At 64.2% G+C, this 49,281-nt stretch carries 44 protein-coding genes and 2 pseudogenes; 26 read left to right on the top strand and 20 right to left on the bottom strand.

The window, feature by feature from the left end; translation table 11 throughout:
- Positions 1 to 318: 318 nt before the first annotated feature.
- The 4 genes from EWH12_RS15890 to secB all read right to left on the bottom strand — a co-directional run bounded on the left by EWH12_RS15890 (position 319) and on the right by secB (position 4,455).
- On the bottom strand, positions 319 to 972 hold the full coding sequence (locus EWH12_RS15890) for a DUF4136 domain-containing protein (protein ID WP_129927185.1): 654 nt from the start codon (positions 970 to 972) through the stop codon (positions 319 to 321).
- A 232-nt stretch (positions 973 to 1,204) separates the two neighbouring features.
- Entirely contained in the window at positions 1,205 to 2,209 is a 1,005-nt protein-coding gene (gene trpS / locus EWH12_RS15885) for a tryptophan--tRNA ligase (RefSeq protein ID WP_129927184.1), read from the bottom strand.
- An 18-nt stretch (positions 2,210 to 2,227) separates the two neighbouring features.
- Positions 2,228 to 3,802 (bottom strand): murein biosynthesis integral membrane protein MurJ, encoded by a 1,575-nt coding sequence (murJ, locus tag EWH12_RS15880; RefSeq protein ID WP_129927183.1) that lies wholly within the window; start codon positions 3,800 to 3,802, stop codon positions 2,228 to 2,230.
- A 152-nt stretch (positions 3,803 to 3,954) separates the two neighbouring features.
- Complete coding sequence (gene secB, locus EWH12_RS15875) at positions 3,955 to 4,455, bottom strand: protein-export chaperone SecB (protein WP_066604907.1); 501 nt, start codon at positions 4,453 to 4,455, stop codon at positions 3,955 to 3,957.
- Between the two features lie 195 nt (positions 4,456 to 4,650).
- On the opposite strand from secB, the gene EWH12_RS15870 reads away from it, so the two are divergent.
- The 4 genes from EWH12_RS15870 to EWH12_RS15855 all read left to right on the top strand — a co-directional run bounded on the left by EWH12_RS15870 (position 4,651) and on the right by EWH12_RS15855 (position 8,908).
- The gene (locus EWH12_RS15870; RefSeq protein ID WP_129927182.1) at positions 4,651 to 5,307 is read left to right on the top strand and encodes a Tim44/TimA family putative adaptor protein; all 657 of its coding nucleotides are present in this window, start codon (positions 4,651 to 4,653) and stop codon (positions 5,305 to 5,307) included.
- Complete coding sequence (mltA, locus tag EWH12_RS15865; RefSeq protein WP_129927181.1) at positions 5,304 to 6,557, top strand: murein transglycosylase A; 1,254 nt, start codon at positions 5,304 to 5,306, stop codon at positions 6,555 to 6,557. The genes EWH12_RS15870 and mltA overlap by 4 nt, the downstream gene beginning before the upstream one ends.
- Before the next feature lie 8 nt (positions 6,558 to 6,565).
- Positions 6,566 to 7,123 carry a Smr/MutS family protein gene (locus EWH12_RS15860; protein WP_129927180.1) on the top strand — a complete coding sequence of 186 codons (558 nt, stop codon included), beginning with the start codon at positions 6,566 to 6,568 and terminating at the stop codon, positions 7,121 to 7,123.
- 99 nt (positions 7,124 to 7,222) lie between these two features.
- Positions 7,223 to 8,908, top strand: coding sequence for a putative bifunctional diguanylate cyclase/phosphodiesterase (locus EWH12_RS15855; protein ID WP_129927179.1), 1,686 nt, complete (start codon positions 7,223 to 7,225; stop codon positions 8,906 to 8,908).
- Between the two features lie 141 nt (positions 8,909 to 9,049).
- Here EWH12_RS15855 and dapE read toward each other — a convergent pair whose 3' ends face one another.
- Positions 9,050 to 10,189, bottom strand: coding sequence for a succinyl-diaminopimelate desuccinylase (gene dapE, locus EWH12_RS15850; RefSeq protein ID WP_066600271.1), 1,140 nt, complete (start codon positions 10,187 to 10,189; stop codon positions 9,050 to 9,052).
- A gap of 82 nt (positions 10,190 to 10,271) precedes the next feature.
- Here dapE and EWH12_RS15845 point away from each other — a divergent pair, with 82 nt between their 5' ends.
- Both EWH12_RS15845 and EWH12_RS15840 read left to right on the top strand, forming a co-directional pair.
- Entirely contained in the window at positions 10,272 to 10,715 is a 444-nt protein-coding gene (locus EWH12_RS15845; protein WP_066600272.1) for a cupin domain-containing protein, read from the top strand.
- A gap of 2 nt (positions 10,716 to 10,717) precedes the next feature.
- The gene (locus tag EWH12_RS15840) at positions 10,718 to 11,752 is read left to right on the top strand and encodes a S66 peptidase family protein (protein ID WP_207212419.1); all 1,035 of its coding nucleotides are present in this window, start codon (positions 10,718 to 10,720) and stop codon (positions 11,750 to 11,752) included.
- A 64-nt stretch (positions 11,753 to 11,816) separates the two neighbouring features.
- On the opposite strand, the gene EWH12_RS15835 is transcribed toward EWH12_RS15840, so the two are convergent.
- Complete coding sequence (locus tag EWH12_RS15835) at positions 11,817 to 13,097, bottom strand: dipeptidase (RefSeq protein ID WP_129927178.1); 1,281 nt, start codon at positions 13,095 to 13,097, stop codon at positions 11,817 to 11,819.
- A 97-nt stretch (positions 13,098 to 13,194) separates the two neighbouring features.
- On the opposite strand from EWH12_RS15835, the gene aat reads away from it, so the two are divergent.
- Positions 13,195 to 13,947, top strand: a complete 753-nt coding sequence (aat, locus tag EWH12_RS22700; RefSeq protein WP_129927177.1) for a leucyl/phenylalanyl-tRNA--protein transferase — start codon at positions 13,195 to 13,197, stop codon at positions 13,945 to 13,947.
- A 35-nt stretch (positions 13,948 to 13,982) separates the two neighbouring features.
- Here aat and EWH12_RS22960 read toward each other — a convergent pair.
- From EWH12_RS22960 to EWH12_RS15800, 6 genes and pseudogenes are all read right to left on the bottom strand, one after another.
- Positions 13,983 to 14,153 (bottom strand): annotated as a pseudogene (locus tag EWH12_RS22960) (DUF2155 domain-containing protein); the annotation flags it as partial.
- 248 nt (positions 14,154 to 14,401) lie between these two features.
- Positions 14,402 to 14,800 carry an NADH:ubiquinone oxidoreductase subunit NDUFA12 gene (locus tag EWH12_RS15820; RefSeq protein WP_129927176.1) on the bottom strand — a complete coding sequence of 133 codons (399 nt, stop codon included), beginning with the start codon at positions 14,798 to 14,800 and terminating at the stop codon, positions 14,402 to 14,404.
- A gap of 49 nt (positions 14,801 to 14,849) precedes the next feature.
- Complete coding sequence (locus EWH12_RS15815; RefSeq protein WP_066600281.1) at positions 14,850 to 15,377, bottom strand: DUF192 domain-containing protein; 528 nt, start codon at positions 15,375 to 15,377, stop codon at positions 14,850 to 14,852.
- A 160-nt stretch (positions 15,378 to 15,537) separates the two neighbouring features.
- Positions 15,538 to 15,975 (bottom strand): HIT family protein, encoded by a 438-nt coding sequence (locus EWH12_RS15810; RefSeq protein WP_066600283.1) that lies wholly within the window; start codon positions 15,973 to 15,975, stop codon positions 15,538 to 15,540.
- A complete protein-coding gene (locus tag EWH12_RS15805; RefSeq protein ID WP_129927175.1) occupies positions 15,972 to 17,075 on the bottom strand; it encodes a CDP-alcohol phosphatidyltransferase family protein in 1,104 nt (367 codons plus the stop codon). The genes EWH12_RS15810 and EWH12_RS15805 overlap by 4 nt, the downstream gene beginning before the upstream one ends.
- Before the next feature lie 3 nt (positions 17,076 to 17,078).
- Positions 17,079 to 18,164, bottom strand: a complete 1,086-nt coding sequence (locus EWH12_RS15800) for a glycosyl transferase (RefSeq protein WP_129927174.1) — start codon at positions 18,162 to 18,164, stop codon at positions 17,079 to 17,081.
- Between the two features lie 190 nt (positions 18,165 to 18,354).
- On the opposite strand from EWH12_RS15800, the gene EWH12_RS15795 reads away from it, so the two are divergent.
- From EWH12_RS15795 to lpdA, 8 genes are all read left to right on the top strand, one after another.
- Complete coding sequence (locus EWH12_RS15795; protein ID WP_066600291.1) at positions 18,355 to 19,143, top strand: succinate dehydrogenase iron-sulfur subunit; 789 nt, start codon at positions 18,355 to 18,357, stop codon at positions 19,141 to 19,143.
- A 5-nt stretch (positions 19,144 to 19,148) separates the two neighbouring features.
- Positions 19,149 to 19,607 carry a PaaI family thioesterase gene (locus EWH12_RS15790; protein ID WP_066600294.1) on the top strand — a complete coding sequence of 153 codons (459 nt, stop codon included), beginning with the start codon at positions 19,149 to 19,151 and terminating at the stop codon, positions 19,605 to 19,607.
- Positions 19,604 to 20,719, top strand: coding sequence for a cell division protein ZapE (gene zapE / locus EWH12_RS15785; RefSeq protein ID WP_129927173.1), 1,116 nt, complete (start codon positions 19,604 to 19,606; stop codon positions 20,717 to 20,719). The genes EWH12_RS15790 and zapE overlap by 4 nt, the downstream gene beginning before the upstream one ends.
- 323 nt (positions 20,720 to 21,042) lie before the next feature.
- Positions 21,043 to 22,005, top strand: coding sequence for a malate dehydrogenase (gene mdh, locus EWH12_RS15780; protein ID WP_066600301.1), 963 nt, complete (start codon positions 21,043 to 21,045; stop codon positions 22,003 to 22,005).
- Between the two features lie 97 nt (positions 22,006 to 22,102).
- Entirely contained in the window at positions 22,103 to 22,987 is an 885-nt protein-coding gene (sucD, locus tag EWH12_RS15775) for a succinate--CoA ligase subunit alpha (protein WP_066600303.1), read from the top strand.
- Positions 22,988 to 23,076: 89 nt separating this feature from the next.
- On the top strand, positions 23,077 to 25,872 hold the full coding sequence (locus tag EWH12_RS15770; protein WP_129927172.1) for a 2-oxoglutarate dehydrogenase E1 component: 2,796 nt from the start codon (positions 23,077 to 23,079) through the stop codon (positions 25,870 to 25,872).
- An 8-nt stretch (positions 25,873 to 25,880) separates the two neighbouring features.
- A complete protein-coding gene (gene odhB, locus EWH12_RS15765) occupies positions 25,881 to 27,140 on the top strand; it encodes a 2-oxoglutarate dehydrogenase complex dihydrolipoyllysine-residue succinyltransferase (protein ID WP_129927171.1) in 1,260 nt (419 codons plus the stop codon).
- A gap of 116 nt (positions 27,141 to 27,256) precedes the next feature.
- Entirely contained in the window at positions 27,257 to 28,657 is a 1,401-nt protein-coding gene (gene lpdA, locus EWH12_RS15760) for a dihydrolipoyl dehydrogenase (RefSeq protein ID WP_066600309.1), read from the top strand.
- Positions 28,658 to 29,161: 504 nt separating this feature from the next.
- Here lpdA and EWH12_RS15755 read toward each other — a convergent pair.
- Positions 29,162 to 29,689: a regulatory protein RecX gene (locus EWH12_RS15755; protein WP_129927188.1), complete on the bottom strand. Its 528-nt coding sequence runs from the start codon at positions 29,687 to 29,689 to the stop codon at positions 29,162 to 29,164.
- Positions 29,690 to 29,875: 186 nt separating this feature from the next.
- Between EWH12_RS15755 and EWH12_RS15750 the strand changes: the two genes are divergently transcribed.
- Together EWH12_RS15750 and EWH12_RS15745 are read left to right on the top strand one after the other, a co-directional pair.
- Positions 29,876 to 31,597: a fatty acyl-AMP ligase gene (locus tag EWH12_RS15750; protein ID WP_129927187.1), complete on the top strand. Its 1,722-nt coding sequence runs from the start codon at positions 29,876 to 29,878 to the stop codon at positions 31,595 to 31,597.
- Positions 31,598 to 31,735: 138 nt separating this feature from the next.
- Positions 31,736 to 34,030: a putative bifunctional diguanylate cyclase/phosphodiesterase gene (locus EWH12_RS15745; RefSeq protein ID WP_129927186.1), complete on the top strand. Its 2,295-nt coding sequence runs from the start codon at positions 31,736 to 31,738 to the stop codon at positions 34,028 to 34,030.
- A 6-nt stretch (positions 34,031 to 34,036) separates the two neighbouring features.
- Here the strand turns inward: EWH12_RS15745 and EWH12_RS15740 are convergent, their stop codons facing one another.
- On the bottom strand, positions 34,037 to 34,786 hold the full coding sequence (locus tag EWH12_RS15740) for a ParA family protein (RefSeq protein WP_129927170.1): 750 nt from the start codon (positions 34,784 to 34,786) through the stop codon (positions 34,037 to 34,039).
- 176 nt (positions 34,787 to 34,962) lie between these two features.
- Between EWH12_RS15740 and EWH12_RS15735 the strand changes: the two genes are divergently transcribed.
- Positions 34,963 to 37,107, top strand: a complete 2,145-nt coding sequence (locus tag EWH12_RS15735) for a TonB-dependent siderophore receptor (RefSeq protein WP_129927169.1) — start codon at positions 34,963 to 34,965, stop codon at positions 37,105 to 37,107.
- 64 nt (positions 37,108 to 37,171) lie between these two features.
- Here EWH12_RS15735 and arsC read toward each other — a convergent pair whose 3' ends face one another.
- From arsC to aroQ, 4 genes are all read right to left on the bottom strand, one after another.
- The gene (arsC, locus tag EWH12_RS15730; RefSeq protein WP_129927168.1) at positions 37,172 to 37,516 is read right to left on the bottom strand and encodes an arsenate reductase (glutaredoxin); all 345 of its coding nucleotides are present in this window, start codon (positions 37,514 to 37,516) and stop codon (positions 37,172 to 37,174) included.
- Positions 37,513 to 38,865, bottom strand: coding sequence for an acetyl-CoA carboxylase biotin carboxylase subunit (gene accC, locus EWH12_RS15725; protein WP_066600319.1), 1,353 nt, complete (start codon positions 38,863 to 38,865; stop codon positions 37,513 to 37,515). The genes arsC and accC overlap by 4 nt, the downstream gene beginning before the upstream one ends.
- Positions 38,866 to 38,878: 13 nt before the next feature.
- Positions 38,879 to 39,370, bottom strand: coding sequence for an acetyl-CoA carboxylase biotin carboxyl carrier protein (accB, locus tag EWH12_RS15720; RefSeq protein WP_066600322.1), 492 nt, complete (start codon positions 39,368 to 39,370; stop codon positions 38,879 to 38,881).
- A gap of 93 nt (positions 39,371 to 39,463) precedes the next feature.
- Positions 39,464 to 39,904 (bottom strand): type II 3-dehydroquinate dehydratase, encoded by a 441-nt coding sequence (gene aroQ / locus EWH12_RS15715; protein WP_129927167.1) that lies wholly within the window; start codon positions 39,902 to 39,904, stop codon positions 39,464 to 39,466.
- A gap of 114 nt (positions 39,905 to 40,018) precedes the next feature.
- Here aroQ and thiS point away from each other — a divergent pair, with 114 nt between their 5' ends.
- Positions 40,019 to 41,020, top strand: coding sequence for a sulfur carrier protein ThiS (gene thiS, locus EWH12_RS15710; protein ID WP_082678958.1), 1,002 nt, complete (start codon positions 40,019 to 40,021; stop codon positions 41,018 to 41,020).
- Here the strand turns inward: thiS and EWH12_RS15705 are convergent.
- The gene (locus tag EWH12_RS15705; protein ID WP_066600330.1) at positions 41,017 to 41,907 is read right to left on the bottom strand and encodes a LysR family transcriptional regulator; all 891 of its coding nucleotides are present in this window, start codon (positions 41,905 to 41,907) and stop codon (positions 41,017 to 41,019) included. The genes thiS and EWH12_RS15705 overlap by 4 nt on opposite strands.
- Positions 41,908 to 41,999: 92 nt before the next feature.
- On the opposite strand from EWH12_RS15705, the gene EWH12_RS15700 reads away from it, so the two are divergent.
- The 7 genes from EWH12_RS15700 to EWH12_RS15670 all read left to right on the top strand — a co-directional run bounded on the left by EWH12_RS15700 (position 42,000) and on the right by EWH12_RS15670 (position 49,077).
- Complete coding sequence (locus EWH12_RS15700; protein WP_066604919.1) at positions 42,000 to 42,710, top strand: CoA transferase subunit A; 711 nt, start codon at positions 42,000 to 42,002, stop codon at positions 42,708 to 42,710.
- Entirely contained in the window at positions 42,710 to 43,597 is an 888-nt protein-coding gene (locus tag EWH12_RS15695) for a 5'-nucleotidase, lipoprotein e(P4) family (RefSeq protein ID WP_129927166.1), read from the top strand. The genes EWH12_RS15700 and EWH12_RS15695 overlap by 1 nt, the downstream gene beginning before the upstream one ends.
- Positions 43,598 to 43,599: 2 nt before the next feature.
- Positions 43,600 to 44,235 (top strand): CoA transferase subunit B, encoded by a 636-nt coding sequence (locus EWH12_RS15690; RefSeq protein ID WP_066600338.1) that lies wholly within the window; start codon positions 43,600 to 43,602, stop codon positions 44,233 to 44,235.
- A gap of 11 nt (positions 44,236 to 44,246) precedes the next feature.
- Positions 44,247 to 44,687 carry an HIT family protein gene (locus EWH12_RS15685; RefSeq protein WP_129927165.1) on the top strand — a complete coding sequence of 147 codons (441 nt, stop codon included), beginning with the start codon at positions 44,247 to 44,249 and terminating at the stop codon, positions 44,685 to 44,687.
- A 49-nt stretch (positions 44,688 to 44,736) separates the two neighbouring features.
- Positions 44,737 to 46,032 carry a glycosyltransferase family 4 protein gene (locus EWH12_RS15680; RefSeq protein WP_129927164.1) on the top strand — a complete coding sequence of 432 codons (1,296 nt, stop codon included), beginning with the start codon at positions 44,737 to 44,739 and terminating at the stop codon, positions 46,030 to 46,032.
- Positions 46,033 to 46,169: 137 nt separating this feature from the next.
- A complete protein-coding gene (locus EWH12_RS15675; protein ID WP_129927163.1) occupies positions 46,170 to 47,810 on the top strand; it encodes a capsular polysaccharide export protein, LipB/KpsS family in 1,641 nt (546 codons plus the stop codon).
- Entirely contained in the window at positions 47,803 to 49,077 is a 1,275-nt protein-coding gene (locus EWH12_RS15670; protein ID WP_129927162.1) for a capsule biosynthesis protein, read from the top strand. Before EWH12_RS15675 ends, EWH12_RS15670 begins: the two co-directional genes overlap by 8 nt.
- 100 nt (positions 49,078 to 49,177) lie before the next feature.
- Here the strand turns inward: EWH12_RS15670 and EWH12_RS15665 are convergent.
- A pseudogene (locus EWH12_RS15665) lies at positions 49,178 to 49,281 on the bottom strand (IS5/IS1182 family transposase); the annotation flags it as partial.

Raw genomic sequence — 49,281 nt, 5'->3', positions numbered from 1 at the left:
GTTCCCGGCCCAATATCTCCACCGCCGTCCCTCGCTTTGGCTCAGGACGTCCATAACGACGTCCTTATGGACGTCTCTTACGCGCTCACATCACAGCAAGGCAGGCGGCCTCAACCGGTCGGTTACGGACATAGGCGTGGTTTCCCCGCTGGCGATGCCGATGGCAACGGACCGGGGCACGCTATCCGCTATGCCGGGGCAGGGGACAGCGGAAAATGGCGCAACGCGGGTTTGTGCGCGTGGTCAGGGGTGGATCAACGCGAAAAGCCCGGCGCTTCGTCGAAAGCGCCGGGCTTTTCAAAACCGTTATGCCTGATGTCAGCCCTTCTTTTCGGGCGGCAGGGTGATCTTCACATCTTCCCCATTCTGACCGGGGAAGTTGGTGAACATCGCGTCGATCAGGTTGGGCACCAGATAGGTCAGCTTGTTCGACAGCGACTGGGCGCTCGCCTTGCCTTCGAACAGGCGGCGATTGTCGGCCGCGCGGTCAATCTTCATGCTCAGGTCGCTGGTGTAGACGGTATAGCTCGACACGTCGTTGAAACCGCCGCCGCCAAACAGCCACGGATCATAGAAGCCATAGCCCCATCGGCGACCCCAGCGGCCACCGAAACCACCGCCCCAGGGGCCAAAGCCGCCATAGCCGCCGCCAAAGCCGGTCGAGCGCACCTTTTCGCGGCCATTGTCGACATCATAGGCGACGCGCACGATCAGGTCGGCGCGGGCGGGGTCGTTGGCTTGGACATAGCCGGTCTGCGCCAGCCGCTGCCCGACCATGTCGGCATAATGGGCGAATTCCAGTCCGCCGGCGAGCTGAGGATTGTCGGCGACGACGACATAGCTTTGCCCGGCGGGGGCGGGGAGCTGCTGGAAACGCGCGACATCGGCCTTGAAGCCAGTGGTGCAGCCCGACAGCGCCACCAGCGCCAGAGCGGGCGCCGCAATCAGGCCGAACTTCTTGAAACGGTTCATTTTTCTGCGTCCTGTATCAGGCGTGAGCCTTTGAGCATCATTGCGCGTTGCTCTAGCAAAACGCAACTGAACATCGTTTGAACGCGCGAACCGACCGAACGGGCGCAAACCATGTCCCTGTCAAAGCAGGGACGACGCCCGCCCCGACGTCCCGTAACAGCTATGCCCAGCGGCAGGCCATTTAAGCCGACCCTGTGACATTATCGCATCAGCGCATTAAACCCCCAGCGCGTCAGCGCATCAATCCCATCGCGTCATAGGCAGCGCGCAACGTCGGCTCCGCCGCCGCCGCCGCCTTCGCCGCGCCCTTGTCGAGGATCACGTCGAGCGCGTCGTCGTCGGTGCGCAATTGCAGGAAGCGCTCGCGAATCGGGCGCAGCGCCTCGACCAGCACCTCGCCCAGCGCCGGCTTGAACGCGCCGAATCCCTTGCCGGCAAAGTCCGCGCAGACCGCATCGGTCGTCGTGCCCGACAGGGTGGCGTAGATGCCGATCAGATTGTTGGCTTCGGGGCGTCCCACCAGCCCGGCGGCCGTTTCGGGCAGCGGTTCGGGATCGGTTTTGGCCTTCTTCACTTTGTTCATGATGGCGTCGTCATTGTCGGTCAGGTTGATGCGGCTCATGTCCGAAGGATCGGACTTGGACATTTTCGCACTGCCATCGCGCAGAGACATGATCCGCGCCGATTCCTTGGGGATGATCGGATCGGGCAGAGTGAATAGCTCCAGGCCGAAATCGCTGTTGAATTTCGCCGCAATGTCGCGCGCCAGCTCCAGATGCTGTTTCTGGTCCTCGCCCACCGGCACATGGGTGGCGTTGTAGAGCAATATGTCGGCGGCCTGGAGCACCGGATAGACGAAAAGGCCGATTGATGCGCCCTCTCGGTCCTTGCCGACCTTGTCCTTGAACTGGGTCATGCGGTTGAGCCAGCCGATGCGCGCGGTGCCGTTCAGCAACCAGGCGAGTTCGGCATGGGCGGGCACCCGCGCCTGATTGAACAACACGCTGCGGTCCGGGTCGATCCCGGCGGCGACCAGTGCGGCCGCCATGTCGCGCACGTTGCGGATACGCTGCTCGCGCCCTTCATGCACGGTGATCGAATGCATATCGGCCAGGAAGAAGAAACACTGACCCTGGCTGTCCATCTCATCCTGCATCCGCACCCAGTTGCGGATCGCGCCAAGGTAATTGCCAAGGTGCAGATTGCCGGTCGGCTGGATGCCGGAAAGGACGCGCATGTCTGAATCCGTTCTTACTTAGGTTGCACTTTTGCGGCGCATCAGCGCCTTGATGTCGGAGAGCCGATAGGCTCCCGTGACGAAGGAGGCCAGCCCGTACAGCGCCACGCCCGCGCCCACAAGCAGGGCCAGCGCGACATAGCGCTGCACCATCGCGCCAGTCAGCCAGGGATCGAGCAGATCCTCGCCCGCCCAGAGCGCGACGCCCATGATGAGCGCGGCGAGCGCCAGGCGGGGCAGGCGACGGCGCAGCCCCGCATCGGCGGCGAAATGGCCGCGCCTGACCAATGTCCGATAGAGCATCGCGACATTGACGGTGGAGGACAGGGCAGTCGCCAGCGGCGGCCCGATATGGCCCAAGGTCGGGATCATCGCCAGATTGCCGATGATGTTGATCAGGATCGACAGCATCGCATAGCGCACCGGCGTCTTCGTGTCGCCGCGCGCATAATAGCCCGGCGTCAGCACCTTCACGAGAACATAGGAGGGCAGGCCGATCGAGAAGGCCGACAACGCCCAGCCGCACCGCATCGCATCGTCCGCGGTGAAGCGGCCATATTGGAACAGCCCGCGCACGATCGGTTCCGCCACGATCAGGAAGGCTACGGTGGCGGGCAGGGTCAGGAACAGGGCAAGCTCTATGCCCCTGTTCTGCGTCTCCATCGCAGCAACGTCCTGCCCTTTGGACAACATGCGCGAAATGGTGGGCAGCAGGATGGTGCCCAGGCCAATGCCGATCAGGCCCAGCGGCAACTGGTTCAGCCGGTCGGCATAATAGATATAGGTGATAGACCCCGACGCCAGCAGCCAGCCCGACAAAGCGGTGGAGATCAGCAGATTGATCTGCGACGCGCCAGCCCCTGCGGCGGCCGGCAAAATCTTGCGCAGCAATTCGCGCACGTCGCCATCAAGACGCGGTCGCTTGAGCGTCATCGACACGCCGGCGCGCCTGCACGCCCAGATCAGCCAGAGCAGTTGCAGCGCGCCGCCGATCGTGACCGACATGGCCTGCACCCGCGCCGTCTGATATTCGTCGGCGCCATGGAAGAACCACAGGCCCGCGATCATCGCGACGTTCAGCAGGATCGGCGCGGCCGCGTTGACCCAGAATTTGTCGAGCGAATTGAGGATGCCGCCCAGCAGCGAGGCAAGGCTGATCAGCGCTAGATAGGGAATGGTGATGCGCGAGAGCGTGACGGCGAAGGCGAATTGCTCCGCGCTCGGATTCTGCCGGGCAAAGCCGCCCGACAGCGCCCAGGTGACGGGCCAGGCGGCGGCGATCAGGATGAGTGTGAAGAGAATGAGGACCGGGAGCAGCACCGCCAGCGCGCGCTCGGCAAAATCATAACCGGCCGGTAATCCGCCCTCGCCCGCTGCCTTTTTATTGAACAGCGGAATGAAGGCCGCGGAAAAGGCGCCCTCGGCAAAGAGCGCGCGAAACATGTTGGGCAGGCGGAAGGCGACGCCGTTGAACGCGTCCGACGCGAAACCCGCGCCGACATAACGCGCGGCGAGCGAATCGCGCACCAGCGCCAGCACCCGGCTGACCAGCGTAAGCCCGCCCACCGAGCCAAGGGCTTTGACCAGCTTCATGGTCCAATCCCTCCAACGAGCAAAAGCCGTTCGTCCTGAGTAGCCACTGAGCGAAGTCGAAGTGGCATATCGAAGGATGGTTGCGCGGATGCTTCGATACGGGCCTTCGACAAGCTCAGTCCCTACTCAGCACGAACGGTTGTCTAAATGAATCAAGCGTGACCGGCCGGTTCGCCGCTCGTCACTTCCATCTGCTGCGCCTGTTGCAGGTACAGCGCGCCGAAATCGATCGGGTCGAGCAGCAGCGGCGGGAAACCGCCGTCGCGGATCGCGTCGGCCAGCACGCGCCGGGCGAAGGGGAAGATCAGGCGCGGCGCTTCGGCCAGCATGAAGGGCTGAATCTGGTCTTCGGGCACGTTGCGCATTCCGAAAATGGCGGCGTAGAGCAGTTCGACGGCAAAGGCGGTGCCCTGCGGCGCGACCGCCTTCACTTCGATTTTCAGCGCGATTTCGAGCACTTCATCGCCGACCTTTTCGGCGCCGATGTTGAACTGGACGTCGATCTGCGGCTGGTCCTGCCACTGATAGACCGCAGGCGCGTTCGGATTTTCGAACGACAGATCCTTCACATATTGGCTGATCAGCGCAATCTGCGGCGCGGTGTCGGCGCCATTGCCCAGATTTGTGGTGATGTGATCCGTTTCGTCGGCCATGCTCTTCCCTAGACTTTCGCTGTTGGCGGCGGCCTCAGGCCCCCGGACAATGATGACCCGCGCGCTTAGCAGGGGCTTGGGATCAGGGCAATGGCGCACCCTGGCGAAACGCCGTGCGATGCGCCATTTGAAGTTGGGTGCAAACATGCCTATGTTGGCTGGAACATTGTCCCACGCAAAAGGGTATAGCCTTCCGTGTATGTGATCGTCATCCTCGCCATGATCGCCGGTTTTCTGGCGCTGCGGCTCTATTCGGTGCTCGGCAAGCGTACGGGCCAAGAACAGGAGCCCGCGCTGCGTCCTGCCGATGAACGCGCCAAGGTGACTGTGCTGCAACCCGGTCCGGTCGCGCAGAATAGCGGCGACTCAATCCGCCTGGCCGAAGGTCTGATCGCCCCTGGCGCGGAAAATGGCGTTCGCGCCCTGATCGCCGCCGACCGCAGCTTCGATGTTCCCCAGTTCGTGGATGGCGCCAAGAGCGCCTACAGGATGGTGCTGGAAGCCTTTTGGCGCGGTGACCGCGATGAACTGGCCTGGCTGTGCGACGATGACGTCCGCGCCTCTTTCGAGGAAGCGATCGCCGCGCGCGAGGCTGACGGCCATGTCCTCGACAACCGTCTGGTCCGCATTGAAAAGGCGCAGATCGTCGAAGCGTCGCTCAACGGCCGCATCGCCGAAGTCGCGCTGCGGTTCGAGGGCGACATCGCCGCCGTCACCCGTGACAAGGACGGCCATGTCGTCGCTGGGTCGATGACCGACGCGGTCGGCACCAAGGATGTGTGGACCTTCACCCGCGATATTCGTAGCGCGGACCCCAATTGGAAGCTCAGCGAAACCGACGACGTCGCATGATCGCGCGCCATTCGGGGGGGGCGCTGCTTGCGGCGCTGATGCTGTCCGCCTGCGCGGGCGGTATGATTCCGCCCTCCGCCGATGGTCCCGCACCTGTGCGCCCGATCCCGTCGGGCGAAGCCGCGACCCGTCCCGTTCCCGCCACGCCGCGTCCGACGCTGCCGGTTGAACTGCCGACTGACCCTGCGCTGGACAAGGGAACGGCAGCAGGGCTGGGCGTCACCCGCGGTCCCGACATCGCCAGCCTGATACCGTCGGGCGAACGCGCCCGTCTCGCGCTTCAGGCGTTCCGCATTTCCTGTCCGACGCTGATGAAGCGCACCGACGCCAGCGGCCTGACCAAGGGGTCCGACTGGAACAATGCCTGCGCGGCCGCATCCAGTTGGCCCGAAGCCTCGGCCAGCGAATTTTTCTCCCGCTATTTCGAAGCGGTGCAGGTCGGCGACGGCGCGGCCTTCGTCACCGGCTATTATGAGCCCGAAATCGCCGGATCACGCACCCGCCAGCCTGGCTATGAGGTGCCGATCTACCGTCGCCCGACCGACCTGATCGACGTCGATCTCGGCCAGTTCAGCGACAGCCTGAAAGGGCGGACGATCCGGGGCAAGGTGAACGGGACGAAATTCGTTCCCTATGACGATCGCGGCCAGATCGTGTCTGGTGTCCTTGCCGGGCGCGGGCTGGAATTGGCCTATGCCGCCGATCCGGTGGAATTCTTTTTCCTCCAGGTGCAGGGCAGCGGCCGACTGAACCTGCCCGACGGCGGCGTCATGCGCATCGGCTATGACGGGCAGAACGGCCGCGACTATACGGGCATCGGCAAGCTGATGAAGGATCGCGGCCTGATCCAGGCCGGGTCGATGCAGGACATCATGCAATATTTGCGCGCCCATCCGGCCGAGGGCGCGGCTATCATGAACGAGAATAAGAGCTTCGTCTTTTTCCGCGAACTGACCGGGGCAGGGCCGATCGGCGCGCTCGGCGTGCCGGTGACGGCCGAAGCCACGGTGGCGGCCGATCCCAAATTCATCCCGCTGGGCGCGCCGGTGCTGCTCTCGCTCGACCGGGCCGAACCGGCTGGCGTGTGGATCTCGCAGGATACCGGCGGCGCGATCAAGGGCGCCAACCGATTCGACAGTTTCTGGGGCGCAGGCGCGCGGGCGCGGGGCATAGCGGGCGGCATGTCGGCGCGCGGCAGCGCTCTGGTGCTGCTGCCGATCGGGTCGGCGGCGCGCCTCGTCCGACCCTGATCCGCGCCATGGCCCGGCGTCGCCTGTCCAGCGAGGAGGAAGCGCTCTGGTCGGCGCTCGCGCGCACCGTCCGCCCGATCCGACCCAGCCCCCGCGCGCTCCCCGTCACCCCGACGACGGCGCCGCTGCCGATCGAACCGCCGGTCAAGACAAGGTTAACGTCGCCACCGGCCCGGACCCTAAAAACGCCCCCTGTCGCGCCGCCCGCACGGACCCCCGCAGCGGTGCTCGATACTGGCTGGGAGCGCCGAATCCGTAGCGGCAATGTCACCCCCGACACCAGCATCGACTTGCACGGACACACGCTGTCTTCTGCACATGCGCGCCTTAACCAGGCGATCGCCGCCGCCCTGTCGCGCGACGCTCGCGTGCTGCTGGTCGTCACCGGCAAACCCCCGAAAAGCGCGGAGAGCGAGGGAAAGGGGCGCAGGGGCGCGATCCGTGGCGAAATCGGCCATTGGCTCGAAACCAGCCCCTATGCCGATCGTATCGCCAGCGTGCGTGTCGCCCATCCGCGCCACGGCGGCGACGGCGCGCTCTACCTGATATTGCGCCGCAAAAAGTGACGTTTTCAGGACGTTTTGCTGACCCTTTCTTAACCACTGTCCTTCATATCCGACTGATCGGGGGCCTCGCGTCGGGGCCGGTATCGGGCTGGGAGGCACATGCAGGGCGTGACGTTGAAAAGCCGCGCTGCCGCCTTCGCTTGTGCCGCGGGGGCGCTGGTGTTCATCCTCTCGCTGGTGCTGGGCTATACGCCGGGCCAGGCAGATGACCTGATCCAGATCGGCCGTTCGCTCATCATCGCCATATTGTGCGGCACGATGAGCTGGGCGTCGGCCCGGCGCACCATCGCCACCGCCGCCACCGCCATCGATGCCGCCACCGAACGCCTGCTGTCCGCCGCCCATGGCGACCTGCAATCGCGGGTGCCGGCCGAAATCGGGCAGGAATTGCCCGATCTGTCGGTCGCGATGGAAAGCCTGTTCAGCCAGGTCCGCACCAATCTCGACCATGTCCAGACACTGGCGCTGTTCGACCAGATCACCGGCCTCGCCAACCGCACCAGCTTCTGCCGCCAGGTGGAGCGGCTGTTGGCCGAGCGCGACGATAACGGCCTCGCCACCCTCTTCTTCATCGATCTTGACGGGTTCAAGGCGGTCAACGACACGCTGGGCCATGCGGCCGGCGACCAGTTGCTCGCGCGCGTCGCGGGCCGCCTGCGCGAAGTTGTGATGGCGCAGGTCAGCGCAGGCGGGGGCGATGCCGTCATCGGGCGCCTCGCGGGCGACGAATTCGTGCTGTTCTTCCCCCATCTGTCCGGCCCGGCCGCGGCGCAGCGGATCGCCCGCGCCATCCAGTTCGCGTTGGGCGAGCGGTTCGACCTTGGCAGCCAGCATGTGGACCTGGGCGCATCGATCGGCATCGCCTGCCATCCCGACCATGGCGCGACGCTGGCCGATCTGCTGTACGCGGCTGATATCGCCATGTATCATGCCAAGCATCAGGGCCGCGGCCGGGCGGAAATCTACACCGACGCGCTCGCGCTGGAGGCGGAGGACCGGGCCGAGTTGGAGCGCGACCTGCTGCGCGGGCTGGAACGGGACGAATTTCTGCTGGAATTCCAGCCGCAGATCGACGTCGCCAGCGGCCGCGCGGTGTCGGCCGAAGCGCTGGTGCGCTGGGCGCATCCGCAGCGCGCGCTCGTCATGCCCGGCGCCTTCGTGCCGGTGGCGGAGGAAAGCGGCGCCATCGTCGCGCTGGGCGACTGGGTGATGAGCCGGGTGTGCCAGACCGCCGCGCGCTGGGCGCAAACCGGCGTGCATCAGCGGATCGCGGTCAACATCTCCACCCGCGAACTGGCGCAGGCCGACTTCTTCCTGCGCCTGCGCCACGCCATCGCCACCCACGGCACCCCGCCGGCCATGCTGGAGCTGGAGATCACCGAATCGCTGGCGATGGAGATGGACCCGTGCGTGCTGGACCAGTTGCGGGCGTTGCGCCGCGACGGCGTGCGCGTCGCCATCGACGATTTCGGCACCGGCTACTCCAACCTGTCGCGCCTGAAGGAACTGTCGGTCGACCGGGTCAAGATCGACCGCAGCCTGGTCCGCGACATCGCCACTTCCGCCGAAGCCCGCACCATCTGCTCCGCCGTCGTCGGCCTCATTCAGGGGTTGGGCATGGAAGTGGTGGTCGAGGGGATCGAAAGCGAAGCGCAAATGGACGTGCTGCGCGTCATCGGCTGCACCCTGTTCCAGGGCTATCACCTCGCGCGCCCGACCGGCGAGCAGGATTATCTCGCGCAATTCGGTGCGCAGCCGAGGGGCCAGGTCCGCGACGCGGGGTAATGTTTTTATCCCTCTCCCCATCGGGGGAGAGGGCTGCGCAGACTTGGCAGCTTGCTGCCTAGTCGATGCTGGGAGAGGGGACAGCGACCGGGCGTGGACGCGCCAGCCTCGCGCCAATCCCGCTCATCCAACTGCCTGTTCTCACCCCAGCGCCCGCTCCACCACCAGCGCATAAATTCGCACCAAATCGCGCAAATCCTGCACCGCGACCGCCTCGTCCAGCTTGTGCATGGTCGCATTGTTCAGGCCGAACTCCACCACCGGGCAAATCCGTGACAGGAATCGCGCGTCGGACGTGCCGCCGGTCGTGGACAGTTCCGTCTCCACCCCCGTCACGTCGCGGATCGCGCCGCTGACCAGATCGCTGAACGCGCCCGGCGCGGTCAGGAAGGATTCGCCGCTGATCTTGGCCTCCACCGACCCGCCCTCGACGGCCGCGATACCCTTGATCCGTTCGATCAGCGCCGCCCCGCTATGCTGGTCGTTGAAGCGGATGGAGATGCGCGCGGTCGCGGCAGCAGGGATCACATTATGCGCGACATTGCCGACCTCCAGGTCGGTGATCTCGATATTGCTGGGCTGGAACCAGTCGGTCCCCTCGTCCAGCACCTCCGCTTCGATCGCCGTCAGGATACGCACCAGCTTGGGGATCGGATTGTCGGCCAGATGCGGATAGGCGACATGGCCCTGGCTACCGGTCACGCGAATCCACATATTCACCGACCCGCGCCGGCCGATCTTCACCACGTCGCCCAGCCGCTTAGCCGATGTCGGCTCCCCCACCAGGCACAGGTTCGGGCGCAGGTCGCGCGCCTGCATCCGGTCCATCAGCGCCATCGTGCCATAGGTGGCCGGCCCTTCCTCGTCCCCGGTGATGATCAGGCTGATCGTGCCGGGCAAATCGTCGGGCAGCGCGTCCAGCGCCGCGACGAAGGCGGCGATCGATCCCTTCATGTCCACCGCGCCCCGCCCGTAGAGCAGGTCGCCGCGAATCTCCGGCGCGAACGGGTCGCTGGTCCAGCCTGCGCCCGGCGGCACCACGTCCAGATGCCCGGCAAAGGCGAAATGCGGTCCCGCCCCGGTGGTGCGCCAGGCCAGCAGATTTTCCACCGGCCCGTCGGGCGCTTCGCCCACGGTGAACCGATCCACGGTAAAGCCGCGCGGGACCAGCATCGCCTCCAATGCGGCGAAGACTTCGCCGGTGGCGGGGGTTACGGACGGGCAGGCCAGCAGGCGCCGGGCCAGTGCCACCACATCGTCATTGGTGCTGGTCATGCTCATCCTGCCGCGTTAGCGAAAGCCATGCGGGTTGGCCAGCTTTTGGGGGCCAGCCCCAAGAGGACAGGCCACAGGAGGACCGGCCATGCCACGGATCGACCTGGACAGCATCGCGCAGACGAACAGCACCGGCTATCCCGCCGGCCATGCGGCTATCGTCGATGGGCGATGGGTGCGACGGCTCGGCCCCGCCCACGGCCTCAGCGATTTCGGCGTCAGCCATGTCGTGCTGAAACCCGGCGCTGCCTCTTCCCAGCGCCACTGGCATGAGGATGAGGACGAATTCGTGCTGATGCTGGCGGGAGAGGCCGTGCTGGTGGAGGAGGGCAAGCGCACGCCGATAACGGCCGGCGACATGGCGGCTTTTCCGAAAGGCGATCCGAACGGCCATCATCTGGTCAATGAAAGCGCGGCCGATTGCGTGTTCGTCGCGTTCGGCCGGGTGCCGACGGGGGATTGCCATTATCCCGATATCGATCTTCTCTGGTCGGGCGGGGCCTACCGCCACAAGGATGGGAGCAGCTATTGACGATGCGGATGGACCGGCGCGGCGCGCTGACCGGAATGGGCGCGATGCTCGCGGCGATGAGTATATCGGCGCGCGCCGCGCCTGCTCCCCTGGTGAAGCCGCCGCGGCTGCGCGCGGGCGACATGGTGGGCCTGATCGAGCCGGCGGGGTTCAGCGACGACGCGTTCGACCTCGATCTGGTCAAGGAAACGATTGTCGCCATGGGCCTGAAGCCCAAGGCCGCGCCGCATCTCGCCGGGCGCTATGGCTATCTGGCCGGGACAGACGCGGATCGCGCGGCGGACGTCAATGCGATGTTCGCCGACCCGCAAGTGCGTGCGGTCTTCGCCGTGCGTGGCGGCTGGGGCTGCGCGCGCATCCTGCCCCGGCTCGATTTCGCGACGATCCGCAAAAATCCCAAGCTGCTGGTCGGCTTTTCGGACATCACCGCGCTCCATCTGGCCTTCGCCGCCAAGGCGGGTTTCACCACCATTCACGGCCCCAATGCCGCGAGCAGCTGGGGCGCATTTAGCTGGGACGCCTTCCGCGCCGTCGCGTTCGACGCGGCGACGCCGACCTTCACCACCCCGGTCGGGCAGGAGGATCGGCTGGCGCAGCGCAGCGGCCGCATCCGCACCTTCCGCCCCGGCGTGGCGCGCGGGCGGCTGCTGGGCGGCAACCTCACCGTTCTGGCCGCGCTGATGGGGACGGCTTATCTGCCCGATTTCACCGGCGCGATCCTGTTTATCGAGGATATTGGAGAGCAGCCCTATCGCATCGACCGGATGCTGACGCAGCTGTCGCTGGCGGGCGTGCTGGGCAAGCTGGCGGGCGTCGCCTTCGGCCAATGCACCGACTGCGGGCCGGGCGGTACAAGCTATGGCGGCTTCACCTTGTCGGAGGTGCTGCAACAGCATCTCGAACCGCTCGCTATCCCCGCCTTCCAGGGCGGCCAGTTCGGCCATGTCGCCAACCAATATAGCCTGCCGCTGGGCGTGGAGGCGGAAATGGATGCGAGTGCGGGCACGATCCGACTGTTAGAGCCGGCGGTCAGTTAAGGGGAACACTCTCAGCGTGGGTGCGAACCATAGGCCCCTCCTTTGAAAGGGAGAGGATTAGAATTCACCCCTTCCCATCCAACCCGGCCACGGTCCCGCTCCCCGCTGGCTCCCCCTGCATCCCGGCCGCGACCTTCTCCGCCGCCGCCATCACCCGCAGCACATTCTCGCCGGCCAGCTTCGCGATATCCTTGTCGCTCCAGCCCCGCCGCATCAGTTCGGCCAGCAACGCCGGATAGGTCTGCACGCCGCTCAGCCCCTGCGGCAGCGATCCCACGCCATCGAAATCGCTACCGATGCCGACATGATCGACGCCGGCCACCTTGGCGATATGGTCGATATGGTCGGCGACCTGCGACAAGGTGACCACCGGCTCTGGATTGGCCTTTTCCCACGCCGCCAGCGCCATCTTCGCGCCTTCCGGATCGCCGATATACAGGCCACCAAAGGGCGGCGCATTATAGCGTGCGACTTCGGCGCTGCGGGCCGCGCTCCAGATACGGCGCGCCTCCGACACATATTGCGGGGCATAATTGACCATCACCACGCCGCCATTGGCCGCAACCTTCTGCAACAGCGAGTCAGACACGTTGCGCGGCGTGTTGCAGATCGCCCGCGCGCTGGAGTGGGAGAAGATCACCGGCGCTTTGCTGACCCGCAGCGCGTCCAGCATCGTGCCCTCGCTGACATGGCTCAAATCCACCAGCATTCCCAGCCGGTTCAATTCATGCACCACCGCTTCGCCGAACGGGGTCAGCCCGTCATGCTGGGGATTGTCGGTCGCGCTGTCGGCCCAGGCGATGGTGCGGGCGTGCGTCAGCGTCAGATAGGATGCGCCAAGTTGACGATAATTGCGCAGCACGGCCAGGCTGCCGTCGATCTGGCCGCCGCCCTCCACGCCCAGGAGGGACGCGACCCGTCCCGCCTTGTGCGCCGCGCGCAATTCCGCCGCGGTGTTCACGAAGGCGAAGTCCCGCGGATAACGGCGCGCGAAACTGTGGGCCAGATCGATCTGCTCCAGCGTATCCTTCACCTGCTGCAATTCGGGCAGGTCGGCCGATACCCAGACCGACCAGAATTGCCCGCCCACGCCGCCGGCCCGCAGCCGCGCGATGTCAGTGTGGAAGGTCGCCGGGTCCAGCCGGTCCAGCGCCATCGTCCAGCGCTGATCCTTCGCCTTGTCGGCCAGCGCTTCGGGCCAGTCATTATGCCCGTCGATCAGCGGCGTCGCCTTCAGCACCCGCGCCACGCGGGCGGCATAGGGATCGGCGGCGGCATGAACGGCGGGGGCGGCGAGGAGGAGGGGCAACAAGGCCAGAGCCAGGGAAAGAGATGGCGTTTTCATGGGGCGCGAAGCTAGGGCCGCGCGGTATCAAGTCAATAAGGGGCAATCACAGAACGGGGCTTCCCCCCTTCGCCTGGTCTGCTACGCCTTGGCCAGAATGATGATCGATCCGCTCGTCCTGCTTCAGGCCTATTCCATCGGCGTCTTTCCCATGGCCGACGACCGTGATGCGAAGGAGGTTTATTGGGTCGAACCCAAGCGGCGGGCGATCCTGCCGCTCGACGGCTTTCACCTGTCGCACTCGCTGTCCAAGCGGATCCGCCGAGACCGTTTCCGCGTCACCGCGAACCGCGCCTTTGCGCAGATTTTGGCGCTCTGCGCCCAGGCTGCGCCCGATCGCCCATCAACCTGGATCAACCATCAGATCGAAGCCGCCTATCGCGACTTGCACGCAGCCGGCTTCGCTCATTCGGTCGAGATATGGGAGGGCGACGAGCTGGTCGGCGGCCTCTACGGCGTCGCGATCGGCCGCGCCTTTTTCGGCGAATCCATGGTGTCGCGCCGCACCGATGCGTCGAAAGTGGCGCTGGCCTGGCTGGTCGCGCGGCTACGCTTTGGCGGCTTCACCCTGCTCGACTGCCAGTTCATGACCGATCATCTGCGCACCATGGGCGCCGTCGAAATCAGCCAGCGTGATTATCTTCAGTTGCTGGGCGCGGCGACCGGCGGCGTGGCGCTGGGGGCCGGGGCGGGCGCACTGGCGGCGGGTTCAGGCGCGGCGGCGGAACTGGCGTTCGCGCCGCTGGCGGGCGACGCCGCGGCGATGGGTTCGCCTTTGGCGCCCAGCTTGACCGTCTCCGGCCCGGTTTCGGGCCAGGCCATCGCACAGCTTCTGACCCACACGTCATAGATCGGATGCTGCACGACATTGCGGTCGGGCCGTTCGCGGAACAGCCAGCCGGAAAAAGTGCGTCGCCACTTGCCATCGGCGCTACTGCGCACGTCCAACTGGATGAAAGCGCCGGTTTCCTGCACATTTTCCCATGGCGCGCTGGTTTCGCACGCTTGCAACCGCACGATCGCATCGCCCACGCGCAACGCTTCGCCCGGCTTCATGGTGAGGTCGCGGGTCAGGCCGTTGCGCTTGTTGAGCAAGCCGATGACGGCGTTGCGCTCCGCCATCGGCGTGGTGCCGGGCAACGCGCCGCCGGCGGCCGACCGGATCGGCGATCCTTCGACCTTGACCGGTCCGGTCTGGTTACCCGCGGGCACGTCATTCTTGCCGCACGCGGCCAGCGCCAGCGCACAGGATAGCAGAGGCAAGTGCAACAGGATCGGCGGGATGCCCCCCGCCGCACGCCGGGTCATGCCGCGTCGGGGCTCCACGCCTCATAATCGCCGGTCGCCTTCTGGCGCTGGCCGCCCTTTTCGAGCGCGCCGGACGGGCGATAGGCGTTGATCGTGCCGGTGGCGTTGGGGGTCGATTCCCGTTCCCATATGCGCGACGGCGGCAGGAAGCTTTCTGGCGCGCCCTCGATCGAATGATGCAGCCAGCCATGCCATTCGGCCGGCACGCGGCTGGCATCGTTGGCGCCATTATAAATGACCCAGCGGCGCGTCAGGCCATTGGGGTCGACGCCGCCCTGATAATAGATATTGCCCTGATGGTCTTCACCGACCTTGCTGCCCTTGCGGGAGGTGAAGAGCGCGGTGCCGATGGTCGCGCCATCCCACCAGGTGAAGATCTTGCCGAGGATTCCCATGGGCCAAGCGCTTAGCCGCTGCGACGGGCGTGGGCAAGGAGGATATGGGCTATCGCGGCGCGGCCGGACAGAAATTGCGGTCGGTCGTCACCTTCCCGCCCGGCACCGCGCAACCGCCCCAGTTGACGACATCGCCTTCCGCGATGCCCAACGCCGCCGCGCGCCCGCCGGCCAGTTCCAGCACGGCGGCGACGGGCACGCCGGCGGACACCGGGATGCGCGAATAGGGCTGTGCGTTGCTCTTGAGGAAAGCGATTGTCCCGTCGGTATGGATGAACAGCATGTCGAGCGGGATCAGCGTGTCCTTCATCCAGAAACTTGCCGTGCGCGGCGGGTCCATCGGGAAGAGCATGCCGCCGTCAGGGGCGAGTTCCTTGCGGAACATCAGCCCCTTTTCCTGCGCCTGCGGCGTTGCGGCCACTTCGACGTCGAACCGATGCCCGCCCTTGGCGGTGCGGATCACCACCGGCAGCATGGCATCGGCGGCTTGCGCCTGCGCGCTGTTGTCGGGCGCGGGCTGGCGGCTGGAACAGGCGGCCAGCAGGCAAAGGGCGAGAAGGGCGGGAAAGCGGATCATGCCGACTGCCTAATGCGATTCGCGGCCGATGGGGAGGGGAATGGCAGTTCACCAGCCCTTTTCGCCATTCCGCGACCCAAAGGGCGACCGCGGGGCGAGCGCTGGAACCTATGTCCTGATCTCAACCGCGCCCGCCTGTGCGGGGATGAGGGGTTTGATGTCAGGCGATTGGCCTTTCGAACAATCCCTTCAACCAATCCCGCACACCGTCCAAATCGCCATCCAGCTTGACCGCCGCGCCCAGGTCCGGTTGTCCCGGCCAGCCTGCATCCGCCACCGTCACGCCGCCGCCGGTCCGCTCGCCTTCATAGCGGGGGATGACGTGGAAATGGACGTTGGGGTCGATCATCATCAGCATCAGATAGTTGATCTTCGCATAGTCCACCGCGCCGCGCAGCGCCGTCTCGATCGTGGCGGTGACGTTTTTCAGCTCCGCATGGGCCTCTGCCGGCAGGTCGCCGAAGGCGGTCGCGTCGCTCTTTGCCGCCAATATCAGCGATCCCAGCGTCGGCTGGGCGGGACGCAGGAGGACCAGCCAATGATCGAACTCCGCGATCAGGGTCGTGGGGTAGCCGAATTTTGCGATGGTGGCGTTCACAGGGCTGCCTCCGCTTCATCCATCCAGCTGACGATCGGCCGGCCGCTGCGCTTGACGCCATAGGCTTGGCCCAGGCGGATGGCGTGGACGACCAGCGAGATGACGGTCCACCAGGCCAGCGCGATCAGGCCGATGTCGGGGCGGGCGAAGAGCAGCGAGACGAACAGGATGACCATGTTCGGGTTGCGGCGCGCGGTGACCAGGCGGAACTGGCTGTCGAAGGGGCGCCAGACATGGATGTCCATCTTGAAATCCTTGAGGAACATCCCCTCGATCAGCCGTTGCAGGATATAGCCCGCAATCACTGCGGCCATCACCAGCGCAAAGGCCTGGGTCGAGAGCGAGAGGCCCCAATAGGCGAGGCCCGTGCCCCAGAAATACCACCAGAAGGGCGGGTGGACGAGGTCGACGCCATGGTCGATCACATTGCCCCATTTGGACGATGTGATGGTGCAGCGGGCGAGTTTGCCGTCCACCGTATCCAGCACCATGAAGATGAAGCCGGAGAGGAACCCGGTCCAGAACATGCCCTGCGCGAACAGATAGGTCGCGACGAGGCAGAGGGTGACGCCGATCACCGACACCATATTGGGCGTCATCTTCAACTGCGCGGCGATGCGGGTCAGGACCAGCGCCAGTTCGGGCCAGAGATATTTGGTGAGGATGTCGGTGACGCCCTTATAGGCGCCGAAATAGCTTTGCCGCTCGATTGCGCGCCGGGTCGCGGGGGTCAGTTCGCGCACCATCGGCTGCTCCAGCTTGCGCAACTGGCGGTTGTAGAGCTTGCGGCCGTCCGACAGGTCTATGACGTTGGGCGCGGCCAGCGGATCGCTGCCCTGCGGTATCTGGCCCACGATCGGCGTGTTGCGCCAGGCGAAGAGCGTGCCCGGCGTTTCGAGCGCCAGCCGCAGCAGCAGCGGGTCGAAGGCATAGGTCAGGTTGAAGACCAGTTCATGCCTCGGCGCGAGGGTGCTGCCGTTCTTGGCTGCGCTTTCCGCCATGCGGCGATTGCGTTCGGCATTGGTCATGCCCCAGATCGGCGTAGCGTTGTCGCCCAGAAGGCGCACGGGGCCGAGGGTGGTGGTGAGGGTCTGGGTCATGCTCTAGCTCTTCGCGGGATGAGAGGTTTGGGCGAAATTCAGGATGAGGTCGGCCTGGCGTTGCGAGGCGGGGACCGGGGACAGATTGATCGATTGCTGCATCGCTGCTTCCTGCGCAGCAACGAAGCCGGGTTGCAAGCCGGTTGCGCGGGCGAGGGCTTGCGGAAGGGCGTCGGCGCTGTCGATCACCTGGCCCAAGCGCCAATGGGCGAAGGCGTCGCCCGCGCCGTCGCGATGGTCGAGGTTGAGGAAGATGCAGGGCCGGGGGTGGAGCAGGAACTCGTATACCTGGCTCGATACGTCGCCCAGATAGACGTCCGCGCTCATCGTATAGCTCATGTCGATCGACTGGCGGCTGCCCATATCGACGCGGATATGGGGCGCGTGGCTGACGATCGGGGCGGCGGCGCGCGCCAGCTTGGTATGCGGCGCGATGATGACGTTCCAGCCAGTGAGCGACTCCAGTGACGCCAGTATCGCCGGCCCGTGATTGACCCAGGAAGACAGCGCCGGGTCGAAATGCGGATTATAGAGCAGCACCGGATCGTCATTGTAGAAATAGCGCTGGCGCGGCGCCTTCAGTTCGAATTTGGCATAGCCGCCGACCGCGATCGCTTCGGGCGTGCACAGGCCCCGGTCGATCATGCGGCGGCGGTCCTTTTCGCCCGCGACCAGGGTCAGGTCGAAATCGGCGTGGCGCTTCTTGTAGCCGCCTTCCCGGTCGCCCGCGCCATGTTTGATAAGGATCAGATGCGATGTGAAACCCGGCACGCGCCGCAGCCAGGCGCTGCTGATCTCCGTCGTCACCAGAGTCGGGAAGCGGGCGATGGTGGCATAGTTGAGGAGCAGCGTCGCGAGCCGGGAAGGCTGGCGGAACAGCGAGTCGGGGCGCGAGGGTGGACGGCGCAGGCGGACGGGGCGCAAAATCCCTTGCGGATCATAGCTGGCGACGAGCGCCAATAGCTGGTCCGAGGGCGACAGCACACTGACCCGCACGCCGGGCCGCCGCGCCAGTTCCAGCGCGGCGGGCAGCCAGTGATAGAGCTGTTGCGCTTCGGCGATGGCGAGAAAGGCGATGTCGGTCGGCAAGACTATATCCTTGGAGATGTGCCGCCCTAACGTGGATGGTGGAGGAAGCAAGCGGCCGTCCGACTCGTTGCAATCCGTTTGCAACAAGGGGCCTGGGACAGAAACATGGTCCGCGGCGCTGGACCTTTGCTTATTTTTTGTTATGCGGACCCCCAACTGATAGACATCTTTCGAAGAGGCTCGACGAGCGATGGCCGAATTTGCGTTGCCCAAGAACAGCAAGATCAGCGGCAAGGGCGTGACCCACCCCGCGCCCGCCGGCGCGTCCAATGTGCGCAGCTTCAAAGTCTATCGCTACGATCCTGACTCCGGGCAGAACCCGCGTTACGATACGTTCGAGATCGACCTCGACACCTGCGGGCCGATGGTTCTGGACGCGCTGCTGAAGATCAAGAATGAATATGATCCCACGCTGACCTTCCGCCGGTCGTGTCGCGAGGGTATTTGCGGCAGCTGTTCGATGAACATGAACGGCAAGAACGGCCTGGCCTGCACCACCGCGATCGACGAGTGCAGCGGCAAGGATGTGCGCATTACGCCGTTGCCGCATATGGACGTGATCAAGGATCTGGTGCCCGACTTCACTCATTTCTACGCGCAATATAACTCGATCCAGCCCTGGCTGAAGACCGTGTCGCCGCCGCCGTCGGGCAAGGAGCGGCTCCAGTCGCCCGCCGACCGCGAGAAGCTGGACGGCCTGTACGAGTGCATCCTGTGCGCCTGCTGCTCGACCAGCTGCCCGTCCTACTGGTGGAATAGCGACAAGTTTCTTGGCCCGGCGATCCTGCTCCAGGCCTATCGCTGGCTGGCCGACAGCCGCGACGAATATACCGGCGAGCGGCTGGACGAACTGGAAGATCCCTTCCGCCTCTATCGCTGCCACACCATCATGAACTGCGCCAATGTCTGCCCCAAGGGGCTTTCGCCGGCCAAGGCGATCGCCGAAACCAAGAAGATGATGGTCGAACGGCAGCTCTGATCACCGTGGAGGCGGGTGAAAAGGCGATAGCGCGGCGCGTCACCGACGGGCCGCGTGCCGGCTGGCTGCAATGGATGGAGCCGGTGCCGGACACGTTCCTCACCCTGCTCGGTCCGATCTATTCGCAGCCCGATGGCGCCGTGCGCGCGATCGTCGAGCTGGAGCCGCGCGTCCATCATCGCAACCGCCTGGGCTCGCTGCATGGCGGCTTTCTCGCGGCTTTTGCCGATCATGCCTATTTTTCCGCGATGGTGGCCGTCGGCCGTCCGGCGCAGGCCAGCGCGGTCACGGTCGAACTCTCGATGCAATATATGGCGGCGGGCCGGGCCGATCATATTCTGCGCGCGCAGGTCGAACTGCTGGGGGAAACCGGGCGGCTGCTGTTCCTGCGCCTGACATTGGCGCAGGATGGGCGGACGATCGCCGCGTCCACCGCCACATTGCGCAAGGCGCCGGAAGCATGACGAGCCATGTGATGGACCGTTACCGCGCGCTGGTGGCGGCGGGCGAGTTGCGCGCTGACCCCGACCAGCAAGCCGGGGCGGAACGGCTCGATACCCTGCAACGCGAATTGGAGGCGGCCCCCGCGCGCGGATCGACGCTGTGGAAGCTGCTGCGCAAGGCGCCGGAGCCGCCCCGCGGCCTCTATATGTGGGGCGGCGTCGGGCGCGGCAAATCCATGCTGATGGACCTGTTTTTCGACACGGTGCAGATCGCGCGCAAGAAACGCGCGCATTTCCATGAGTTCATGCTCGACGTTCATGCGCGGCTGGCCGAAGCGCGCAAGTCGGAAACGGGTGATCCGATCCCGCCGGTGGTCGAGTCGCTGGCCGACGAGGCGCGCCTGCTCTGCTTCGACGAGATGGTCGTCAACAATATGGCCGATGCGGCGATCATGTCGCGGCTGTTCACCGGCCTGCTGGAAAAGCGGGTGACGATCGTCACTACGTCCAACCGCGAGCCGGACGAACTCTACAAGAACGGCCTCAACCGCCAGCTCTTCCTGCCCTTCATCGACCTGATCAAGGTGAAGCTGGATGTGATGACGCTGAACGGGCCGGTCGATTATCGACGCGACCGGCTGGGTGACGCGACGCTGTGGCATTGCCCCAATGGCGACGAAGCCACACAGGCGTTGAGCACCGCTTTCTTCCGTCTGACAGACTATCCGCCGTCAGACCGCGCCCATGTGCCCTCGGAAGATGTCGTCGTGCAGGGCGGCCGGACGCTGCATGTGCCCAAAAGCCTCAAAGGCGTCGCGGTATTCTCGTTCAAGCGGCTGTGCGCCGAAGCGCGTGGCGCGCCCGACTATCTGGCGATCGCGCGTAAATATCATACGGTCATCATCGTCGGCATTCCCGTGCTGGGGCCGGAAAACCGGAACGAAGCCGCGCGCTTCGTGACTCTGATCGACTCGCTCTACGAATATAAGGTGAAATTGCTGGCGTCGGCCGATGCCGAGCCGGCGCGCCTGTATCCACAAGGGGACGGCGCGTTCGAGTTCGAACGCACCGTGTCGCGGCTGATGGAAATGCAGTCGGACGATTATCTCGAATTGGGCCACGGGCCTAAATAGTCTTCCTGACGGTTGGTCTGTTCATCGCCGGGCTGAATCCGTCCGTCCGATGGCGCGCGCCCCGTTCATCAGGCCGCAATCTTAAGGTGGGAAACAGGCCGGGCGCCTCCGAGGAGAAAGGCGCCCGGCAGGATACCGCTGCAGGGAAGGCTGAGGACCAGGGTAGAAGTCCGCAGCGACAGGGTGTGAATCGCATTTAATGCAATTGCGAATGAATTGCAAAGATAATTTGCCTTCCTGAGATTTCGGCGGTTGAAACCCCTGTTCGAAGGGCGTAGGCGGGCCAGCAATTCCAGTAGTCAAGACTTGGAGGATGATTGCATATGGCCCGGAACAAGATCGCGCTCATCGGCGCAGGCAATATCGGCGGCACATTGGCGCACCTGGCGGCGCTCAAGAGTCTGGGCGATATCGTTCTGTTCGACGTCGTCGAAGGCGTGCCGCAGGGCAAAGCGCTTGATCTCTCGCAGTGCGCATCAGTCGAAGGTTTCGACGCGAAGATCACCGGTTCGAACGATTATGCCGACATCGCGGGCGCGGACGTCATCATCGTCACCGCCGGCGTGGCGCGCAAGCCGGGCATGAGCCGCGATGACCTGCTGGGCATCAACCTCAAGGTCATGAAGGCCGTGGGCGAAGGCATCGCCGCCAACGCACCCGACGCCTTCGTCATCTGCATCACCAACCCGCTTGATGCGATGGTGTGGGCGCTGCGCGAATTTTCGGGCCTGCCCCACAACAAGGTCGTCGGCATGGCCGGCGTGCTCGACTCGTCGCGCTTCAACCATTTCCTCGCCGAGGAATTCCAGGTTTCGGCCAAGGACGTCACCAGCTTCGTGCTGGGCGGCCATGGCGACACGATGGTCCCGGTGATCGAATATTCGACCGTCGCCGGCATCCCTGTTCCTGACCTCATCAAGCAGGGCCGTTCGACGCAGGAGCGCATCGACGCCATCGTCGCGCGCACCCGTTCGGGCGGCGGCGAAATCGTCGCGCTGCTCAAGACCGGTTCGGCCTTCTATGCGCCCGCCACCAGCGCGATCGCCATGGCCGAAGCCTATCTGGGCGACAAGAAGCGCCTGCTGCCCTGCGCCGCGAACCTGACCGGCCAATATGGCGTCGACAATCTCTATGTCGGCGTGCCGGTCATCATCGGCAAGGATGGCGTGGAGCAGATCATCGAGATCGAACTGAACGAGGAAGCCAAGGCGAACCTTCAGGTGTCGGTCGATGCCGTCAAGGAATTGCTGGAAGCGTGCAAGGGCATCGACCCCTCGCTCGCCTGACTTTAGAGCTGCACCGTCCCGTTCCAGGTAAGTGCGCAGCCTGGGACGGGGCGCTTTAGATCCCAAGTGCCACTTCCACAGAAGAAAAGGGACACGCATGTCCATTCTGGTGAACAAGAACACCAAGGTCATCACCCAGGGTATGACCGGTGCCACCGGCACATTCCACACCGAACAGGCCCTGGCCTACGGCACCCAGATGGTTGCCGGCGTGACCCCCGGCAAGGGCGGCTCCAGCCATATCGGCTTGCCCATGTACGACACCGTTGCGGAAGCCAAGAGCAAGACCGGCGCCGACGCATCGGTCATCTATGTGCCGCCGCCATTCGCGGCCGATTCTATCCTGGAAGCGATCGACGCGGAAATCCCGCTGATCGTCGCGATCACCGAAGGCATCCCGGTCCTCGACATGGTCCGCGTGAAGCGCGCTTTGTCGGGCAGCAAATCGCGCCTGATCGGTCCGAATTGCCCCGGCGTTCTGACGCCGGGCGAATGCAAGATCGGCATCATGCCCGGTTCGATCTTCTCCAAGGGTTCGGTCGGCGTCGTGTCGCGCTCCGGCACGCTGACCTATGAAGCCGTGTTCCAGACCACCAATGCGGGCCTGGGCCAGACCACTGCCGTCGGCATCGGCGGCGATCCGGTCAACGGCACCAACTTCATCGACGTTCTGGAACTGTTCCTGGCCGACGACGCCACCGAATCGATCATCATGATCGGTGAAATCGGCGGCGACGCAGAGGAGCAGGCCGCCCAGTTCCTGATCGACGAAGCCAAGCGTGGCCGCAAGAAGCCGATGGCTGGCTTTATCGCCGGTCGTACCGCCCCTCCGGGCCGTCGCATGGGCCATGCCGGCGCGATCGTGTCGGGTGGCAAGGGCGACGCGGAAAGCAAGATCGCGGCGATGGAAGCGGCCGGTATCAAGGTCGCCGCCAGCCCGTCCGAGCTTGGCTCGACGCTGGTCGAAGTGCTCAAGGGCTGATCAGCCGATAGAAAAAGCGGCCGGGCTGCACCTTGGCCGCTATTTTCCCGCATCCGCGACTGCACGCGGCTGGGATGGGACGTAGGAACATGGGTTACGAGAACCAGGAATTCGAGTTTGAGCGCGGGCCAAGCTGGCAGCGCGACAACTGGCCGCTGAGCGATACCGACGATCTGACCGGGGCGATGGACCCCACGCAGATGCAGGTCGCCGTGAAGGCCGCCGCCAAGTCCGCCGGCAAGGCCGTGTCGGATGCCGACGCCGTCGCCGCCGCCGATGACGCCATTCGCGCGCAGATGCTGATTCGCACCTATCGCGTGCGCGGGCATCTGGCCGCCAATCTCGATCCGCTGGGCCTGACCAAGCGTGATCTGCCAGCTGATTTGACGCCGGAATATCATGGCCTGACCGATCCCGCCAAGAAGATCTATCTGGGCGGCACGCTGGGCCTGCAATATGCGACCGTGGCGGAGATCGTCGCGATCCTGCGCGCCAATTATTGCGGCAATGTCGGCCTGGAATATATGCACATCGCGGATGTGGAGGAGCGCCGCTTCCTGCAGGACCGGCTGGAGGGCAAGGACAAGGAAATCCAGTTCACGCCCGAAGGCAAGAAAGCGATCCTGGCGAAGGTCATCCAGGGCGAGCAATATGAGAAGTTCCTGGGCCGCAAATATGTCGGCACCAAGCGTTTCGGCCTGGACGGCGGCGAATCCATGATCCCTGCGCTGGAAGCGGTCATTAAATATGGTGGCCAGTCCGGGGTTCGCGAGATCGTGTTCGGCATGGCCCATCGCGGCCGACTCAACGTGCTGGCCAATGTGATGGCCAAGGGCTTCCGCGTCATCTTCCACGAATTTTCGGGTGGCACCGCCAATCCCGAAGATGTCGGCGGTTCGGGCGACGTGAAATATCACCTCGGCACCTCGACCGATCGCGAGTTCGATGGCGTCAAGGTCCATATGTCGCTGGTGCCGAACCCCTCGCACCTCGAAACCGTCGACCCGGTGGTGTTGGGCAAGGTGCGCGCGCAGCAGACCTTCCGCGATGACCTGGGCAAGCATGAGCAGGTATTGCCCGTGCTGATACACGGCGACGCGGCGTTCGCGGGTCAGGGCATCGTGTGGGAATGCCTCGGCTTCTCCGGCGTGCATGGTTACAATACCGGCGGCTGCGTCCACTTCATCATCAACAACCAGATCGGCTTCACCACCAGCCCGCAATTCTCGCGCGGCTCGCCCTATCCGTCCGACGTGGCGAAGGGGGTTCAGGCGCCGATCCTGCACGTCAATGGCGACGATCCCGAAGCCGTGACCTTCGCGTGCAAGCTGGCGATGGAATATCGCCAGACCTTCCACCGCGACATCGTGATCGACATGTGGTGCTATCGCCGCTTCGGTCATAATGAAGGCGATGAGCCGGGCTTCACTCAGCCCCTGATGTACAAGGAAATCCGCCAGCATCCGCCGGTCAGCGACGTCTATTCGGCGCGGTTGAAGAGCGAAGGCGTGGTCGATGACGACTATGTCAGCAAGGTGACGGGCGATTTCGTCAATCATCTGGAGGAAGAGTTCGAGGCGGCCAAGAGCTACAAGGCCAACAAGGCCGACTGGTTCGCCGGCCGCTGGTCGGGGCTGCACAAGCCGGCCGACGCCGAAACATCGCGCCAAAGCGTGGATTCGGCGATCAGCACCAAGCTGTTCGACAGCCTGGGCAAGACGCTGACCACCGTTCCCGAAGGGCTGAACGTCCACAAGACGCTGACCCGCGTGCTCGCGGCCAAGGCGGAGATGTTCAAGTCCGGCGAGAATTTCGACTGGGCGACTGGCGAGGCTTTGGCTTTCGGCTCGCTCCTGTCCGAAGGCTATGGCGTCCGCCTGTCGGGTCAGGATTCTGGACGCGGCACGTTCAGCCAGCGTCACGCGGTCTGGACCGATCAGGACAGCGAGAATAAATATATCCCGCTGTCGACCGTGCCGCATGGCCGGTTCGAGGTGCTGGATTCGCCGCTGTCCGAATATGGCGTGCTGGGCTTCGAATATGGTTTCGCGCTGGCCGACCCGAAGAGCCTGGTGCTGTGGGAAGCGCAGTTCGGCGATTTCGCCAATGGCGCGCAGATCATCTTCGACCAGTATATCGCTTCGTCCGAAACCAAGTGGCTGCGCTCCAACGGCCTCGTCTGCCTGTTGCCGCACGGCTATGAAGGGCAGGGGCCGGAACATAGTTCGGCGCGTCTGGAACGCTTCCTGCAACTATGTGCGGAAGGCAATATCCAGGTCGCCAACATCACGACCCCGGCGAACTATTTCCACGCGCTGCGTCGCCAGATGCTGCGACCCTTCCGCAAACCGCTCATCATCATGGCGCCCAAGTCGCTGCTCCGGCACAAGCTGGCGGTCAGCAAGGCGGAGGACTTCCAGGGCGAAACCCAGTTCAAGCGCATCCTGTCCGATCCCAATGGGTCGGCGGACAAGGATACCAAGCGCCTGGTCCTGTGTTCCGGCAAGGTGTTCTACGACCTGATGGAAGCGCGCGACGCCGCCGGGGACAAAGATGTGCAGATCGTTCGCATCGAACAAATCTATCCGTTCGCGACCGACGCCCTGGCCACGCGCATCGAGCGTATGACCAATTTGGAAGATATCGTGTGGTGTCAGGAGGAGCCGCGCAACAATGGCGCATGGTTCTTCGTCGAACCCTATATCGAGGAAGCCCTGGTCAAGGCTGGCAAGGCGCCCAAGCGCGCCCGTTATGCCGGCCGCAAGGCGTCCGCCTCGCCCGCGACTGGTCTGGCGTCGCGTCATGTGTCCGAACAGGGCGCACTCGTCGCCGATGCGCTGGGTCACAGCGTCCGCACCGAAATCCGTCGCCAGAAGAAAGGCTGATCAAGCTCATGGCTACCGAAGTCAAAGTCCCCACTCTGGGCGAATCCGTTACCGAAGCAACCGTGGGCCAGTGGCTCAAGAAGCCCGGTGAAGCCGTCAAGGTCGACGAGCCGATCGTGTCCCTCGAAACCGACAAGGTCGCGGTCGATGTGCCCTCGACCGTGGCCGGCGTCATGGGCGACATCATCGCCAAGGAAGGCGACACGGTTGAGGTCGGCGCGCTGCTGGCCTATGTGAACGAAGGCGGTTCGGTTGCCGCTGCTCCGGCGCCTGCCGCCGCTGCGCCCGCCGCGAAGGCGGAAGCCGCCGCCCCGGCCCCGGCCGCTTCTGCGCCGGCGCCCGCTGCTTCGGATGATGAAGAGGGTGGCAACCTGACCCTGTCGCCGGCGGTCCGCCGCCTTGTGCTGGAACATGGCCTTGACCCCAGCAAGATCAAGGGCACCGGCAAGGACGGTCGCCTGACCAAGGACGACGTCACCGCCGCCGCCGCCGCCGGCACCGCCAAGGCCGCCGCCGGTGCGGCTGCTGCCGCTGCTTCCGCCGCCGAAGCGCCTGCCGCTGGTCCCAGCCGCGCACAGGAACGGGTCAAGATGACGCGCCTGCGCCAGACGGTCGCCAAGCGGTTGAAGGAAGCGCAGAACACCGCTGCTCTGCTGACCACCTACAACGACGTCGACATGACCAACATCATCGAGGCGCGGGCCAAGTATAAGGATCTGTTCGAGAAGAAGCATGGCGTCCGTCTGGGCTTCATGGGCTTTTTCACCAAGGCCGTCTGCATGGCGCTGCGCGACATTCCGGGCGTCAATGCGCAGATCGAGGGCGACGAGATCGTCTATAATAATTTCTGCGACATCTCGGTCGCGGTGTCGGCGCCCACCGGCCTGGTGGTTCCGGTCATCCGCAACGCCGAATCGCTGAGCGTCGCGGACATCGAAAAGACCATCGGCGGCTTTGGCAAGAAGGCCAAGGAAGGCAAGCTGACGATGGAAGATATGAAGGGCGGCACCTTCACCATCTCCAATGGCGGCGTGTTCGGCTCGCTGCTGTCCAGCCCGATCATCAACCCGCCCCAGTCGGGGGTTCTTGGCCTGCACCGCATCGAGGACCGCCCGGTCGTTCGTGACGGTCAGATTGTGATCCGTCCAATGATGTATCTGGCGCTCAGCTACGACCATCGCATGGTCGATGGTCGCGAAGCGGTCACCTTCCTCGTCGCGGTCAAGAACGCGATCGAAGACCCAACCCGCCTGCTGATCGACCTGTAAAGGTCGCGACCAGACATCCTATCCGTTCGGGCTGAGCCTGTCGAAGCCCCGTCCTTCCCGAAGGACAAAAGAAGAAGTAATGCCCTTCGACAGGCTCAGGGCGAACGGAGATTGTTATGGCTGACTTCGACTACGACGTCCTGGTAATCGGCGCTGGCCCCGGCGGCTATGTCGCGGCGATCCGCGCGGCGCAGCTGGGCCTCAAGACCGCCTGCGCCGAAAGCCGCGAGACGCTGGGCGGCACCTGCCTCAATGTGGGCTGTATCCCGTCCAAGGCGATGCTGCACGCATCGGAACTCTATGACGAGGCGGCCAATGGCGCGCTCGCCAAACTGGGCGTCAAGATCGACAAGATGAGCCTGGACCTGCCCACCCTGCAGGGCCAGCGCATCGACGCGGTCAAGGGCCTGACCGGCGGCATCGAATTTCTGTTCAAGAAGAACAAGGTGACCTGGCTCAAGGGTCTGGCCAGCTTCACTGGCGCGAACAGCGTCGAGATCAACGGCGAGAAGGTGACGGCGAAGAATATCGTCATCGCCACCGGATCGTCGGTCACGCCGCTGCCCGGCGTTGAAGTTGATAACGCAGGCGGCAAGATCGTGGATTCGACCGGCGCGCTGGAACTGGACAAGGTGCCGGGTCATCTGGTCGTGGTTGGCGGCGGCGTCATCGGCCTGGAGCTGGGTTCGGTCTGGAAGCGCCTGGGCGCCAAGGTGACCGTGGTCGAATATCTCGACCAGATCCTGCCCGGCATGGACGGCGAAATCCGCAAGGAAGCTAACAAGATCTTCAAGAAGCAGGGCTTCGAGTACAAGCTCGGTACGAAGGTGACGGGCGCGCAAGTCGGCAAGAAGGGTGTGACCCTGACCGTCGAGCCGGCCGCCGGTGGCGACGCGGAGACGATCGAGGCGGATGTCGTCCTCGTGTCGATCGGCCGTCGTCCCAATACCGAAGGGCTGGGCCTCGACAAGATCGGCCTGGAGCTGAACGCGCGCAGCCAGATCGAGACGGATCATGATTTCGCGACCAAGGCGCCCGGCGTGTGGGCGATCGGCGACGTCATCCCCGGTCCGATGCTGGCGCATAAGGCCGAGGACGAAGGCATTGCGGTGGCCGAGAATATCGCGGGCCTGACCGGCATTGTGAACCATGCCATCATCCCGTCGGTCGTCTATACCAAGCCGGAAATCGCGGGCGTGGGCCTGACCGAAGAGGCCGCCAAGGAAAAGGGCGCGATCAAGGTCGGCAAATTCCCGATGATGGCCAACAGCCGCGCCAAGACCAATCATGAGCCGGACGGTTTCGTGAAGATCATCGCCGACGCCGAAACCGACAAGGTGCTAGGCGTGTGGATCATCGCCGTGCCCGCAGGCACGATGATCGCGCAGGCGGCGCAAGCGATGGAATTCGGCGCGTCGAGCGAAGACATCGCCTATACCTGCCATGCGCATCCCACGCATAGCGAGGCGATCAAGGAAGCGGCGATGGCCGTGACCGGCAAGCCGATCCATATGTGATCGCGCGGCGGACCAAGCTTTGAAGGAAGGGGCCTCCGTATTGCGGGGGCCTTTTCTTTAGGGAAAGGGCGCGCAGACGATCGGCTGCGGATGCAAACCTTCCCTTTCAAGGCAGGGGAATCGCATATGAAAATGGTGACGGCAAAGGTTTCTATATGCGTCTGCTGATATGGTGGGCGTATTGGGGAGGAGTTTTCGGATTGTTTTGGTAGGATGGAGGATTATCGGGCAGGGAAGGCGCGGTACGACTTGTTGGTCGATGCTTTCAGCACCGACCCCGCCCGACCCGTGACCCGGCAGGCGCGTCGCTGATGCGTCGGCGGTGCGTTGGCATGACCCAAATGGTCGACGGCCGGGAAGCCGTGGGCGCGTCGCTGGCGCTTCGCGGGTGCATAGCCGACGCTTCGCCCTGTCTTGCGCCCGCAAAATCATTCCATCTACGGTGTGAACTTCGCACGGGTGACCCGGTCATGACCCGGTCATGACCCAGCCATGACCTTGGGCCTATTCGTCTTCCGCCGCCATCGGCTCCCCCGGCGGCGCATCGACCCAGCGCCGCGCCACCGCATAGGCATGGCCCGCGCGCAAAAACGCCGCGATCGCCTTCTCCCGCTGCTTGGGGTAGATCGGCCCGGTCGCATAGGGGCCGATCCGTTTGCGCCGGGCGAAGCGGTCCGCCGCCGCCCAGGCTTCGGACGCAATCTGCGCGTCCGCCTGTTCGCGATCCTCTTCGCCGATTCCCGCCGCGCGCAATTCCTCGCCGATGCGCCTTGCGCCATAGCCGCGCCGGGCCAGCGCCCCGCTCTTCATCACCGCATAGCCCGCATCATCGATATAGCCCAGATCCACGAAGCGGTCGGCCAGCCCATCCGGGTCCGCTGGCGCCTCGCCGCCCCAGCCGCGCTCCTTGATCTTGCGCTTGAGATAGGCGAGCAGCTTTCCCCGGCTGGTGGCGAAGCGGGCGACATGGCGCAGCGCCATGTCGCGCAGCGCGCTTTCATCAAGCGGTGGGGGGAGGCGTTTGCCGGTCATCATGATGCAACATGCGACATGCGCCATCTTTATGCCACAGTCGGGCCGGAATTTCACCGCGCCTTGTCGGCTATGAGTGCATATTGGAATGCAATATCCGGTGCAAATGGCGGTCAAAGCTGCTAGCGGCCCCGGTTTCAAGATTTTCAAGACATTGGGTCAACCAATATGACGGGTTCGCAAGAGATGATGGCACCGACGCCGACCACCGACGATCTGCCGCGCCGCTTCTCCGATTTCGGGACGCTGGGCGCAGCGCTGGACTATGCGGCGCAGGGCAAGCGCGGGCTCAATTTTCATGATGCGCGCGGCAATCTGGCGCGGCCCTATCCGTTCAGCGAATTGCGCGCCGACGCGCTGGCCTGCGCCCATCGCGTGATCGGCCATGGCGTGAAACCGGCCGACCGCGTCGCTCTGGTCGCCGAAACCGGCGCGGACTTCGCCATGCTCTTCTTTGGCATCATCTATGCCGGTGCCTGGCCGGTGCCGGTGCCGCTGCCGACCAGCTTCGGCGGCAAGGACAGCTATATCGACCAGCTGAATGTCCAGCTGTCCAGCTGCGATCCGATGCTGTTCCTCTTCCCCAAGGAGCTGGAAGAGATGGCGGGCGAATCCGGCCGCCAGAAGAATGTCGAAAGCATCGCGTTCGAAGATTTCATCGCCCGCGACGCCGTCCCCGCCGCTCTGCCGGAGGCGCAGCCGGAAGACGTCGCCTATCTCCAATATAGCAGCGGCTCGACCCGCTTCCCCCATGGCGTCGCGGTGACGCATCATGCGCTCCTGTCCAACCTGTCGGCGCACAGCCACGGGATGCAGGTGCAGGACAGCGATCGCTGCATCAGCTGGCTGCCCTGGTATCATGACATGGGGCTGGTCGGCTGCTTCCTGTCGGTCGTCGCCAACCAGGTATCGACCGATTATATGAAGACCGAGGATTTCGCCCGCCGTCCGCTGGCCTGGCTCGACCTCATCAGCCGGAACGAGGGCACATCGATCAGCTATTCGCCGACCTTCGGCTATGACATTTGCGCCCGCCGCATTTCCAGCCAGACCAAGGCGGAGGATCGGTTCGACCTGTCCCGCTGGCGCCTGGCCGGCAATGGCGCGGACATGATTCGCCCCGACGTGATGCAGAGCTTCGTGGACGCCTTCGCCGATGCAGGGTTCAGCCCCAAGGCGTTCCTGCCCAGCTATGGCCTCGCCGAAGCGACACTGGCCGTCACCATCATGCCGCCGGGCGAGGGGATCATCGTCGAACTGGTCGAGGAAACCGACCTGTCGGGCGGTCATGCGACCGAGGGCCGGCCCCAGCGTTTCCGCTCGATCGTCAATTGCGGCAAGCCGGCCAAGGACATGGTCGTGGAAATCCGCGACGAGGATGGCGGCCTGATGAACGAGCGCCAGATCGGCAAGGTCTGGACCACCGGTCCGTCGCTGATGGTCGGCTATTTCCGGGACGAAGCCGCGACCAAGGCGTGCATGGCTGACGGCTGGCTCGATACCGGGGACATGGGCTATCTGTCCGACGGCTATCTCTACATCGTGGGCCGGGCCAAGGACATGATCATCATCAACGGCAAGAATCACTGGCCGCAGGATATCGAATGGGCGGTGGAGCAATTGCCCGGTTTCAAGCAGGGCGACATCGCCGCCTTCGCTATCACCACGCCCGGCGGCGAGGAAGCGCCCGCCGTGCTGGTCCATTGCCGCACGTCGGACAATGAGGAACGCTCGCGCCTGCGCGACCAGATCCGCGAACGGGTCCGCGCCATTACCGGCATGAACTGCGTCGTGGAACTGGTGCCGCCGCGCACCCTGCCGCGCACCAGTTCGGGCAAATTGAGCCGGTCGAAGGCCCGCAACCTCTATCTGACCGGCGAAATCCGGCCCTACGACATCGCCGCCTGACGCCCGGCTGGATCGCGATGTCCTTTTGGTCAAGGTTACCGATTGATAACCCATGACTGCTAACCCAGTCCCGTGGGTAGCAAGCAGGAACAAGTCGCGGAACCGGACCGCCAGGAACGTGCGTCGCTGCGCGCGATCATGGGCCTGTGTCCCGTCGCGCAAGATGGCGGAATCCGCGTGCTGGAAGCCCAGCTACGATCCGCCGACGGCGTCGCCATCCTGCGGCATGGCATGAATATCTGCGGGATGCTGTTCCTGTGGCAGGTCTTTTCCCATTGCTGTCCGCTGCCGCTGCTGGCCGGTTGGAGCGCCGCGCTGGTCGCCGCGACCACCATCGCCCTGCTGCTGGACCGACAACGGCGCCGCGCCAATAATATCGGCCTGTCGCCCGCCGACCTGCGGCGCCATGCGCTGGGCGCATTTCTGCAAGGGCTGGTCTGGGCCGCCTGCATGGTGCTGGTGTCCCAGTCCGGGCAGACCGAGGAACTGGTGGCGCTGTGGACGCTGATCAGCTGCGTCATGGTCTGCGGCGCGATCAGCTATGCAGCGACGCCGCTGTCCGCCACCGCCTATCTTCTGCCGTGCATCCTTGGCCTGTTCGCCATGTTCGACGAAGGCGGCCAACTGCCGCTGCGGGCGCTGGCGACCAGCTATGCGCTGTCCCTGCTGGCCGGCTGCTTCATCTATGCCCGCACTTTCGCCCGCCAGCACAGCACGACCGCGCAACTGGCGGAAAAGAGCGAGGTCGTCAGCCTGCTGCTGCGCGAATTCGAGGCCGGCGGGTCCGACTGGTTGTGGCAGACTGATGCACTGCGCCGGATCAACGGCGTGTCCAGCCGCTTCGCCGAAACGCTGGGCATGGAGCAGGAGCAGCTGGAGGGCGCGCCGCTGGTGCAGATATTGGCGGGCAGCGGCTGGGAGGATGGCCGGTTCGCCGCTGGCCTGCACAGCCTGGCCGACCATCTAAAGCGGCGCGAGAGTTTCAGCAATCTGGTGCTGCCGGTCGAGGTGCAGGGGCAATGGCGCTGGTGGGAATTGTCGGCGTCGCCGCGCCATGACGAAAATGGCATTTTCCAGGGTTTCCGCGGTGTTGGTTCGGATGTGACGGCACAGCGCGAATCGGCCGACAAGATCGCGCAGCTCGCCCGCTTCGACCCGCTGACCGGCCTGCCCAATCGCAGCCACCTGCGTGAGGTGCTGGACCAGGCGATGGAGGCCGCGAAGGGGCGGTCGCCCGGCTGTGGCTTCCTGATGATCGATCTCGATCGGTTCAAGTCGATCAACGACACGTTGGGCCATCAGACCGGCGACAAGCTGCTGAGCCAGGTGGCGCGGCGGCTGCGGCAGGTCTGTGACGCGGACATATTCTGCGGCCGGATCGGCGGCGACGAATTTGCCGTGATCATGCCGCATGTCGCTGATAGCGCGGCCATTCCCCGCCTGTCGTCGGCCGTCATCGGCGCGCTGTCCGCGCCTTATCAGATCGACCAGCATATGCTGTATGTCGGTGCGTCGATCGGATCGGCGGTGTCGCCGATGGACGGCCGCGACTCCGAAGCGTTGATCCGCAGTGCCGATCTGGCCCTCTACCGCGCCAAGGACGAAGGCGGCGGCGTCCATTGCGCCTATGAGCCGCGGCTCCACGCGCAGGCGGAGGAGCGGCGGCAGCTGGAACTGGCGCTGCGCGAGGCATTGGAAAAAGACCAGTTGCACGTCCTGTACCAACCGGTGGTCGATGCCGAACATGGCGCCGTGCTGGGGTTCGAGGCGCTGGTGCGCTGGACCCATCCGCAACTGGGGGCCATTTCGCCGGTCAAATTCGTGCCGGTAGCGGAAGAAGCGCGCCTGATCGCGCCGATCGGCGAGTGGGTGCTGCGCACCGCCTGTATGGAGGCGGTAACCTGGCCGGACGATATCCGTATCGCCGTCAACGTCTCGGCCGAACAACTGACCCATCCCAGCTTCGTGGCCGCGGTGGTGTCCGCGCTGGCGCAGAGCGGACTGGACGCCCGCCGGCTGGAGCTGGAGGTCACCGAAAGCGTGTTCATGAACGAGGATGCGGGCGCGCTCAAGGTGCTGGACCAGTTGCTGAGCCTGGGCATCCAGCTGTCGCTCGACGATTTCGGCACCGGCTATTCCTCGCTCGGCTATCTCAGCCGGACGCGGTTCAACACGATCAAGATCGACCGCAGCTTCGTCGTCGGCGCGTCCAAGAATACCGCCGAAAGCCTGGCGATCATCCGCGCCGTCGTGACGCTGGCCGACAGCCTGGGCATGAGCACCACGGCCGAAGGCGTGGAAACCGAAGCGGAATTGCAGATGGTCCGGCGGCTGGGCTGCAAGAAGGTGCAGGGCTATTATTTCGGCCGGCCGATGATGCCGCAGGACGCGGCGCGCCTGTTCCCGAAACCCCAACGGGTCGCCATCGGCTGAGCGTCGTTAGCCGACCTGCAACTGCCGTTCCACCATCGTCCATAGCGACGCGAAGGCCTGCGCGGGCTGTGACGCCGGGGCGAATGCGCCCAGCGGCTTGCGGCGCACCGTCATCTGCTCGATCGCGCTCGCCATCGGAATGGCGGGCCAGTCCGGCTGGCTGTCCAGCGCCATGCGGTGCAGGCTGCGGCGGCGATCGACCATCGAATAGACCGGCAGGATTGGCGCATGGTTGCCGCCGCGTTGGACGAGATAGCGGGCGACTTCCCCCATGGCCCGTTGCGACAGGGGGGATGGGATGACCGGAATGACGATCAGGTTGGCGGCGCGCAGCACCTGCTCGCTGGTTTCGGTGAGGCCGGGCGGACAATCGAGGATGATGCGGTCATAATCGCGGCCAAGGCTCTCGATCAGCTTGGCCAGCCGCTTCTTCTTGTCCATTTCGCGGAAGAGATGGTCGAGGCTGCGCAGCGACGTGTCGGCGGCGATCAGGTCCAGCCCCGGCACGGTCGAGGGCTGAATCAGCTTGCGGACGTCCACATCCTTGCTGAAGATCGCCTGCGCTGCGTCGCGGCTTTCCATATCGGTGGACAAGAGCCAGCTCGACGCCGCCTGCGGGTCCAGATCCCATAGCAAGGTGCGCCGCTTGGAGATGGAGGCGGACGCCCAGGCCAGGTTGATCGCGAAGGTGGTTTTGCCCACGCCGCCTTTCAGACTGTAGACGGCGATGGTCGCCAATGTCGGTTCCTTTGCCATGGGCGAGAAGCTACGGCTTCCCGCCATCAAAGCAAGCGCTCAGATCATGGCCTTGTTACAGGCTTGTGACGAAACGATCACGGCGCGCGATTGACAGGCTGTGCGCCCCGCAGCATAGCGATCGTCGCGAATCATTCGCAATATCACAAAATTTCTGTCCATTGGGGGGCATCATCATGTTCAAGTCGCGGATTTCCGCCATGTCTTTGGTAGGGGCGTCTGTGCTGTCCCTGTCGGTCACCATGTCTGCTTGGGCGCAGACCGCCCCCGCCGATACGGTGGACGAGGATCAGATCGTCGTGACCGGTTCCTACACGACCAATGACAAGCTGGGATCGGCGACCGGCCTCAACCTGTCGCTGAAGGAAACCCCGCAGTCGGTGACGGTGATGACGGCGCAGCGGATGGAGGATCAGGCGATCCGCACGCTTAGCGACGTGATCAACAATGCGGCTGGCGTGTCCGCCAAATCCTTTGACAGCGCGCGTAACGGCTTTTCCGCCCGCGGCTTCACCATCGACAACTATCAGATTGACGGTATTCCGGTGCAATGGGATGCGGCTTACAGCGCCGGAGAGTCCGAGATCGATATCGCACTTTATGAGCGGGTCGAGATCGTGCGCGGCGCAACCGGCCTCATGACCGGTGCGGGCAATCCTTCGGCATCGATCAACCTTATCCGCAAACATGCCGACAGCGACCGCTTCACCGCCACGGTGACCGCGGCCGCCAGTCGATGGGACAATTTTTTCGCAATGGCGGACGTCTCCTCGCCGCTGTCCAGCGACGGCGCCATCCGTGCGCGCGTGGTGGCGAAATATGAGGAAGGCGACAGCTTCACCGACCTGCTGCATAACAAGAAGCTGGTGCTGTACGGGGTGATCGACGGCGATCTGACGCCCGACACCCATGTCAGCTTCGGCGCCAGCTACCAGGATAACAGCCCAAGCGGCACCCAATGGGGCGGCCTGCCGGTCTGGTATGCGGATGGCAGCCGCACTGACTGGAAGCGCTCGAAGACGATCGGCGCCGACTGGACCCGTTGGGCGTCGACCAACCAGACCTATTTCGCCAACCTGACCCAGCAGATCGGCGCCAACTGGTCGCTGAAAGTCTATGGCAACTATACGATCAACGAAAGCGACATGCAGTTGCTTTATCTGTTCGGTTCGCCGGATCGCACCACCGGCCTGGGTTTGGGCGCTTTTCCCGCCAACTATACGGGTAAGGTGGAGCAGGCGGATGTCGGCGCGCGGCTGACCGGCCAATATCAGCTCTTCGGACGCGAACATGACCTGATCCTGGGGGCAAGCTATGCGCGTCAGCAACAGGATTTCTACAGCCGGGCAGCGTTGGATTCCGTGACCGCAGGCGATTTCAACAATTGGGACGGGTCGATCGCCGAGCCGCGTTGGAGCGGCACCCTGTCGCACGATCTTGACCAGACGACCAAGCAATGGGGCTATTTCGCCGCCACCCGCCTGTCGATCAGCGATCCGTTCAAGCTCATCGTTGGCGGCCGTTTGAGCAGTTGGGAACGGCGGGGCATATCCTATGGCGCGCCGATCGACTTCGGCGCCAAGAATCGTCTGTTGCCCTATGTCGGCGCGCTCTACGACATCACATCCAGCCACACCGTCTATGCAAGCTTCACCAAGATATTCCAGCCGCAAAGCGCGCAGGATCGCAACGGCGATTTCCTGCCGCCGATCACCGGCAACAATTATGAAGGCGGGCTCAAGAGCAGTTTCTTCGGCGGCGCGCTCAACACCGCGATCTCGGTTTTCCGGATCGAGCAGGATAATCTGGCGCAGGCGGATACCGGCTATCTGATCCCCGGCACGATCTTCGAAGCGTCCTACGCCGCCAATGGCGCGCGCAGCACCGGTTTTGAGGTCGAAGCGAATGGCGAAATCCTGCCGGGCTGGTCGGTCGCCGGCAACTACACCCAATTCAAGGCCAAGGATGCGGACGGCAATCGTGTGAACACGCTGTTCGCGCAGAAGCTGCTCCGCCTGTTCACCACCTATGATTTTTCCGGTTCGTTTCAGGGCCTGACCGTCGGCGGCGGCGTCAACTGGGAAGGGTTGAGCTACACGGACTCGTTCAATCCGGTAAGCGGCGCGGCCGAGCGGTTGGAGGTGAAGCCTTATGCGCTGGTCAACCTGATGGGCCGTTATGCATTTGCCAACGGGCTGTCGGCTCAGGTCAATGTCGATAATCTGTTCGACAAGGCATATTATTCGCAGATCGGCTTCTACAACCAGCTGGCCTATGGAGAACAGCGCAACGTCACCATCACGCTGCGCTATCATTATTGACGCGAAAAGGGGCGAACCAGCGGTTCGCCCTTTTTTTGATCCTCGCCCTCTTCGCGCCGACGACTTACAGAATATCGCGCGCCTTTTCGGGCGGACGGGCGATGATAGCGCCCTTGGCCGTGATGACGATCGGGCGTTCGATCAGGATCGGATGCTGCGCCATAGCGTTGAGAACGGCCGAGTCATCTTTGATGTCGAGGCCGATCTCCTTGACCAACGCTTCGCCCTTCCGCACCGCCTGAGAGGGACGGATGTCCGCTTTGGCCAGCACCGCCTCTATTTCCGCGCGGGTGGGCGGGGTCTTCAGATATTCGACGACAGCGACCATGACGTCCGGCGTTGCTTCGAGGATCGCCAGCGTCTGACGGGACTTGAAGCAGCGAGGGTTATGCCAGATCGTCGCTTTCATGCGTCGCCCTCACGCGCCAGCCATTCCTCCAGCCACTTGATGGTGTAGTTGCCGTCGAGGAAATCGGGGTCGCGCAGCAGCGCCTGATGCAGCGGGATGGTGGTCTTCATCCCCTCGATCACATATTCCTCCAGCGCGCGCTTCAACCGCATGATCGCGCCCTCACGGGTGCGGCCATAGACGATCAGCTTACCGATCATGGAATCATAATAGGGCGGCACCTTGTAGCCCTGATACAGGCCGCTATCGACGCGGACATGCATGCCGCCCGGCACATGATAGCTGGTGACGGTGCCCGGTGACGGCGCGAAGGTTTTGGGATCTTCGGCGTTGATGCGACATTCGATCGCATGACCGGTGAAGCGCAGTTCGTCCTGCGTCACAGACAGCGGCTTGCCCTCGGCGATGCGGATCTGTTCGCGCACCAGGTCGACGCCGGTGATCATCTCCGTCACCGGATGTTCGACCTGAAGCCGGGTGTTCATCTCGATGAAGTAGAATTCGCCGTCTTCCCAAAGGAATTCGATCGTGCCTGCGCCGCGATAGCCCATGTCGGCCATCGCCTTGGCACAGACGCCGCCGATGCGGTCGCGATCGGCCTGGCTCAGAATCGGGGAGGGGGCTTCTTCCAGCACCTTCTGGTGACGCCGCTGGAGCGAACAGTCGCGCTCGCCCAGATGGATGGCGTTGCCATTGCCGTCGCCGAAAACCTGGATTTCGATATGGCGCGGATTGCCGAGATATTTTTCGAGATAGACGGTGGCGTCGCCGAAGGCGGCCTTCGCTTCCGAACCGGCCTGCTGCATCAGCGTTTCCAACTCGTCGGGCGAAGTGCACACCTTCATGCCGCGCCCGCCGCCGCCGGACGCCGCCTTGATGATGACGGGATAACCGGCCTTCTCCGCGATCGCCTTGGCTTCGTCCAGGTCGCTGATCGCGCCATCGGAGCCGGGGACGAGCGGCAGGCCCAGCGCGCCGGCGGTGCGCTTGGCTTCGATCTTGTCGCCCATGGTGCGGATATGTTCGGGCTTGGGACCGACGAAGGCGATCCCGTGCGCTTCTACGATCTCGGCGAACTTGGCGTTTTCCGACAGGAAGCCATAGCCCGGATGGATCGCATCCGCGCCGCTGATCTCGGCAGCGGAAATGATCGCTGCGACATTCAGATAGCTGTCCTTGGCCGCGGGCGGCCCGATGCAGATCGCCTCGTCGGCCAGCCGCACATGCATGGCGTCGGCGTCGGCGGTCGAATGGACCGCCACCGTCTTGATGCCCATTTCATGGCAGGCGCGGTGGATGCGCAGCGCGATTTCGCCGCGGTTGGCGATCAGCAGCTTTTCGATGGCCATGGGTCCGACGGCCTTATTCAATGACGATCAGCGGCTGGTCATATTCGACCGGCTGGCCGTTATCGACCAGCACGGCCTTGACCGTGCCCGCGACCGGCGCGGCGATCGCGTTCATGACCTTCATGGCTTCCACGATCAGGATCGTTTCGCCAGCGGTGACCTGCGATCCGATGCGGACGAAGGGAGCGGAGCCGGGTTCGGCCGACAGATAGGCGGTGCCGACGATCGGCGATTTGACGAGCGTGCCGGCCGGCAGCGACGCTTCGGCCGGCGCCGCGGCGGCTGGTGCAGGCGCGGCAGCCGGTGCGGCGGGGGCCGCGGCGGCAGGGGCGGGCGTGGCGTAGACCGGCGCGGCGCTGGCCGCGGCCTTGCGCGCGACGCGGATCTTGCGGTCGCCGTCCTCGACCTCAATCTCGGTCAGGTTAGTGTCGTCGAGCAGCGCGGCGAGATCGCGCACCAGCTGTACGTCTACCTGCATTGCGCCCTTTTCTTGTTTTTCGGTCATGTGAAGTCCCTGGCCGGTGAATATCGGTTCTGGTGCCCGCGCCTATGCGCATTTACGCCCAAGCGCAACTTTTGTGCGCCAAAACGCGCCGCCTCATAGTTCCAGCGCGGCTTCCAGAGCCAGCATGTAGGACATCGGGCCAAAGCCCGCGATCGTGCCCTTGGCCGCCATGCCGACATAGCTTTTATGGCGGAAGGCTTCGCGCTTGTGCGGGTTGGACAGGTGGATTTCGATCACCGGCACGGTCACGGCCTTGATCGCGTCATGCAGCGCGACCGACGTGTGGGTCAGGCCGCCGGGATTCATGATGATGGCGTGGGCGCCTTCTGCATGGGCTTCCTGCACCCAGTCGATCAGATGGCCTTCATGGTTGGACTGGCGGAAATCGATTTCGACATGGGCGCGGGTGGCGGCGTCGTCCATCCGCTCGGCAATATCGTCCAGCGTGTCATAGCCGTAGATTTCCGGCTCGCGCGTGCCCAGCATGTTCAGATTGGGTCCGTTTAACACATAGATTTTACGCATGTCGGCCATGGCGATCCCCTTGCATGTTGCGACCGGGGCAAGGCCGCCCCTATATGCGGCACGATCCTTAGCCCTTCGTGTCTCGCTTAGTCGAGATATCTTCGCATGTTCGGGAAAGCCATAATGAGCACAGACGGCACCATCTCCATCCATATCAATGGCGAACATCGCCGCATCCGCGACGGCATGACCCTCGCGCAGTTGGCGAGCGAACTGGGGTTCGTACCCGAAAAGGTTGCGGTGGAGCGTAATTTGACGGTCGTGCCGCGATCGACCCTGGCGCAGGTGATGGTCGAGGATGGCGACGAGTTGGAGATCGTCCACTTTGTCGGCGGCGGTGATGTGTCGGCGGTTACGGACGACAGTTGGACCGTGGCGGGCAAGACCTTCCGGTCGCGCCTGATCGTGGGCACCGGCAAATATAAGAGCTTCGAGCAGAATGCGGCCGCGCTGGCCGCGTCAGGCGCGGAGATCGTCACCGTGGCAGTGCGCCGCGTCAATGTCAGCGATCCCAATGCGCCGATGCTGACCGACTATATCGACCCCAAGAAGGTCACCTACCTGCCCAACACCGCGGGCTGCTTCACCGGGGAGGACGCGATCCGCACCCTGCGGCTGGCGCGCGAGGCGGGCGGCTGGGACCTGGTGAAGCTGGAAGTGCTGGGGGAAGCGCGCACGCTCTATCCCGATATGGTCGAAACGCTGCGCGCGACCGAGATATTGGCCAAGGAAGGCTTCAAGCCGATGGTCTATTGCGTGGACGATCCGATAGCGGCCAAGCGGCTGGAGGATGTCGGCGCGGTCGCGATCATGCCGCTGGGCGCGCCGATCGGGTCGGGGCTGGGCATCCAGAACCGGGTGACGATCCGCCTGATCGTGGAAGGGACCAAGCTGCCGGTGCTGGTCGATGCGGGCGTGGGCACCGCGTCGGAAGCGGCGCAGGCGATGGAACTGGGCTGTACCGGCGTATTGATGAACACCGCCATTGCCGAGGCGAAAGACCCGGTGCTGATGGCCGCCGCGATGAAGGCGGGGGTCGAGGCCGGGCGCATGGCCTATCGCGCCGGGCGCATGGGCAGGCGGATGTATGCCGATCCGTCCAGCCCCCTGGCGGGGTTGATCTAGGCCGCGGCGCCGGCGCGCAGGTCGAGCCGGCTCGCCCGGTCGAAAATCGCCAGCACCAGCGGATCGGACTCCGCGGCCCGCATCGCGACCTGAAATTCGACCGGGGGCATGGCGGGCGCATCGGGCACCGGCACCAGCCGCCCGCTTGCGATGGGTTGGCGCACCATCGGATGGGGAAAGATGCCGATCCCGCCGCCTTCCAGCACGATGTCGATCATCGTGCGGACATTGTTGCACAGGTTGAGCGGGCAATCGGCCAGGTCCGACGCGGCGATCGCCTCCTTCATGATGCGATAGAGCGGCGACAGGTTGGTGAGCGACCAGATCGGCGTGTGGGCCGCGTCCATGTTCCTCACCGTCGACGGGCTGGCCAGCCAGAGCAGATCGACGCTGCCGATCGGCGCGGTGCGCAGCATCGGATGGGCGATCCGGCCGGCGGCAAAGGCGATGTCGGTGCGGCCGGAAGCGAGTTGCTGGATCAGATCGACCGTCAGCGCAATGTCCACCTCCAGGCTGACATGGGGCAGGTCATGGCCCAGTTGCGCGACGAAGCCGGGCAGACAGCTGGCCGCCGCAATTTCGCCCGCGCCGATTCGGATGATTCCGGTCGCGCCCGATATGTCGCTACACCCCATCAGCACCCCCTGGAAACGCGCCCAGAGCGGTTCGCTTTCGCGCACCAGTTCGCGCCCGGCGGGAGTCAGCGCCATGGCTCGACCCTCCCGCCGGAACAGGGCGGTGCCCAGATGACTTTCCAGTTCGCGCACGCGCGCCGAAATGGCGGGCTGGGTCGTGTTGAGCCGCGCCGCCGCCGCTGCGAAAGTGCCCAGCCGGGCGATCCAGAGCAGCGTTTCGAGATGGTAGAAAGCGATACGATTGATAGACATTGGTTATGTTTAACTGAAAAAACAAATCATTGGTATTGATTGGTCGCGCTGCCTAAGAACGGTGTGAACTTTCAAAAAAAGGAAGGATGCCGATGGCCAGGAAGCTCTACCCCGATGCCGCTGCGGCGCTGGAAGGATTGCTGTTCGACGGGATGCATCTGTGCGCGGGCGGCTTTGGCCTGTGTGGTATTCCCGAACGATTGATCGACGCGATCCGCGATGCGGGCGTCAAGGATCTGACCATCGCCAGTAACAATGCCGGGATCGACGGCGAAGGGCTGGGCAAGCTGTTGCGCACGCGCCAGGTCAAGAAGATGATCTCCTCCTATGTCGGCGAGAATAAGGAGTTTGAGCGACAATATCTGGCCGGCGAACTGGAGGTGGAATTCTGCCCCCAGGGGACGCTGGCCGAACGCTGCCGCGCGGGCGGGGCGGGCATCCCCGGCTTCTACACCAAGACCGGCGTCGGCACGCAGGTGGCCGAGGGCAAGGAGGTCAAGAGTTTCGATGGCCAGGATTATATTCTTGAGCGCGGTATCTTTGCCGATGTCGCGATCATCAAGGGCTGGAAGGCCGATGAGAGCGGCAACCTGATCTTCCGCAAGACGGCGCGCAACTTCAACCAGCCGATGGCGACCGCGGCGAAAATCTGCATCGCCGAAGTCGAGGAAGTGGTGCCGACCGGCAGCCTGGACCCCGACGCGATCCATCTGCCCGGCATCTATGTGAAGCGCATGATCGTGGGTGCGCCCTATGACAAGAAGATCGAATTCCGGACGGTGCGGACGCGGGAAGCGGCCTGATGTCGATGCCGAAGCGCTTGGGTTGGGGGCTGCTGTTGGCGCCGTTGGCCGCCTGCGCGACCGTGGCGCCGTCGCCCGCGCCGTCCGTCAATCCACCGGCGGGGATGCGATATCTCTACGGGTCGGGCGAGGGGGCGGCGATTTCGGCGCAGGCCTGGAATGCGCTGCTGGCCTATGTGTCCGCCAGGGTGAAGGCGCGGTCGGCGGATAGCGTCGTGCTGGCGGATGGGGCGAGCCTCGCCGCGCCGCGATTCGTGCCCTGTGGCGACAAGCCTTTCGCCGCGGTGTTCGACGTGGACGAAACGGTGATGCTCAACACCGGCTATGAATATCATGACGCGAAGACCGGCAAAGGCTTTGACGCCGCCGCCTGGGATGCATGGGAGAAGACGGGCGAGGGCGAGGGCGCGGTCGGGCCGGTGCCGGGCGCCGACCATGGGCTGGCCGCGCTGCGTGGCTTGGGTGTTACCGTCATCTTCAACACCAACCGCTCGGCCGCCAATGCCGATGCGACCGTCCGCGCGATCAAGGCCGCGGGCCTGGGCGATGCGGTGCATGGCCAGACGCTCTATCTGAGCGGCGACGATGCGATGGGATCGCGCAAGGATGGCCGCCGGGCGATGATCGCGGCGCGCTATTGCGTCATCGCCATGGGCGGCGACCAGTTGGGCGATTTTTCCGACCTGTTCAACGCCGGCCCCCTCAATGCCGAAAAGGCCGTGCCCGCACGCCGCGTCGCGACCCTGCAACCGCCGGTCGCGGGCCTGTGGGGCAATGGCTGGTTCGTGATGCCCAACCCCGTCTATGGCAGCGGCCTTAAGGGCGGGTTCGACGACATATTTCCGATGGACAAGAGGTGGGCGCCGCCCGCCATAGGGGAGAAATAATCATGCCCTGGACTCGTGACGAAATGGCCGCGCGCGCGGCGAAGGAATTGCAGGACGGTTTCTACGTGAATCTGGGCATCGGCATTCCGACGCTGGTGGCGAATCATATTCCCGATGGCGTGGAGGTGACGCTCCAGTCGGAAAACGGCATGTTGGGCATTGGCCCCTTTCCCTATGAGGGCGACGAGGACGCCGACCTCATCAATGCGGGCAAGCAGACGATCAGCGAATTGCCGCAGACCGCCTATTTCAGTTCGGCCGACAGCTTCGCCATGATTCGTGGCGGGCATATCGACCTAACCGTGCTGGGCGCGATGGAGATTGCCGAAAATGGCGACATCGCCAACTGGATGATCCCCGGCAAGATGATCAAGGGCATGGGCGGCGCGATGGATCTGGTCGCGGGCGTCAAGAAGATCATCGTCGTCATGGAGCATACGTCCAAAAATGGCGATCCCAAGTTCATTCCGGCCTGCACCCTGCCGCTGACCGGCAAGAATGTGGTCGACATGATCGTGACGGACCTGTGCGTTTTCCAGCGCCCCGACCATGACAGCCCGTTCAAGCTGGTCGAAATGGCGCCGGGCGTGACGGCGGAGGATATCGCGGCTAAGACCAGCGCACATTATGTGAGCTGAGGACGGCCAGGATGAGCCTTGACGGCGTTTATGACGACAATAACCCCTTCGCCCTGATCCTTGCGGGCAAGATTCCGTCGATCAAATTATATGAGGATGCGCACACGCTCGCCTTCCTCGACATCCAGCCGCAGTCGAGGGGGCACAGCCTGGTCATTTCCAAATGGTCCAGGGCGCGCAACATCCTGGAGATAGAGGATGAGGCGCTGGCGCAGGTGATGGCGAGCGTCAAGAAGGTCGCCAACGCCACGCGCCAGGCGCTGGCCCCCGACGGCATCCATGTCGCGCAGTTCAACGGCGCGCCGGCGGGGCAGACCGTGTTCCACCTGCATGTCCATATCGTGCCGCGTTGGGAAGGCGGGCCTTTGGGGTTCGGCGCCCATGCGCAGGGACAGTTCGCCGACGCGGCGGCGCTCACGGCGTTGGCCGACGAGATTCGCGCCCAATTCTGATGCGCGACCGTTTCGCCGTTCGGCCGATATCTCCGCAGGGCGCGCGCTGATGGCGCTGCGTCCCTTCAACGCGCCCGGCGCGCGGCTCGCGCTGCGCTCCAAGCGCGCCAGCCAGTTGTTTCAGAGCGGGGGCGGCGAAAGCGAGGTGATCCTCGACATTTCGCGGCTGCTATCCCGATCTTTTCATCCCGCGCCGACGGGCATTGATCGCGTGGAATATGTCTATGCGCGCGAACTGCTGGAGCGGATGCCCGATCGCCTGGCCTTTTCGGCGGTGCATCCCGCCGGGGGCTATTATGGCCGACTGGACAGCTCTGCGGTGCGCCAGTTCCTGGCCTTTACCGCGGCCAAATGGCGCAATGTCCGTTCGACCGATGCCGGCGATAGCAAGGCCGCGGTGATCCGCCATATGTTCGCCACTCGGCCCCGCCCGGTGCCGCGTGCGTCGGGTCCGCGCGTCTATCTCCAGGTGTCGCCGCATCATTTGGACGATCACGCCCAGGTTGGCGCGATTCTGCGCGCCGAGGGCGCGAAGTTCATCACGCTCGTTCATGACGTCATTCCGCTCAGCCATCCCGAATATGCCCGGCCGCAGGGTGCGGACGAGCATCGCCGCCGGGTGCGCACTATCGACAGCTTCGCGAGCGGCATTATCGGCAACAGCCAGGCGACGATCGACGCACTGGCGCCCCATATGAGTCATGGCCTGGACGGGCGCGCTATCCGGGTCGCGCATTTTGGGGCGGACGCGCCCGATATCTTTGGCGCCAAGGGCGAATCGCTGCCCGAACGGCCCTATTTCGTCTATATTTCGACGATCGAGCCGCGGAAGAATCACCTGCTGCTGCTCAACCTGTGGCGGCGGATGGTCGAACGGCTGGGCGACGCGGCCCCGGTGCTGGTGCTGATCGGCCGACGCGGTTGGGAAAATGAAAATGTCATCGACATGCTGGAGCGGGCGGAGGCGCTGCGCGGCCATGTGATCGAGGCGGGCGAGGTTTCGGACAATCGCATGCAAGCGCTGGTCGCCAACGCCCGCGCCATGCTGATGCCGTCTTTCGCCGAAGGTTTCGGCATGCCCGTAGTCGAGGCTTTGGCGGCCGGCGTGCCGGTGATCTGCAGCGATATCACCGCCCATCGCGAGGTTGGCGGCGACGCGCCGGATTATCTCGACCCGCTCGACGGGCTGGGGTGGATGCGGGCGATTGAGGCCTATAGCCAGCCCGATACACCCGACCGTGCTGCCCAGATTGCGCGCCTCGCCCATTGGCGCGCGCCGACCTGGCGCGACTATTTCGACGTCGTCACCGACCTGATCGAAGAAGTAACAGTCTCTGTTCCTTGACCTTCCTCGCCAGCGCCCGCATGGTCGAGCGAGGCATGGAAGGACAGGGGCATGGCCCGCATCACCGCATTATCGGCTAAGGCGATCGACGCGCAGGCATGCGCGGGTTGGATTTTGTCGGCCCCTGTCGCCCCCTGATGACGCCCGTCCCGTTCCTGCGTTCGCCGCCCTTTGCCGGCATTGCATCATCGACGGCCGCGATCAGTCGGTCGGCTGACAATGGTGACGTCGCCGCGCCGGTGTCGGACGAGATTCTGGCCCTGCTCTCCCAATTCCGCGTCGGCGGCGATTTTTGGGGGCATCGTCCCCATGGAGTGCATCTGGTTGTGCGTGAGGGTGTGCCAGTGGATGGCGGGGCGCTGGCAGGGTTGTGGCCGCAGCAGATCGGCATTGTTCCGGGGACGGCGGGCGCACCGACATACGGCCTTCAGGGCGTCCGCCTGCCGGCTTGCTGCGATCCCTGGGCGCTGGTGGCGCAGGCGCGCGCCGTACATGCCACAGGCGATGACGATCTGGCCCTGATCGCCGGCCTATTGGATGTGCCGCTCATCGGCCCCGATGGCGTGCAGGTCGATCCGGCAATGCTGCGGATGACGTTGAAGGCTCGTCTGGCCGCGGCCACATATCGGGATTGCTTCACGGGCGCGCCTGTCGATGCAGCGCAGGTCATTATGCAATTGGCCGACTGGCGTCGTCATCTCGACGGCAATCGCGGGATATCGGCCGCCAGCGGCATGGCTTTCTGGAAACGGGAGGCCATTGGCCATTTCCTGTGGGATGGGCTGGAAGCGCCGCCTTTTCTGTCTGCGCGTCGGGGCTTGCGCCGCGCCCGGCAGCAAGGCGGTGCGCTGGCGATATGGCCTTCGCGTGTTCCGCCTGAAACGGTGGGGGAGGCTGCGGCGATGGGGGTTCCGGTCGCGCGGGTCGAGGATGGCTTCCTGCGGTCGCGCGGGCTGGGCGCGGCGCTGCATCCGCCCGGATCGGTGGTGGTCGACCGGACAGGCATTTATTATAACGCGCGGGCAGCCAACGACCTGGAAACGCTGTTGGCGACGCATGATTTTCCGCAGACGCTGGTCGATCGTGCCGCGCGGCTGCGCCACCGGGTCTGTATGGCGGGCGTCACCAAATATGGACAGGAAGCGGGGCAGATGATCGTCCTGCCAATGGGGCGGCGCACGGTGTTGGCGGTCGGACAGGTGGAAGATGACCTGTCGGTGCGTCTGGGTGGTGCGGGTGTCGATGGCAATCTGGATTTCCTGGCGCGGGTGCGCCGCGCCGAACCGGACGCCTGGATCGTTTATCGCCCGCATCCCGACGTGCAGGCCGGCCATCGGAAAGGGCATCTGCCCGACGCCAGCGTGCTGGCCCATGCCGATGCCATCGACACGGGCGCACCACTGATGGAGCTGGTGCAGGCGGTGGACGATGTGCATGTATTGTCGTCTCTCACCGGGTTTGAAGCGCTGATGCGTGGCTGCGCTGTGACGGTTCACGGCATGCCTTTCTATGCCGGCTGGGGGTTGACCCGTGACCTTGCCAAGGCGACCGGCCGACGGGGCCGTCAACTCAGCGTGGATCAGCTTGTGGCGGGGACGCTCATTCTCTATCCTCGCTATATCGATCCGGTAACGCGGTTGCCGTGCGGTCCCGAAGTCATGGTGGACCGTATGGCGAACGGATCGACGCCGCCGGTGACATGGCTTATCCGCTTGCGCATGTTACAGGGGAAGTTGCGCCGATTTATGACTTTGTTCGCCGAGTTCCTGCATGGCTGAAGCTGCCGCGAAGACATTCCTGTTCCTGCAAGGACCGCATGGCCCTTATTTCGTGATGCTGGCGCAGGCGTTGCGTGAACGGGGGCACCGCGCAATGCGGATCAACATCAACGGCGGCGACAAGATCGATTGGCCGGAGGATGCCACTGACTATCGCGGCACTTTCCGCAACTGGCCGCTGTTCTTCGACGATTTCGTCGTTAATCAGGGCGTTACCGACCTCATCCTCTATGGCGATTGCCGTCCCTATCATGCCTCGGCCCATGGAATGGCGCATTTGCGCGGTCTGCGGGTGCATGTGGTCGAAGAAGGATATATCCGACCCGATTTCCTGACGTTGCAGGATGATGGCGTGAACGGCAATTCGACCTTGCCGCTCGATCCGCAATGGTATCTGGATCAGGCAGCAGGCCTATCTGACCAAACGGACGATCTGCCGCAAGTGCCATCGACCTTCAAGGTACGTGCGCGAAACACCATGCGCAATGGTCTGGCATCCGCGATGATGAGGGTTTATTTCCCGTTCTATCGCACTCATCGGCCGCATAGTTTCTTAATGGAATCTGCTGGCTGGGCGTGGAAGCTGATACGGAAACATCGCGATCAACGTCGGGCGCATGAAGAATGGAAGCGAATAGGAGATCGCCCATTTTTTGTCCTGCCGCTCCAGTTGAATTCTGACTATCAGATTCGAGTTCATTCGCCGTTCGGCAATATGCGTGCGGCCTTGCGTTTCGTGATCAAGAGTTTTGCACGCCATGCGCCGCCGCATGTGCTGTTGGTGGTAAAGCGGCATCCTCTCGATCCGGGACTAGTGGGTTGGGACCGGCTTACAGCATCGCTGGCGGCGCATTATGGCGTAGGCGAACGTGTCGTCTATCTGTCTGACTGGGATATCGCCGAAGTCGTCAAGAAGTCGTTAGGCTTGGTGACGGTCAACAGCACCGTTGGCACGCTGGCACTCAACGGGGGTAATTCGGTGGTGGTCTTGGGCCATGCCGTTTATAAGGTCCCTGGTATGGTTCATACGGCAGGGCTGGACAGCTTTTGGTCCGCGCCGACGCCCACGGACGTAGCGCTCTACTCGGCCTTCCGTCGCGTTTTGATTGACAAATGCCTGATTCGCGGTGGTCTGTTGTCCGAAGAGGGGTTGGAAATGTTGGTGCGCAATGCCGCTGATCGGTTGCTAAAACCAAGGCGGGATAACGCAGGCCTGACCAAGATTTCCGCCGTCCATATTAGAACGGTCCAAGGAGATGCGGCTTGATTTATCCGGGGATCGATCGCTGCGTTGCAAAAAAACCTTATTCCCCTATGGTTTTTCTATGATTCGGTTCGAAAATGTTAGAGCCGGATTCGGAAGTTTCTCAATTCTGACAATACCTTGCGGTTCTGCGTGTGAGCATGCGGATTGAGGCGATGAGGGCCCAAGCTGTTGATGAGGCGATGGATCGCTCCCAGTCTTTCGCGA

The organism is Sphingobium cupriresistens, assembly GCF_004152865.1.
Classification (GTDB): Bacteria; Pseudomonadota; Alphaproteobacteria; order Sphingomonadales; family Sphingomonadaceae; genus Sphingobium; species Sphingobium cupriresistens.
The sequence above is the reverse complement of the archived record's forward strand: the minus strand, read 5'-3'. Positions and strand labels throughout refer to the sequence as shown.

Bases quoted from the DNA above. Each gene is read 5' to 3' on its own strand.
- EWH12_RS15890 (WP_129927185.1), bottom strand. From the start codon at position 972: ATGAACCGTTTCAAGAAGTTCGGCCTGATTGCGGCGCCCGCTCTGGCG.
- trpS (WP_129927184.1), bottom strand. From the start codon at position 2,209: ATGCGCGTCCTTTCCGGCATCCAGCCGACCGGCAATCTGCACCTTGGC.
- murJ (WP_129927183.1), bottom strand. From the start codon at position 3,802: ATGAAGCTGGTCAAAGCCCTTGGCTCGGTGGGCGGGCTTACGCTGGTC.
- secB (WP_066604907.1), bottom strand. From the start codon at position 4,455: ATGGCCGACGAAACGGATCACATCACCACAAATCTGGGCAATGGCGCC.
- mltA (WP_129927181.1), top strand. From the start codon at position 5,304: ATGATCGCGCGCCATTCGGGGGGGGCGCTGCTTGCGGCGCTGATGCTG.
- EWH12_RS15860 (WP_129927180.1), top strand. From the start codon at position 6,566: ATGGCCCGGCGTCGCCTGTCCAGCGAGGAGGAAGCGCTCTGGTCGGCG.
- EWH12_RS15855 (WP_129927179.1), top strand. From the start codon at position 7,223: ATGCAGGGCGTGACGTTGAAAAGCCGCGCTGCCGCCTTCGCTTGTGCC.
- dapE (WP_066600271.1), bottom strand. From the start codon at position 10,189: ATGAGCATGACCAGCACCAATGACGATGTGGTGGCACTGGCCCGGCGC.
- EWH12_RS15845 (WP_066600272.1), top strand. From the start codon at position 10,272: ATGCCACGGATCGACCTGGACAGCATCGCGCAGACGAACAGCACCGGC.
- EWH12_RS15840 (WP_207212419.1), top strand. From the start codon at position 10,718: ATGCGGATGGACCGGCGCGGCGCGCTGACCGGAATGGGCGCGATGCTC.
- EWH12_RS15835 (WP_129927178.1), bottom strand. From the start codon at position 13,097: ATGAAAACGCCATCTCTTTCCCTGGCTCTGGCCTTGTTGCCCCTCCTC.
- aat (WP_129927177.1), top strand. From the start codon at position 13,195: ATGATGATCGATCCGCTCGTCCTGCTTCAGGCCTATTCCATCGGCGTC.
- EWH12_RS15820 (WP_129927176.1), bottom strand. From the start codon at position 14,800: ATGGGAATCCTCGGCAAGATCTTCACCTGGTGGGATGGCGCGACCATC.
- EWH12_RS15815 (WP_066600281.1), bottom strand. From the start codon at position 15,377: ATGATCCGCTTTCCCGCCCTTCTCGCCCTTTGCCTGCTGGCCGCCTGT.
- EWH12_RS15805 (WP_129927175.1), bottom strand. From the start codon at position 17,075: ATGACCCAGACCCTCACCACCACCCTCGGCCCCGTGCGCCTTCTGGGC.
- EWH12_RS15795 (WP_066600291.1), top strand. From the start codon at position 18,355: ATGGCCGAATTTGCGTTGCCCAAGAACAGCAAGATCAGCGGCAAGGGC.
- zapE (WP_129927173.1), top strand. From the start codon at position 19,604: ATGACGAGCCATGTGATGGACCGTTACCGCGCGCTGGTGGCGGCGGGC.
- mdh (WP_066600301.1), top strand. From the start codon at position 21,043: ATGGCCCGGAACAAGATCGCGCTCATCGGCGCAGGCAATATCGGCGGC.
- sucD (WP_066600303.1), top strand. From the start codon at position 22,103: ATGTCCATTCTGGTGAACAAGAACACCAAGGTCATCACCCAGGGTATG.
- EWH12_RS15770 (WP_129927172.1), top strand. From the start codon at position 23,077: ATGGGTTACGAGAACCAGGAATTCGAGTTTGAGCGCGGGCCAAGCTGG.
- odhB (WP_129927171.1), top strand. From the start codon at position 25,881: ATGGCTACCGAAGTCAAAGTCCCCACTCTGGGCGAATCCGTTACCGAA.
- lpdA (WP_066600309.1), top strand. From the start codon at position 27,257: ATGGCTGACTTCGACTACGACGTCCTGGTAATCGGCGCTGGCCCCGGC.
- EWH12_RS15755 (WP_129927188.1), bottom strand. From the start codon at position 29,689: ATGACCGGCAAACGCCTCCCCCCACCGCTTGATGAAAGCGCGCTGCGC.
- EWH12_RS15750 (WP_129927187.1), top strand. From the start codon at position 29,876: ATGATGGCACCGACGCCGACCACCGACGATCTGCCGCGCCGCTTCTCC.
- EWH12_RS15745 (WP_129927186.1), top strand. From the start codon at position 31,736: ATGGGCCTGTGTCCCGTCGCGCAAGATGGCGGAATCCGCGTGCTGGAA.
- EWH12_RS15740 (WP_129927170.1), bottom strand. From the start codon at position 34,786: ATGGCAAAGGAACCGACATTGGCGACCATCGCCGTCTACAGTCTGAAA.
- EWH12_RS15735 (WP_129927169.1), top strand. From the start codon at position 34,963: ATGTTCAAGTCGCGGATTTCCGCCATGTCTTTGGTAGGGGCGTCTGTG.
- arsC (WP_129927168.1), bottom strand. From the start codon at position 37,516: ATGAAAGCGACGATCTGGCATAACCCTCGCTGCTTCAAGTCCCGTCAG.
- accC (WP_066600319.1), bottom strand. From the start codon at position 38,865: ATGGCCATCGAAAAGCTGCTGATCGCCAACCGCGGCGAAATCGCGCTG.
- accB (WP_066600322.1), bottom strand. From the start codon at position 39,370: ATGACCGAAAAACAAGAAAAGGGCGCAATGCAGGTAGACGTACAGCTG.
- aroQ (WP_129927167.1), bottom strand. From the start codon at position 39,904: ATGGCCGACATGCGTAAAATCTATGTGTTAAACGGACCCAATCTGAAC.
- thiS (WP_082678958.1), top strand. From the start codon at position 40,019: ATGAGCACAGACGGCACCATCTCCATCCATATCAATGGCGAACATCGC.
- EWH12_RS15705 (WP_066600330.1), bottom strand. From the start codon at position 41,907: ATGTCTATCAATCGTATCGCTTTCTACCATCTCGAAACGCTGCTCTGG.
- EWH12_RS15700 (WP_066604919.1), top strand. From the start codon at position 42,000: ATGGCCAGGAAGCTCTACCCCGATGCCGCTGCGGCGCTGGAAGGATTG.
- EWH12_RS15695 (WP_129927166.1), top strand. From the start codon at position 42,710: ATGTCGATGCCGAAGCGCTTGGGTTGGGGGCTGCTGTTGGCGCCGTTG.
- EWH12_RS15690 (WP_066600338.1), top strand. From the start codon at position 43,600: ATGCCCTGGACTCGTGACGAAATGGCCGCGCGCGCGGCGAAGGAATTG.
- EWH12_RS15685 (WP_129927165.1), top strand. From the start codon at position 44,247: ATGAGCCTTGACGGCGTTTATGACGACAATAACCCCTTCGCCCTGATC.
- EWH12_RS15680 (WP_129927164.1), top strand. From the start codon at position 44,737: ATGGCGCTGCGTCCCTTCAACGCGCCCGGCGCGCGGCTCGCGCTGCGC.
- EWH12_RS15675 (WP_129927163.1), top strand. From the start codon at position 46,170: ATGACGCCCGTCCCGTTCCTGCGTTCGCCGCCCTTTGCCGGCATTGCA.
- EWH12_RS15670 (WP_129927162.1), top strand. From the start codon at position 47,803: ATGGCTGAAGCTGCCGCGAAGACATTCCTGTTCCTGCAAGGACCGCAT.